This is a genomic window from Gorillibacterium sp. sgz306347 (genome assembly GCF_059735245.1).
In genome coordinates, this window is sequence record NZ_JCAPET010000002.1 from 57672 (window position 1) to 115342 (window position 57671).

A 57671-nucleotide genomic window follows, 5' to 3' on the forward strand; every position below is an offset into this window, starting at 1 on the left:
CTCCGGGCCAGAGCGCCATCCAGCCGCCCGGCTCCATTCCCGCTGCGAGCTCCGCGTTAAATACAAGGACATCCGGGGCCTGGGATTCGTACTGCGCATATGCCGATTCCAAAGTCGGCGCAGCGCCGATGACGCGGATTTCGGGGTCTTGCTCCAAAATCAGCTTCATCCCATGCCGCATAATTTTTTGCGATTCGGCCAACACGACGTTGATCATTATTCAGCCTCCTTCGAATGGATCGCAATTCGTGGCGCTCACCGGTACGCCCGCTTCCTTCCGGCCGGACATTCAGCTTAAAAACAGGGGTGCGGGATGGCCAGATGGCCTTCAAATGCGGTCGCTTTTGTCCATTCGTCAGGATAATCCGTCTCTATTGTAGTACAACCTGCCATTTTCTGCCTTGTAAATATATGACATAGCTATGAGCGATTTGCGGTTTTCTCGCCTTCCCTCTTTCCGTCCAAAGCAAAAAAGCCTTCGGGGGTTTCCCCCCGAAGGCAGCTTCCGCGCGCTCCGCATCGTGCCGAAGCGCTGCAAACATCAGTTTTTCATCGCCAGCTCCCGCGCCATGTCGGCCACTTCGCCCGGCTCGATCGGGCGCTTGCGCAGCTCGGCTTCGCGGCGGACCCGCTTGAGCAGCTCCTCGCCGCAGCCGCGGCTCAGATCGATACCGGCCTGGCACAGCACATGCTCCAGGGAATGCATCCCGGAGTGCTTGCCGATCAGGAACAGATGCTCCCGGTTGATCTCCTCCGGCTCGAAGCATTGGTACACCGTGCGGTTCTTGAGCAGGCCGTCCACGTGAATGCCCGATTCGTGCGCGTATACCAGCGGGCCGACGATCGGCTTCGCCGCAGCCAGATGGCGGCCGGACGCCCGGCTGACGTAATCGGCGAGCGGCTGGAACAGCTCGGGGCGCAGCCGGTCGAAGCCTTCGTGCAAATGCCGCCAGGCCATCGACACCTCTTCCATCGCGGCGTTGCCCGCCCGTTCGCCGAGCCCGGTCACCGTCGTGCTGGCGATGGCAGCGCCGGCCGCGAGCGCCGCCAGCGTGTTGGCGGTCGCAAGGCCAAAATCGTTGTGGCCGTGAAATTCCAGCTCCACATCGAGCGGACAGGCATCGACGAGCGACCGGATCCGCTCCTCTGCCGTCTTCGGCGTCAAGACGGACACGGTGTCGGCATACCGGAACCGCCGGACGCCTTCTTCGTGCAGCTTGCAGATGACGTTCGCCAGGAAGGACGAGTCCGCCCGCGAGGCATCCTCCAGGCCGACCGATACGGTCATGCCTTTGCTCATCGCATAGTCCGCCGCCTTGCGGATCATATCGAACGCGCCCGACTTGGTCAGGCCCAGCTTATCCCGGATGTGAAGCTCCGAGGCCGGCAGTGTCAGATGCGCCCATTTGGCCCCCGTGCGCAAAGAAGCGTCGATGTCCGACGCAACCGCCCGGTTCCAGGTGGAAACGGTAAGCGGAAGGTCCATTTCGACGATGCTGCGGATCGCCTCTTCTTCTTCCGGTCCCATCGCGGGTATCCCGGCTTCAATCTGCTCCACGCCCGCTTCCGCGAGAAGGCGCGCGATTTCGCACTTCTCTTCCTTCGTAAACGAAACGCCGGCCGCCTGTTCCCCATCCCGCAATGTCGTGTCGTTATACCGGATTCGCTTCATTCGCCATCACCCTTCGAAAGCTGGAATTTTCCTTTTTGCCGAACTGATGCTGCTTTCTTCCCATTATACACCGTTCTCAAAAAGCGATCATTTCAGACTTTCGATCAAACCGTTCTGCAAACGAGCTTGTTTTTATTGAAATTGTTAAGGAATATCCGCCGTGAAATACGCGACGTTGCGTTACCGGACAATCGCCGCGGACGTCTTCAGCAAAAAAGTCCCGCTCCTCCGGCCAAACGGGGGTTTCGGTTTTGGCCGGAAGAGCGGGAGCATGGAGCGCTTGATTACCGGACGGCGTCAAAGCTGCGGGCGGGCGCATCGACATCCATCTGATCCAGAAGGGTATTGACGATATGCGTAAGCAGGGTAACCGCGCCGTTGTAGCCGTTGATCGGGAAGCGGTGCAGATGGTGGCGGTCGAAGATCGGGAAGCCGACACGGACCAGCGGAATGTTCGCTTCCTGCGCCGGATACTTCATATACGTGCTGCCAATCGCGAAGTCAACCGGGTCCGTGAGCATGAGCGAACGCAGATGCCACATGTCCTTGCCGGCGTATACCTTGGCATCCGCTCCGTGCGGACTTGTGGCGAGCAGCGCCTTCATGTCCCCCTCGAACGTTTGCGTCGGATTGGAGCACAGGATATGCACCGGCTCGATGCCGAGCTCCAGACAGAAGCCGATTACGCCGAGCAGAAAATCGGGATCGCCGGCAATGGCGATGCGCTTGCCGTGCACGTACACATGGGAGTCCGCATAGGCGTCCACCGCGCGGCCGCGCTCCAGAATCAGCTCCTCGGAAACGGGCTTGCCGGTCAGCTCGCTGATTTTCGTTAAAAATGCATCGGTTCCCTTAATGCCGAGCGGATACGCCAACGCTTCCGTAGGCTGCTTCCATTGGTCGTTGATGTACTTGCGGGTTTTCTCCGTGGCATGCTTCATCATCGTGACCGTCGCTTTAGCGCCGGCCGCCGCCGCCACATCCGCCAGCTTCGTGCCCCCGTAGTAATAAACGTATTTGCCGTCCGCCGGGGAATCGAGGTTGTCGCTGTGATCGCCGAGAATCGTGTATTCGACCCCCATGGAATCGAGGATGCGCTTCAGCTCGCGGATGTTGCCCGTGTAGGTTTCAAAGCCGGGAATCAGGTTGATCTTGTTCGTTTTCGGCACCTTCGCCAGGTTGTCGTCCCGTTCGGACAGCACCGACAGGATGCCCTTGATCATGCTGTCATAGCCGGTGATGTGAGAGCCGATAAAGCTCGGCGTGTTCGCCAACGCAACCGGATAATCCTGCGGGATGGCGCCCTTCAGACGGGCGTTGTCGCTGAACGCCTTCAGGTCGTCGCCGATAACCTCCGCCATGCAGGTGGTGCTGATGGCGACAAACTCCGGCTTGTACATGGTGACCGCGTTTTCCAAGCCTTCGATCATGTTCGCCATCCCGCCGAACACCGCGCCGTCCTCCGTCATGGAGTCGGATACCGTGGGAACCGGCTCTTTGAAATGGCGGGCCAGGTGACTGCGGAAATAGGAGACGCAGCCCTGCGACCCGTGAACGAAAGGCAGGGTCTTTTCAAAGCCAAGGGCGGCAAGCACGGCCCCGAGCGGCTGGCAGGCTTTGACCGGATTGATGGTGACGGCGGTGCGGGCAAAGTTTTTTTCCTTGTATTCCTCGGTTTTGGTAAAGGCCAGCTGCGCCTGGACCGCATCCTCCGAGCAGGCGTCTTCGAAAAGCTTTTTCCGTTTGGCCTGCTCGACGTACTTCTCCTGCTCGAACAATTTATTGTGATCGAGAATATCGGATTGCTTCATATCGGATTCCCTCCCTTTCCGCGCTGCCTGCGCACGTTATGCTTCCACGGCTTCCGGAATTTTCGCCTCGAACGGCGACTTCAGAAGCGACCATACCGGGCTGTTGATGGCGATGTCCATGTCCCGGGCAAAAATTTTGAAGCCGTCAAAGCCGTGGTAGGGACCGCTGTAATCCCAGGAGTGCATTTGGCGGAACGGGATGCCGTTTTTGTGGTACACGTACTTCTCCTTGATGCCGGCGCCCATCAGGTCGACGTTCAGCTTTTCGGCCAAAAATTCGGTTTCGTAAGCGTTCGGGTCGTCGTAGAGAACGGTGCCTTCGGCCAGTTCGGGGATCGAGCGGATGTACTCTTCCTTGTGGGCGAATTCGTAGCCGGTGGCGACGATTTCCATGCCCAGGTCTTCGTAGGCGCCGACCGTGTGGACCGGACGCAAGCCGCCGACAAGCAGCATGACTTTTTTGCCTTCCAGGCGGGGGCGGTATTTGTCGATCACCGGCTGCACCTCCGCCATGTATTTCGCGATGACCTTCTCGCAGTTTTCCTGAATCTTTGCGTCAAAATGGCCGGCGATTTCGCGCAGGCTTTTCACGGTGTTGGTCGGGCCGAAGAAATTGTATTCCAGGTGAGGAATGCCGTAGCGCTCTTCCATCGTCGTACAGATATAGTTCATCGAACGGTAGCAGTGGATCAGGTTCAGCTTGACCTTATGGGTAATGGCGAGCTCGTTGATCGTGCCGTCGCCGGACCATTGGGCCACTACGTTCAGGCCCATCTCCTCCAGCAGAATGCGGGACGCCCAGGCGTCGCCGCCGATGTTGTAGTCCCCGATGATGGCCACGTCGTACGGGCCCGATTCCGCCGGCTCGCGGGTGCCCATCACATAGTCGCGGATCACATCATTGGCGATGTGATGGCCGAGCGACTGGCTGACGCCCCGGAAGCCTTCGCAGCGGACAGGCAGCACGGGGATTTTCAATTCCTTCGTCATTTTCTTGGCGACGGCGTCGATGTCGTCGCCGATCAGGCCGACCGGGCATTCCGACTGGATCGAAATGCCTTTTGCCAAAGGGAACATTTCCATGATCTCGCGGCAGATGACCTCCAGCTTTTTGTCGCCGCCAAAAACGATGTCATTGTCCTGGTAGTCGCTCGTAATCTGCATATTGGTGAAGATATTGACGCCCAGCACGCCGTTGGCGTAATTGCGCCGCGTGCCCCACGTGTACTGGCCGCAGCCGACCGGGCCGTGGCTGATGTGGACCATGTCCTTGATCGGCCCCCAGACCACGCCCTTCGAGCCGGCAAACGAGCAGCCGCGGGCGGTCATGACGCCGGGGCGGGTCTTGACGTTCGATTTGATGGAGCATTTGCCGCAGTCCTTGATCTCCGGCGTGATGACCTCCATGTGCTTTTTCCGGTCCTTCAGCGCCTTCTCGGGATAAATCGATAGCAATTCTTCGATAATGGCATTGTTTTTCTCGATGATGCTCATCGCCGTTCCCTCCTTTATCAATCCGGTTTATGCTTGAACGCGGTTCGTGCCTTCCTCTATTTCCTGCAAGACCGGAGAAGCGACTCGCATCATCCGCCTGCGGATGGGAAAAAGGTGCGGAGAAGCGGTGGCCGCCCGCCCGGCACGCGCGGCGGAGCTGCGCGGTCCGGGACCGGAGAGATCAAGCCAGGCTGCGCCACGGGCGTGCCGGGTGCTTGAGGCTGGCCGCTCACCGGAGGCCGGGTGCACGCGGCTGGGTAACCGCCTCCCGGTCCGGGTGCAAGCGGCGGTTTAACCCGCCGTGCAACGGCTAGTACCCGTTCCGCTTCTCTGCAGAGTAGCGTCCGGCTTATTTGCCGGAGGCCTCAAGACGCTTGAGTGCCGTTTCGTCATCCTCGATCACGCCGAATTCCAGCAGCAGCTCTTCCAGCTCATCCATTTCGATTGGCGTCGGAATGGTCATCATTTCGTTGTGCAGGATTTTTTCGGCCAGCGTCTTGTATTCTTTGGCTTGCGGGTGATCCGGGTAGTACTGGGTGACGGTCATTTTGCGCAGCTCGGCGTGCTGCACCGTGTTGTCGCGGGGCACGAAGTGAATCATTTGGGTATTCAGGCGGCGGGCAAGCTCGGTGATCAGCTCGGCCTCGCGGTCCGTGTTGCGGCTGTTGCAGATCAGGCCGCCGAGCCGGACGCCGCCGGTGTTCGCGTACTTCAGAATCCCGCGGGCAATGTTGTTGGCGGCGTACATCGCCATCATTTCGCCGGAACAGACGATATAAATTTCCTGCGCTTTGTTTTCCCGAATCGGCATTGCGAAACCGCCGCACACGACGTCCCCCAAAACGTCGTAGGAAACAAAGTCGAGGCCTTCATAAGCGCCTTGTTCTTCGAGAAAGTTGATGGAGGTGATGATGCCGCGGCCGGCGCAGCCAACGCCGGGCTCCGGACCGCCCGATTCCACGCATTGGATGCCGCCGAAGCCGGTCGCGACCACGTCTTCCAGCTCCAGATCCTCGACCGTCCCCCGCTCCGCCGCCAGATGAAGCACGGTTTGCTGGGCTTTCGTGTTCAGGATCAGACGGGTGGAGTCCGCCTTCGGGTCGCAGCCGACAATCATGATCTTTTGATCGAAGGTGGTGGCGAGCTGAGCCAGCGTGTTTTGCGAGGTCGTGGATTTTCCGATGCCGCCTTTGCCGTAAAACGCGATTTGACGAAGTTTCCCCATGTTCAATCATCCTCTCATTTATCATTGACTTATGGTTTGCGGACGGTGAAAGAAGCGGTAATACCTTGCCGTTTCGAGCAGCGATTCGGTGATGCCGCCCTTGGTGACATAAGCGACGATTCCCGCCTGCGCCAGCGCGCGCTTGGGAGCTTCCCCGATGCCGGAGGTAAGAAGAAGCTCGCAATCCTTGAGCACATCGGTTATTTGACGGAGCAGCACCTGCTTGTCATCGGCACAGTTTAAAGTGCCGGTGCAGTAGGCCGGAATCTTCCGGACTCCGTTCAAAACGGCTTCGCCGTCCCCGACATCGTAGACCAGAAACTCGCGGGCATGGCCGAAATGCTGATTGACCCGGTCGAAGCCCCGCGTGGCCACCGCCATCCGGACCGGGTGGAGCCGGGACCCGACGGCTTTCAGCTGCCGTTTGCGGCTTCGGGACGTCTCTTCGATTTCCTGCACCGCAGCGTCGAGCTTGCTCATCCAGGTCTGCCGCGCCTCGTTATCATACGGACCGGGTTCTGCAGGTACAGTGGCAAAATCCTCGCTGCGGTCTTCGCCGAGAAGTCCGATGGCATCGGCACGGCACTGCCGGCAGTGACGCATCGCCTTGATGCTTTTTTCCGATTCCGCCCTCGCCTGCTCGACCTCCTCCGCCCCCGGTGTCCGCACGCCAAGCTTTTCAAAAAGCGAGCCCGGAGCCGGGATGAAAGGAACAATATTGTGGACAACGGCGCCGCGCTTCTTAACCTCGGCTGCGATCCGCTTCATGTGGCTGCCGTTGATATCCGGCATAAGAACCGAATTGACTTTGACCAGAATACCGCGCTTCGCGAGGGCTTCGATGCCTTCCAGCTGCCGGGAAAGAATCAGCTCCGCCGCCCCCCGCCCTTTGTAACGCCTGCCTTTATCGTTGATCCAGGTATAAATCCGGCTTCCGGTATCCGGGTCGACCGCATTCACCGTGACGGTGACATGCCCGATGCCCAGCTCCGCAATCTCCTCTACGTAGTCCGGCAGCGCGAGTCCGTTCGTGCTCAGGCACAGCTCCAGACCGGGAACGGTCTCTTTGACAAGCCGGAACGCGGCGAACGTCTTCTCCGGATTGGCCAGCGGATCGCCGGGACCGGCGATCCCGACGACGCTCAGGTTCGGCAGCCTCTCCGCTACGCTCCGCACATGCTCCGCCGCTTCCTCCGGCGTCATCAGCCGGCTGGTAATGCCGGGCCGGCTTTCATTCACGCAGTCGAACTTGCGGTTGCAGAAGCCGCAGCTGATGTTGCAGGCGGCGGCCACCGGAAGGTGCATCCGCGCGAAGTAATGCTGCGCGTCCGCGCTGTAGCAAGGATGGCGGGAGCGCTTCTGCTCCAGCGCCGCAAGCGGCAGAGCCCCGGGATTCGACCCGCAGCCCCCCGCGCCCGCCGGCGATCGGCGGCCGGGACCGCACGCGCTTGCGCTTTGAGCTTGCGGCGGGAAGGGGTGACTCGTGTTTTCATCGGAATTCGCTCCTGCGTTGTTGTCCCGTTCCATGCACCCACCCCCTTTTCGTAATGGAAGTCAAATCTAAATGTTATAATTCCTAACATTTTGACCAACTTGTAACCTTATCGTATCTTCGTACTGAATTTTCCGTCAATTAGGCAAACCGCTTTCCTGGCGGTTTTCAAAAACGCGTCAAAAATCATGTTATATATGCTTACATATATATTACATGTTAACGATTACAAGTTCCATTTTCAGCTTGTTCTTCGCATGCTCTTCTGTGTGCTTTTCTGCGTGTTCTTTGCAGCGCTTTTCCGGGCGCTTTTCCGGGCGCTTTTCCGGGCGCTTTTCCGGGCGCTTTTCCGGGCGCTTTTCCGGGCGCTTTTCCGGGCGCTTTTCCGGTCAAAAAAAGCCCACTCACCGCCTCGGCAGCAGCATTACGCAGACTCCGGCCAAGCAAATCGCCGCGCCCAACAGATCGTAGCCGTCCGGCGATTTTTTGTCGACGGCCCAGCCCCACAGGATGGAGAGCACGATAAAAACGCCGCCATAAGCGGCGTAGACCCGTCCAAACGAGGAAAACGACTGGAAGGTCGCGATCACACCGTACAAGGCCAGGATCACAGCACCCGCCATCCCGGTATAAAAGGATCTTCCTTCGCGAAGCCACAGCCAAATCAGATAGCCGCCGCCGATTTCCGCAAGCCCGGCCAAAAGGAACAACAGCGCCGTCACGACTCGTTTTCCTCGCGTTGTTGCCCGGCCAGCTCTTCCTTGAACGCGTCCAGGCAGGCTTTGCATATGCAGGTTACGCCGAGCAGCTCCGGCGGTACCCGGCTGAAAATCTCCTGCGGAAAGCTCTCTCCGCTGCACCAGCAAGCTCCGTGGCCGCCTTCGGCCGAATGGCCGCAGCGGTTCGGTTTTCCGCAGAGCGGGCAAAGCTTCGTTTTGGCAATGGTTGGTTCCACGTCTTGCACCCCTTCGTCCCCACATCTGCGGGATGGTAAGCCTTTCTTTCATAAGATTCCGTGCCGAGTGCAAAAAACCTTTTTTTGGATTCGGATTCCACACCTGCTGCAAAAGAGTTTTCGTTCCGTATGCAGTTGGAGCCATGCTGGAAAAAGTCTTTTCACGCCGGGACCACTTCTTATATTGCCACGCACAGCAAAACAAAACAAAACAAAAGCCCCGAAACCGCAACGGTCCGGGGCCTTAAAGCGAATCCTGCTGGCTTTCCATTTAACGGAACCTGGCCGGCACCAGTCCGCCCTGTCCCGCCGCGATACCGATCCGTGCTTACCGGCGCAGGCGTACGGTATGCACCTCGAACGGAGCAAACACCAGGGAGAACGAGTCGCCGCTGCGGTGCAGCTCGACTCCGTTTTGCTCCAGCATGTCGGTCAGCTCCGCGCCGGACCAGGCGAAGCCGGGGGTCACCGCCGCGTCCGTCCGGCGGCCGGACGTTTCATACAGCCGCACGATCAAGTCCGCGCCGTCCTCCGACTGCTTGACCGCTTCGATCATGATGCCCGGGTGATTGACCGCCAAGAACGAAGCGGCTGTGAAGGGATTGCCCGCCGAAGCCGTATCGGCCGGGCCTGCTTCAGCCGGTGCGGAACCGGCTGCGAGCCGCAGCGGCACGTTCAGCTCGTACCCGCGTTTGTACACTTCCGCTTCCACGTGGTTTCCGGCGTGCGGATAAAGCGAGTAGGTGAACGCGTGCTGCGCCCGGTCCGCCTCCGGATCGGGATAGGACGGGCTGCGCAGCAGGTTGAGGTCCAGCGTTCCGCCCTCCGTGCGATAGCCGTATTTGCAGTCGTTCAAAAGGGCCGCTCCGTAATCCGGCTCGGACAAGTCCACGTACTGGTGGGCGCAAATCTCGTCCTTGGCAAAATCCCAGCTCGTGTTGCGGTGTGTGGGGCGGTTGAGATACCCGAACTGGATTTCGCAGGCGGCGCTTTCGGCGCGGATTTCCAGCGGGAACGACGTCCGCAGCATGCGGCCCGATTCCTTCCAGTCCGCCGTGGTCACGAAATCGATGCGGCGGCTCCCGGCCGTCATGACCACTTTTTGCGCAAGCTCGGATACGCCGATTTTATAAACGTGCGTGAAGCCGGCCGTCGGTCCGTCCGCAAACGGTTCCGCCGACACAAGCTCCGGCCGTTCCGCCGGAATGCTCCGGTAATCGTGACGGAAATCCCAGGCATCGCCTTCGTCATGATACACCTGGAGGTCGTTGGCGCAGGCGCCCGCTTTGACAGCCTCGCGTCCGTTTTCCATGTCGAAGACCGACCGGATCGTGCCGTCCTCATTGAACGTGACCCGCAGCAGGCCGTTCTCCAGCGTCCGACCCTGAGCCGACCGGCCGGTGCGGGGGGCTTCGGCTTCCGCGGACCAGGCTCCCGCTGCACGCTCACACGCCGGTGCAGATACGGCTCCGCTTTCTCCCGACGCAGCGGCCGTGGCGGAAACGGCTCCGGCATCCGGCGCAGAACCTGCGGCCAAGGGCGCCTGCCGCTTCGCCTCCCCCTCACCGCCGGCTTCACCCGGCAGGGAAGCCCCGGCTCCGTCCGCCAGCACGGCGTATCCCAGGCCGGGAACCGTCACCTGAACCCATTCGCCGTCCGCCTGAACCCATTCGCTCCGTTCCCAGGGCAGCGAGTTAAAGACCAGCTTGCGTCCCGCCTGCCCCGCGGCGGCGTTCAGCTGCAAGGCGACCGCCCCGTACGCTTCCGCAATCAATTCCTCCGTGCGGGCCAGCAGGATGGCGTAGCGCTCCAGCGACTCGTCGTATACCCGTTTGATCGAAGAGCCGGGCAAGATGTCATGGAACTGGTACAGCAGCACTTCCTTCCAGATGGCTTCCAGCTCCTCGGCCGGGTAGCGGTACGCTTTTTTGCCGCAGCTGATTTTCGCCAAAGCAGCGGCGAACTCGAGCTCCCGGAGCGCTTTTTCCATCTTCCGGTTGTAGCGTTTGTTCCGCGCCTGTGTCGTGAACGTTCCCTGGTGCTTTTCGAGGTAAAGCCCCCCGGTCCAGGTTTGGAACCGGTCCGCCTCCTTCTCCAGCTTCTCAAAAAACGCTGCCGAAGGCTCCTGCACGACCGGACTCAAGCCCGGCAGATGCTTTTCCCGGCTGAGCCGCTCCAGATGCTCCTCGCCCGGTCCGCCGCCGCCGTCGCCGATGCCAAAAAGCATCAGCGCGTGCTCCGACACGGCGGCATCGAGGTAGCTGCGTTCGGCCTTCGCCACCGAACGGGGCGCGGCCGGCCCGTTATACGTATCCTCCGGCGGCATATGGGTCAGCACCCGCGAGCCGTCGATCCCTTCCCAATGAAAAGAGTGGTGGGGGTGGCGGTTATACTCGCTCCAGGACAGCTTTTGCGTCATCATGTACTCCACGTCCGATTTGCGGAGCAGTTGCGGCAGGCTGGCGGTGTAGCCGAACACGTCGGGCATCCACAGCGAGCGCGGGTCGACGCCGAATTCCTCGCGGAAAAACTTTTTGCCGTAAAGCAGCTGGCGGATCAGGGCTTCCCCGCCGGGCACGTTCGTGTCCGACTCGACCCACATGGCGCCCTGGGCTTCCCAGCGCCCTTCGCGAATCCGTTCCTTGATCTGCCCGTAAAGCTTCGGATAATGCTCCTTCATCCATTGGTACAGCTGCGGCTGGCTGGCGCCGAACACGTAGTCCGGGTACTTTTCCATGTTCCGCAGGACGGTCGAAAAGGTACGCGCGCCCTTGCGGATCGTCTCGCGGATCGGCCACAGCCAGGCGAGGTCGATGTGGGCGTGGCCGATGGCGCTGATGGTCAGGCTCGGATCGCCGCCGCGTTTGTCCAGGTGAGCGGCAAGCCGCGCCCGGGCTTCGGCCACCCGTTCGGCGGACAGACGGGACATGTCCGCCAGGAGCAGCGACACTTCGTAGAGCGCCTGCAAAAGCTGCTTGCGCCGGGCGGAATCCTCCGGCTGATGCTCCGCCGTCTCCAGCAATACCTCGGCGTCGTAGTACAAAGCCCGGATGTCCTCCCGGCAGCGGGCGACGAGCGCCTCCTTCAGGGTTCCGCTGCGGTACCAGCCGAAAAGGTCGTTGCAGCCGGCGTCGCCCCACAGGTCGATCGAACCGGTTGCGTCCGCGGCTTCCGCCAGCGGAACGACCCGTTTGCCCGGAAGGCCGTACTGGTAATCAAACTCCGAGTTGATATTGGTCAGGCCGCGGGAAGGCGCCCCCTCCTTGTCGACAAGGCAGACTTCGCCGTTGACGTCGATCAGCAGAACCAGGCTGTCGCCGGGCTCATGCGCAGGGGCGCTGCCCGTAAAATGAAACCAGGCGCAATCCCACAGGCCGCCCCAGCGGTCGCCGGGGGCCAGGGAGATTTTTTCCCCGCTCATCCGGTCCGCATAGGGCACCGGCTCCTTGGTCACCCAGGCGGTCACTTCGAGCTGCGCCAGGGGGGTATAGATGGTTTGCTCCAATTTTTTCAGAAAAGGCTTCAGCTTGTCAGGCTTGATCGTTTCGTATGGCATGCTCGCGCTCCTTCTTCTTCGCTGTGCATTAAGCATCTATAGCTTTCGTTAACGTTCGACGGTCAGCCGAACCGGCGCCGCCGGCTCGTGGAGATAAGTAAAGAAGAGCGTGCCGCTCGCCGCGTTCCAGTCAAAAGGAACCGGCGCCCGCGGGCCGCCTTCCGCCTCCGAGTAAACCGCCTGCGGACGGAACGGGCAGTAGAAGCGGGCCGCGGCTTTTACGTTCCCAGGGCCTTTTGCCGTAAAGGTGAACCCGGCTGCGGTTTGCTCCAGGTTTTCCACCCGCGAAGAGGCGGCGATGAGACGGATTTCGCCCGAAGCGGGACGGCCGGCCGCCAGGTCGTACAGAAACGCCTGCCCGCCGGGCGGAATCGTCACGCTGTCCAGCACCGGCAGCGCCGCGTCGAAAAGATCGACGAACGGCCCTTCCAGCTTCACGGGGCGGTCGTGCAGGGATTCGTCGAGCGCGGCGGCAATCCGGTACGGGCCGCGCCGCAGGTCGAAATGGCTTTTCACCCGCCAGGCCGGGGCCGCTTCGCCCAGCGCCTCCATCGTTTCCCGCACGAGACGGCGCAGCGCATCGGCTCCTTCGGCCGAGGCCGCGCAGGCTTCCGGAGACGCGTGCATATAGCCTACCGCGCCGCTTCCCACCCGATGCACGCCCGGAGCAGCGCCGGGGATTTCCAGCTGCCCGAACAGATGCCCGCGCGGAGAAGCGTAAACCGTGCGGCCCTGGTTCCACCAGGACCGGATGCCGTGATACGGGTCACGGTCGTCGCCGACATAGACCAGCGCCCCGCCTTCGCGCACCCAGGCCGCCAATGCGTTGTGCAGATCCGGGTACTCCGGCTTCATAAATTCATAGCTCAGCAGCAGAACCCGGTAATCGTCGAGGTAGCGGGCAAACCGCCGGACGTTGTCGAGCTGGACCGGCCGAACCGGAAGGCCGTGCTTGAGAAGCGGAAGCGCCAGGCCAAAAAAGCCGGAAAACTCGACCATGTCCAAATCAACCTCACCCGGAGCGGGTGCAATCCAGGCGGGTGGAGCGGATTCCGCCGAAGCGGCCTGCGCTTTCGGACCCGCAGAAGCCGCCCGGGCCGCTGCGGCATCCGCATCCGATGCGGAAGCCGGGGCTGCCGAGTCCCCGTTTTGCCGCGCTTCGCCGCTGCCCGCTTCCGCTGGCGTCATCCGCAGCCGCTGATACAGGCAGGAATCGGCCAGCAGAACGCCGACGCCTTCCGTTTCCGGTACGGCGGAGGCGCCGCCGAGCTCCATGCTGCCGAGGGTGTGCATGACGGTCAGCAGCGCGGTGGCGTAATCCGCCGGGATGCCGACGCGTTCCCCGTCCGGACCGCCGGAGGGATAATCCCGCGTGAAGATCCGGTGCGGCCAGGGCGCCACCTCATACCGGTTCACCTCCGGGTGCAAAAGCGAAGCCACTACGGTGCGCAGGTAATTTTGCTTGTAGTCGGTCCAGGTGTGGTTCGGGTTGTCTTCGATCGGATCATGCAGGAACCACATGCGGCGTCCGGTTCCGCGAACCAGCTCCTGCATGATCCCGTATTCCAGATAAGCCGTTTCAAAGGTCCGCTCCTTGCGGACGCCCTGATACCGGTTCGGCACGCGCGAGGTGCCGGTCCAAATTTGGGCGATGTAGCCGTCGATATGCGGCAGGTCGATCAGCCGGGATTCCGGGCTGACAATGCTCCATTGGGAATAATTGATGAGGCTGTGCGTCGGCACATAAAACCGCAAATCGCGGCCATAGGTTGTCAGCGCGTAATCCTTGAGCTCCGCACAGAGCCTGTCGAGGGCGCGCGTGTACAAGTAGGCTTTCAGCCGGGAAGCGCGGTATTGGGCGTCCGGCGACGAATGGGGCGGCGCCCAGGGCTCGTTGTAATGGAGCCGCCACTCCCGCTTGAACGCTTCCGAATAACCGGACTTGACCCAAAACTCCGGTTCCTCCAAATGGATCGCCTCCACGCCCGCGTCCACGGCGGCCCGGATGCGTTCGGCCAAAAACGAAGCGTAGGAAAGCGTCGGAACCATATAAGGAATGTGGTAATGCTCGCCGTGAATAATCCATTTGCCGTCGCGGCCGGTCTGCGCCTCGTCGGTGTGCTTGCGGCCGTCGAATTCGCCATGCAGGTAACGCCCGTATTCGCCCCAGGATACACCGGTCATCAGATGGACCACATAGCCTTTTTCCTTCCACTGCTTGATCCGTTCCGGCATGGTATCATCGATGTCATAAACCATGATGAAATCCGTTTGCAGATCGTACGCCGGGTCGTAGGGATGATTATCCTGAAAGCCTGTCCGTTCTTCCTGACGGTTGCGGTTGCCCATCATTCGCCTCCGGTAAAATGTATTATATATAATTTATATATTTATTATATACATCGACTATAGAAAAAAAGAGTTTCTCCGTCAAGAGAAACTCAGGCTGTCAAAAAGTCTCGGCAGGCATTTTTTGTGCAAAAGTGCAGACGGCACGAATGGCCCAATAACCGGAGGGTTTCGCGTTTCCAGCGTGGACAGGTAGTGCAAAAAAGCAACTAATCTGATCGTTTCTGACCGTTATTAACTAATTAGCTGCAAAAAAGCAATTATCTCTCCGTATTTCTACAGATATCGCTTGTTTAGTCAGAATTAGGTGCGTGCAGGGATTTATTTCGCAATCGGAACGGGACACCATTGAAAATAAGTGTCGCTGTGCACCTGTTTGCCTTTTTTACTGGGCTTCGTTGGCTTGTGCCCGCCACAAGCAGAAAGAAAGGAAGGGAGAATGAGGCAAACGGGAGACGCTGATGACGGTAGCCGTACAGAACAGGAAGAAGATGGCGAGCCAACAGGATCGCTGAGATAAATGGAGTTAGCCCCCCTTGTTCCCCTTAACAACGATGACAAACGAAACGGAGCACCTATGGTAACTAAAATCAACGGGGTTTCTCGACAAACGGAGTTTCTCCGTCAAGAGAAACTCGTATCCCGCCGGTTCCTTCCCGACCGCTTGGGTCCAGAACGCGCCGGGAACCAGCAGGCTTTTCTTTTTCTTCTTCGGAGCCATAAGTCCGGTACAAAAAGGACATGAAAAAAGCGTGTTTGAGTGACCTGGAGCATCCGCATCCCTATCCCCAAACACGCCGCATCTGCCGCGCTGCTATTCTTTTTTTCTCTTTCCGGGGTTTTTGCTTCCCTGTCCGGCGTTCTTGCTTCCCTGTCCGGCGTTCTTGCTTCCCTGTCCGGCGTTCTTGCTTCCCTGTCCGGCGTTCTTGCTTCCCTGTCCGGCGTTCTTGCTTCCCTGTCCGGCGTTCTTGCTTCCCTGTCCGGCGTTCTTGCTTCCCTGTCCGGCGTTCTTGCTTCCCTGTCCGGCGTTCTTGCTTCCCTGTCCGGCGTTCTTGCTTCCCTGTCCGGCGTTCTTGCTTCCCTGTCCGGCGTTCTTGCTTCCCTGTCCGGCGTTCTTGCTTCCCTGTCCGGCGTTCTTGCTTCCCTGTCCGGCGTTCTTGCTTCCCTGTCCGGCGTTCTTGCTTCCCTGTCCGGCGTTCTTGCTTCCCTGTCCGGCGTTCTTGCTTCCCTGTCCGGCGTTCTTGCTTCCCTGTCCGGCGTTCTTGCTTCCCTGTCCGGCGTTCTTGCTTCCCTGTCCGGCGTTCTTGCTTCCCTGTCCGGCGTTCTTGCTTCCCTGTCCGGCGTTCTTGCTTCCCTGTCCGGCGTTCTTGCTTCCCTGTCCGGCGTTCTTGCTTCCCTGTCCGGCGTTCTTGCTTCCCTGTCCGGCGTTCTTGCTTCCCTGTCCGGCGTTCTTGCTTCCCTGTCCGGCGTTCTTGCTTCCCTGTCCGGCGTTCTTGCTTCCCTGTCCGGCGTTCTTGCTTCCCTGTCCGGCGTTCTTGCTTCCCTGTCCGGCGTTCTTGCTTCCCTGTCCGGCGTTCTTGCTTCCCTGTCCGGCGTTCTTGCTTCCCTGTCCGGCGTTCTTGCTTCCCTGTCCGGCGTTCTTGCTCCCCTGTCCGGCGTTCTTGCTTCCCTGTCCGGCGTTCTTGCTCCCCCGTGCATCCGGGCCTTCTTCCGGCTGCGGGACGGGACCGGTGGTCCGGCGGATCACCAGCTCGGGCTCCAATATCGTTTTGCGGAAGCCTTCCCGGAACCGCTCCGGCCGCTCGAGAATGTCAAGGAGACTGGAGGCCGCCTGGCTGCCCATGTCCCGCTCAAATTGGCGGATGTGCGTAAACAGGCCGAACTCCTCCAGACTCGGGTCGGGGTTGTCGAAGGTGACCAGGGACAGATCGTCCGGGATTCGAAAGCCGGCCCGTTCCGCCGCCTGGTATAAGCGCACACCCAGCTTTCCGTTCAGGGTGATATAAGCGGTAGCGGCTTTGCCGCAAATGCTTCGCGTCAAGGGATGGGTATCCCGATTGGCTTCCGTTACGGGAGCGAGGCCGGTCAGGATAAGCGCCGGATCGATCAGCGACCCTCTCTTTTTGAGCGCGTCCATGTAGCCGTCGATCCGCTCCTGCACGGTGACGGTCTGTATCGGAGAGTCGGAGCAAATCGCGATCCGGCGGTGGCCCAGCGCCCACAGGTGATCGACGGCTTTCTCCACTCCGAGTCTGCCGTCCGCCGCAATAAAATGCGTCTCGACGCCGGGCAAATACCGGTCGATCAGCACAAACGGGACGCCGGCGAACTTCAGCGCCAGAATTTCCTCGTTGTACTGCTCCTCATCCACCGGAAAAATCAGGAGGCCCTGTGCACCAAATGCTTGCAGCAGCCGGATGGCTTCCTTTTCCTTCCGCAGGTCGCCTCCCGAAAGCAGAATCACGCTGCGCCGTCCGGCCTTGGAAAGCGTCTGCTCGATGCCGGCGATCAAGCCGGTGGCGAATTCGTCCTGGATAGACGGCATGATCACCCCCACGAGCGCGTCCCCGACGCCGGAACCTGCCGGCGCGCCGTCCTCCGGCCGCTCCGCCGCCCCGTCTCCGGACGCCGCCTCCCGCACAAAGCTTCCCCGGCCCGGAACCCGGACCAGCAGGCCTTCATTGGCGAGGCCGGATAGCGCGTTGACTACCGTAATCTTGCTCACCCCGAACCGCTCCATCAGCTCTTTGTCGGTCGGCACGCGGTCGCCCGGCCGAAGGCGTTCCGCTTCAATCAGGCCGCGAAGGTAATCCTGGATTTTTTGGTACAAAGGGACACGGTCCGCTGGCTGCATGCGCTCACTCCATCTCGATGATACCCGTTCTTCGTCTTCCTTTCAGTATAGCGGTTCAAACGCGCGCCGAAAAGCGCCGCTTACCCGATTACGCCGATAGCGAAAAACCGGATTCCCGCAGCAAGCGGAAATCCGGTTCATGCTTTTCTCGTGCGCCGATTAGCGGATCACGCCCGCCTTGGCCAGCCGCAGGTTGGTGCCGGTACAGGACGGCCGGTTGCCGTGAATAACCTCCAGCTCGAAGTCGTGGCGGCCGTCCGGCAGCTCGTCGCCCAAAAAGCTGAGCCGCAGCCAGCCGTCGTTCGCCACCCAATCCGGGCGCTCGCGGCTTACCTCCACCCAGTCGCCTCCGTCCAGCCGATAGCGGAATTCGGCGGAGGATTTGCCGAAATCGAAGGCAAGCGCCAGCCCCCGGCCCTCGAAGGAAAACGACAGCCTGGCGCCGACCGCGGCCGTTTCCAGCACCCGGTCGATATAGGAGTAATAAGGCCAGCGCCGGATCACCCAGGGGCCTTCGGTCCGCATGTCTTCAAAAGGCACCTCGTACACGTCGCCCCAGTGGAGCGGCTGCAGCGGATTCGCCAAAGCGCCGCGCTGGCGCTCGTGCCAGCCGGAGGCAGTCTGATCCCGCTCCCCTTCCCGTTCTTTCTCCCGCTCCAGGAAGGCGATCACGCTTTGCCCGTAGCTCAGGCTGCCCCTGGCGGTCGGATGCAGCCCGTCGGGCAGCCATTCCTCCCAGCGGATGCGTCCTTTTCGCACTTCGCCCAGGCTGTAAAGCCCCATCCAGACGGAGCCGATCCCGTAGTGCTCCCCCAGCTCCTCAAGCTCGCGGATCGTTTCCGGCACCTCTCCCGCCATCATGGGTTCATACATCCCTTGGGAAAAGGTATACGCCAGCACAAGATCCCGCTCCCCGTCCGCCAGCAGCTGGCGGATCAATCCTTCCCGCGAGCGCTTGCGCCGGTCGCTCGGCACGTCTTCGTCGTTTACGGCGTATTCGATGAACACGAGGTCGCAGCCCCGCTCGATCAGGTGGCGTTTGGCCTGAAACACGGCCAGATCGCTTCCGGTCGCCCCGATCGCGGCGTTCTCCACGGCAAGGGTTACCCCGGGAAACGTCTCCGCGAACCAGCCGATCACCGGCTCCGGCCAGTTGTGCCGGGGCCTGGCATCGGTGATGGAGCCGCCGATAAAGCCGACGGTCAGCTTGCCTGCGGCAATCTGCCGCCAGGTGCGGGAAAGCGGGCTGCGGTGCTTCCAAACGGTTTGTTCCATCTGCTTCCTCTCCTTCGGCGCGTTTTATTCCGCGCGCTGCCCCGCGGCATCCTTCATCGGATAAGCCGCCAAGTCCGGAAGCTGGTCGCGGGTGACCGCGAGCGGATGGGCGTAAAGCTTGAGCAGCTGCTCGCGTTCGGTGTATTTTCCGCTGTACGTCGGGACGCCTTCCACTTGCTCAAACAGAAAATCGCCGTACCAGGTGCAGTTCCAGGCCCACATCGTCCCTTCGCGCTCCATGGCGTCCAGGTCGGGCAGCGTGCCGTTTTCGGACAACGCGATGATCTTATTTTGCTCCGTGTAGGCAAGCGCTGTTTCAAAGCGCTCCTTTTGCGGCGAATAATCCCGTTCCGGCGGATAGATGTCCTCGCCGATGATGTCGACGTATTCGTCTCCCGGATACCAGTCTTTGTGCTGGCCGTTCCACACCCAGATAAGGTGATTCAGGCCATGATGGTCCGTCAGCCGCTCGTACAGCAGCTTCCAAAGGGCGATGCAGGGCTCCGGCCCTTTGGCGCCCCACCAGAACCAGCCGCCGCTGGCCTCGTGCAGAGGCCGCCACAGCACCGGCACGCCCGCTTCGCCCAGCTTCGCCAGCTCGGCGGCGATTACATCGATATCCCGCAAAAGCAGGGCATAATCCTCGGAGGCATCGTCCGCAAGCGCCTTGGCCAAATCGAAATTCGTGGCGTTCGTGTAAAAGCCGCGGTTCCATCCCCGGTCCGGAGGCAGGTCGATCAGATCCTTCGGCGCGTTCCAGTGCCAGCAGAACGTTACGATTCCGCCGTCGCGCCACCAGTCGATGGCCAGCTCGGTATCGCGGGTAACGGCGCCCCGTTCCGCTTTGGACGGGGAATAGTTCATAAAATCGAAGCCGCCGACGGCCGGATACTTGCCGGTTGTTTCGCGCAGCACCTCGAATTCGGGGGTCGACAGAACGCCGATTTGCTGGCCAAGCAGCATTTGTTTGCCGTAGGTGTCGCAGAGATAAGCCATCAGCCGCCGGGCGTTATCCGTCGCATTCGGATTGATCAGCCGGGGCTCCACGTCAAAACGCGTACCGCAGTTTGTATAGGTCATGATGCCGCTCCTGTCGCTTGGAATTTTCGTCACTTGCCGGTTCGGTTGTGGCCGAAAGGGTTGAAATGCGCGTCAAGTTGACGGTTGAATCGTAAAAGCAAGGTCCGGACGGTCCGTAGCGGGAGCGGTAAGCGTCAGCCTGCCCTCCCGTGTCTGAATCTCCGATCCGCCGAGCAGGGTTCCGTCCCACGGGTCATACCATTCGACCCGGACCGAGGCGTCCGCCCACCCGGGAAAAACAGCCGTCAGGCCGCCGAGCTTGCCGTGTTCGGTCACCATCCAGCCGTAGGACGCCGCGCCGTCTTCCCCGCGCATCATCCAGGCTTCCGCCTCCTTCAGCACCGCAACCGGCGCTTTTGCCGCGCCAAGCCGGACGCTGCGGATTTTGACGGCGACGGTTTTTCCCTCTGCCGGCGCATTCAGCGCATAAACCTTGAGCGCCCAGCCTTCGATCTGCTTCAGCTCGTCGGCGGGCATTTCACGGTTCAGCCATTTTGTTTCCGCCGGGTGAATCTGGACAGTCGTCCAAGCCCCCGGCTTCAGCGGGACATCAAAGGCGTCCTGGGCTTCGGTCCATTGGCCTTTTGGAAAAAGCACCGTTTTGGCCCGCAGCTCCGTTCCCGCTCCTTCTTCCACGTAAACTTCATACGTAAGGGTGTCGTAGCCGGACCAATCGGAGGCCGGCGTATTTTGCTGCAGCACGCCTTGGGCGTACCCGCCGCCGGCGAACGTCATGTCGCCGCGCAGGGCAAAGGCTTCGCCCTCCCCTTCCCTGAGAGCGGCGGAGGCGGTGCCGTTGGCGTTCTTGTTGGCGTCGGCCCATTCCGGCAGGCTCCAGTCGGATAAATCCGTTCCGTCCTCCAGGGCGGCCTCCGCCGGAAGCTCCTTCTCAAAGGAACGCGTTTCGGCGCGAACCGGTTCCCGCCGCTGCGTCACGTCAATGTCGGCAGCGAACGCCGAAAAATGCTTCATCTGCTCCCACATGGCGTCATTCACCTGGCCGAAGTCCCACCAGATCGGCGAGGATGCCAGCCCGTTTGCCAGCGAAGCCCAAACCGCATTATGATAGGCGGCCGCATCGGAGACGTTGCCGGTCTCGCCGATCATCAGCGGCTTGCCGTACTGCCAGCGCTTTGCGATATCTTCGGCATATGCGCTGAAGTGCAGGCTGTAGTAATTTTCCCGGTCGGCCAGATCCAGCGTCCGGTAAGCGTGGTCCCAATAGTCCTCCGCGTTTCCGGCGGCCGAACCCATGGTCGGATGGCCGTACGGATCGTGCTCTTTGAAGTAAGCATGGATTTTGGTGAGCCAGGCATCCGCTTGCGCCTTGTCGCCGAGCGCCCAGCCGTCCGTTCCGGTCACCTCGCAAATGAGATCCCAGATGCCGAGGGAACGGCTGTAGCCCCAGCGGGCGATGATGTAGCGGTACAGCTTCTCCTGCTGGCTCCACATGGCCGGGTCGCGGTAGAAGTCGACCGCTTCCCCCAACGCGGAATACGCGTTCTTGTCCCATGTCGCCGGCCAGTCGATGTTGTCGGCAAGCGAATCGTGCGGCCAGATGACAAAGCTCATCTTCAGCTCGCGCTGCTCGAACCACTCCAGCAGCTCGTCGATCCGCTGCGCCTTGCGCATGTCGTACCGGCCGATGCCGGATGCGGCGGATTCCAGCTGTTCGTTTCCGCCTCCGCTTCCCGCGTTGTCATAGTTGCCGTTCCAGTACGTCACCAGATTCCCGCCTGCCGCGGCGATCCGGTCGAGCCCGGCTTCCGTTGTCTCCCACGGATAAGCGACGCCTACGCCGTAGAACGGCGTTCCATTCCGGTGGGAAAGGAACCGCCCGTTCTCCGGGGAAACGCCGATCCAGCCGTGATGGCCGGAAACGACCGCGCGGAAGGACCGTTCGCCGGTCTCCGATTGGCCGTTCCGGTCTTTGATGCGGAGCCGGTACGTCCACTCGCCTTCCTCGTCGGGCGAAAAGCGCAGCTTCCATCCCGCCCCGTCGTAAAACCCGTTGATCTTCCATTCTTCCCCGCTTGGGGAAACAAATGCAGCCCCCACGTCGATTTGCTCCGGATCGTAGGGATTCTCGTAGCTGGCTTCAAGCGTCAGACTCAGCTCCAGCTTCTCGAACAACCCGATTTCTTCGCCATTCGGCTCCGCCGCGGCGATTCGCGGCCCGCCGGCCGGCTCCGCCGTCTGCCCGGCCGCCGAAGCGGCGGGCGACGGCTTTGCTTCGGACGGACTGCCGCCCGATGTCCAGACGGCCAGCCCGGCGACAGCGACGGCCGCCAGAACCGCCGAGCCGGTGAGAATCATCCGTTTTTTCTTTGTCATCCGTCCGTTTCCTCCGCTTTCGCGCATCCGCGGGCTTACCCGACGACGCCGGTCCGCTCCACGCTTTCCACGAAGTGGCGCTGTACGAACAGATACAGGATGATTAGCGGAAGAATTGCCAGCAGAATGCCGGTGTCAACGATCAGCGCCACATGGTTCGGGTCGGCCTTTGCGCTTGTGCCAAGGCCGAGCAGAATCGGCAGCAGCTGGTTGGCGTCCGCCGGCAGCGACGCCACCTTAAGCGGCATCAAGGCGCTTTCGCTCATGAACAGCGAGGTGTAGAACGTGTCGTTGTACTGCCAGACGAACGAAAACAACGCAACCGTCATCAGCGGCGGTATGGCGTTCGGCAGCATGATCCGGAAAAAGGTCTTGATCCCGCCAGCCCCGTCGATAAGCGCAGCTTCTTCGATTTCCTTCGGAAGCCCGCGGAAGAACTGGCGGAAGATATAAATGTACAAGCCCGACTTCAGCCCATTCGCGGTGATCGAGGTGATGATGGCGGGCCAATAGCTGTTCAGCAGATTGACACCGTCCTTGCCGGTAAAGAGATGGATCAGCCCCAGAATGTCGAAGCTGCGGAAATGCAGATACATCGGCACCATCAGGGTGCTCATCGGCACCATAATGGTCAGAATGACGAAGGCGAACAGAATGTTGCTGCCCGGAAACTTGAACCGGGCGAAGCCGTAGCCGGCGAGCGCGCTGGATACCGTTTGAAAAAGCATGGTGATGAAAACGTACACCAGTGTGTTGCCGAGAAGCGGCCAGTAATCCAGCAGATCCATCGCTACCTTCAGATTGTCCAGCGTAAAATTCACCGGAATCATATAGATCGTCGGGTTGTAGATATCCTGCTTATCCTTCAAAGCATAGGAAATTTTCGTCAGTATCGGATAAAGAATAATGAAGGAAATGCCGATGATCAGCGCGTAACGAAACAGCACCCACAGAAGGTTGGCCGATTTCTGTTTGACTTTGTTCAGGTTCCGTTCTGACGCCTTTTGCTGCAATAAGCCACGAACGATGGACACGGCCCGTTCCCTCCTTTCTTGACGCCTAGTTTTGATAAAAGATTTTTTTGGAAAGGATGTAACCGATAATGACCAGGATCAGCGCGACCGCCAGGGTATAAATCCACGACATCGCGGCGCTCAAGCCGAAATTCTGGGTTTTGAACGCCGTCTCGTAGATCGTTTGGGTGATGGGACTGTCCGAGAACGAGTCGATGATCGTATAGATGATGTTGGTCATGATCAGCGGGCTGACCATCGGGAACGTGATCTTCCAGAACGATTCGTAAGCCGTCGCGCCTTCCATCTTGGCGACTTCGTACATCGAACCCGGCACGGATTGCAGCGCGGCGAGGAAAATCAGAATTTGCACGCCCGAGCTGGTAATAATGTCGTAAATCCGCATGATGGCGCCGATGATGTATTCGGTGATTTCCACGGGGAAGCCGGTCTCGACCAGAATCCGCACCAGCGACATCGTGTTGAACTGCGCAGCCGTCTGGCCCATGTCTTCGGCAGCCGCTGCGTTGCCGACCAGGTTGATCAGGCCGGACGATTCCGCCGCAGCGATCGCTCCGGACGCCAGAATAACCGGCAGGAAGAAGATCGCCCGGGCCACCGCGCGGCCGCGAAATTTCTGATTCAGCAGAACCGCCGAAAACAGGCTGAAAAACAGGATCAGCGGAACGTCCACGCCCATGCCGATAATCGATTCCGTCAGAATCCGGTTGAAGTTGGCGTCCACGAACATAGCGTCTTTGAAGTTGGTCCAGCCGTTAAACTGGAGCGAATAGCCGCCCGGCTCGATGATGAGCTTGTTGAAGCTGAAGCGGATCGACTCGATAAGCGGCTTCAGAAACAGGAACAGAAACCCGAGCAGCCAGGGGGAGATAAAAAGCAGGCCGAGCAGTGATTTTCTGCGGGCTAAGGTCAGTTTCATTTTCATGCGCGGTCACCGCCTATTGCAAAATTGCCCGGCTCCACCCGGACGCCGTTTACTTCGGCCGCTTCGTCCGAGTAGTTGACCAGAACGGAGGCGCCGCTTTCGTACTGCACTTCGACTACGCCGTTCGGATGCCGCACATGCCCGGTCATCCGCTGCGTCCGCAAATCGGACAGCGCGCGGTTCGCTTCGTTGTACATTTCCACGGCCTCGTCGTACCAGTCTTTGTAATAGGTGGCGTAAAGGTCGTCGAAACGGGTAAATTTCAGCTTCGACGCCGGTTCATAGGACCACAGGAAATGCGGAGCCGCGCCGAGCTCGATGGAACGGAGAAGCTGCGTTTTCGTGTCCTGCTCATTGCTGACGTTGACGGCCGCGCCACTGTAATCGAGGTAGCCGTGCACCACCATTTGGTAAAAGGGTACTTCTTCGTCCGTAATGTTAAAGCCGCTGGTCGAGGTCGGCACGTCGATGAGATGACGGGCGTATTCCCACGCGTACGAGTTGGCTTCCGAAATCATCAGGTTCGGGAAGGACTCGCGCAGCTTGCCCAGTTCATCGGTGACGATCTTCTTCGCGGTTTCCCGGAAGATCAATCGGCTGTCGCGGTAATCGGACGTGAGGGTGCTGCCGAGGTCGCGCAGCGAAAGACCGGTCTGGTCGTACGATTTGTATTTCTCGGCGAACTGCTCGGCGAAATAGGGCAGCTTGGCCGGAGAAAGCAGCAGGTACGTGCCGTAGTAGGTGTCCATCCGGTTCATGTTCCGGTCGACCGGCGACAAGACGGCCCGGTCCTTCGTTACGAAACGGGCGGCGTCGGACGACGGCGAGAAGTTCCGGTCGTCATGGTACACGTGCTGGAACGCCACATCCGGGTAAAGGCCGCCCCCGGCGCTTAGCAGCTGCGCGGAAAGCTCCTTCAGATCGTTTTTGCTTCCGACCTCTGTTTCGGTCTTCACCTTGACCGGCGTAATATGCTTGACGCCTTTGCCGAACCAGCCGAGGTAGCGCATCTGCAGGTTGGCCACGCCGTCCTTTTGCAGGTCCCCGGCGATTTCGCCCGCCTGCTCGAACGTCGTCATGGAAACAATCGCATTGTAAGGCACGCCCAGGAACGATTGCTGCTTATCCACGGCGCCGAGAACGTCAAGGTAAAAGGGCAGCGCGCCTTCTTCGAGAGGCTGCAGCTTTTTCTCCTGCACGAGGCGGTCCTGATACAGCCGGGCCATGCCGGCGTAATCGGCGTTTTCGCCGGACAGGAAGCTGTAGCGGACGCGGATGTCGCCGCCGTACAGCTTGTTTCCGAGCAGGTTGATCTCCTGTACGGTATTGCCGGTGTAAAGCTCCAGCTCATCTTCCCCGCGTACGGCGAAGGAGCTGTTCACGTGGTTGAACGAGTTTTGCTTGCCGGCGATGTCCGCCACGATGCTGGCGATAGCGTCGCCTTCTTCCACTTGAGCGAACCAGGCGGCGTCGCCCGTTTTCATTCCGAACACCGGCATGCGGGCGCTTTCGCTCACTTGGCCGCGCGTCCGGCTGTTGTCGTTCGGATCGAGTCCGTACACCTTCTGCACGTACTGCTCATCCTTGACCTTGCCGTTGTTCAGGCGGATCAGGCTGCCGGTTCCGTCGGGCACCAGCATATAGCCTTCTTCATCCGCTCCGGCCGCACCGAAGTAGGCCAGCAGGTCGATGCTGCGGATGCGGTGCGTTTCGCTTTCCTTGATGTGGCCCACAGGGACCGACGCGACGAGCGAATCGCCCTCCAGCCGGTATTCGAGCGGAATCGAAAATTGCGGCTTGGTCGAGCCGGCGTCTCCGCCGCCCACTCCGTTCGCCTCGTTGTCGGCCGCCAGATCCTCCTCGGTATAACCCGCTTGGGCAAAAGCGTCCAGCATTTTCTTCAGCACCAGTTCCCGTTTGATCTGGTCGTCCAGCCGCTCCAGAACGCCTTCGTTTGTTTTGCTCGGGTAATAGCGGGCTTGCACGTAACGGGCCAGTTTTTCGTCCAGCTTGCTCAGGACCTTCTCTTCCAGCCGCCCTTGCGTGATGTATTTCGGCATGGCGTCGATCCCGAGCGACATGTCGCCCAGCGTATAGGTGATGCGTACGCCGTCCTTGATGCTTTCGGCGGTAAACTGCTGTTTGGAGATGCTTTGCGTAAAGTTCGGGTACGTGTCCAGCGTGCCGATGGAATCCCGGAAGGAAACCGTCAGCTGGGAGGACAGCACTTCTTTCTCGTAAGGGGACGCTTTGGCGTCCTCGTCCCGGTCCGCCGGGTTGCTGCGCCATACGTTGCCGCTTTTCTTGTCCAGGACGGCGATTTCCGTCGTTTCCGGATGGTAGTAAAGCGAGAGGGCGTCGTTGTCCGCCACCAGATCCATGCCCGGTACGCCTTGCCCCGAATCCGGCAGGCTGGCCAGCTCTGTTCCCGGCTCCAGCTCGGCGGCTTCCTTTTCGTATGCCGCCGCTTCAACGGCGGGCGCTCCATGGTTGACATAGAACAGGACGCCGGCGACGATGCTGCACAGGATGACGCAGACCAGCACCGTATACAAGCGTTTTTTTCGTTTCACGGGTGCGGCCTCCTTTTAGGTCCGGAAAATGATCTCGCGGTAGATGTTGACGATAAATTCATAGATTTGCTGCAGCATGCTGAATACCAGCGAGCCCAGGAACACGATGACCAGCATGACCACCACGGTCAGAAACATCGTCCAGACGGTCTTCGCGGCGGTGTACTGGTGAACGGTCATCGTTCCGACGAACAGAAGGAGGACAAACCAGATCACCGCAACCGTGTTCAGCAGGTAATAAAACGCCGTTTCCTCCTGGACCATAAACCGGCTCGCGAACGTCATCGGGATGTAGATCAGGATGATCGGCAAGAGCGAATACGCCGTCGCCATCACGATTTCCCGGAACTTTCCTTCTCCGTCCATCAGCGTCGTGATCGACCAGTTGGCGATGCACCAGAGGAAGAAAGGAAGCACGATAAAAATCAGTTCATCGATGCTGTTCAAATGCCGGGGGTCGTTGTAATTGACCAGAAAGCCGGCAAACTGCTTTTGCAAAATCATGGCGAGCACGACCAGCAGAAGAAAGGTCCAGGCGACCTTGAGCTTGCCCTTCCCCTCGTATTTCATATCCCAGAAGCCGTCAAACGGGTGAACGATGACGTGCAGCGGGAACTTAATAAAATCTTGCTTCACGGCCAACCGCCCTCCTTTGTCTCCATTTCTTCACGAGCCGCCAGGCGACGACCGCGAGAAGCGCGGCGAACAGCACCGTCATGACCGTTCCGAAATGATCCTTCATTACTTCGCGGCGGTAGCGCTTGAAGGCGACCGAGTAGCTTTTGCGGTCCATCCCCAGCTTGAAATACTCCATCGCCTTTTTGTTCTGCTTTTCCATCAGCATCGCTTTTCCGATGCCGATGTAGGCGATGTCGCTGTTTATGTTCAGCTCCAGCACGCGGTTCCAGCTTTTGACCGCTTCCTGATCCTCGCCGACGTAATGATCGGAAACGGCCTGGTTGACAAGCTTGCCGTATTCCGTCGGCTCAAACACAACCAGGTTGGCGCGGCCGCGGTCGAGAACCAGCTGGTTATCCCCGGCCTTTTCGACGGCCACCGGCGTTTTGAACGTGCCGAGCTGGGTTCCTTTACCGCCGAACTGATACAGCAAATGCCCCTCGTCGTCGTAGGTGAACACCCGGCCCTGCGTTGTGTCGAGGCCGCTGTACATGCCGTTGCCGAGCACCTTGATATCGGTGAACTTGGACGGCCCGACGATCCGCCGGTAGTACAAATCGCCTTTGACCGGGAAGTAGCCGAACCGCTTCAGCACGTCCTCGCCCGACGGATTCAACCGCTTGATCGGTTCGTCGGAGCCGACGTCGATATTGGTCGCATACACGAATCCCTTGTGGTCGATGTCGAGGTTGGAAAATTCGGTCGGGATGTACAGCGCCATCTGCGCTCTCTGTGCTTTCGTCGAAACGAGCCGCCAGAAGTAATCCGCGTAATCGCGCCGGATCTTGATGGTGCCGACATAACCGAGGAATTTGCCGTTCTCGTCAAACTGCATGATGCCTTCGTAGATGCCGCGCGCCACGACGTAAATCCGTTTGGCCTTGTCGACGGTCACCTTGAGCGGCACAAATTTAAAGTCCTGCGGAAGCACCTCGGACTGCGGATTCTGGACGATCTTGACCAGCTCGCCTTCCGCCGACAGCACCACAATGCGCTGGTTGTCGGTATCGGCCACGTACAGGTTCTCTTCCTCGTCCGTGAAAATGCCCTGCGGATTTTTGAACCCGTCCTCCTTGCCTTCATTCCGGAACGTTTTGATTTCGCGCAGCACGTTCCACTCCGGGTCCAGCGCGACGATCCGCGCATTGCCCGTATCCAGCACGTAAGTGTTCCCCGCGGGAGAAACGTTGAGATCGCTCGGCTCCACGAAGTCGCCGACGCCGAGCTCCGCGCCCGTTATGGCTCTGGCCGGCAGATAAGCGGCCGGCGCCGGGACGGCGTCTTTCCAATAGTTGTAGTTGTAGCTCTCGTACGGCGCGGAAGCGGCCGCCTCCGTTATGCCGGTTCCGGCAAGCAGAACGCAGGCCGCGGCAAGGCCGAGAACCCATTTTTTTGCTGCCACGTGCGCTCCCCCCTAATCTTTCATCCCTGAAGTAGCCATGGTCTCGATAATCTGGCTTTGCGAGAAGATAAACAGCGTGATCGGCACGCTCATCAGAATGAGCGCCACCGCCGCGCCCGCGCCCGCCCGGGCGATCCCGCCCTGAACGATCTGCGTCGAGGCGTAGTGGAGCGTCTTGAGCTGCTCGCTGTAAATAAAGCCGTTTCCGTCGCTGCCCCACAGAATCTGGAACAGGAGGATGATCAGCGTGAGCCAGGCCGGCTTGACGTTGGGCATGACGATCGAGAAGAAGATCCGGTATTCGCTGGCCCCGTCGATTTTGGCGGCTTCCAGAAGCGCGTCCGGGATTTGCTCCATGAACTGCTTCATCAGATAAAGCCCCAGCGAATAGGCGAACGCCGGAATGATAACCGCCCAGTAAGTGTCGATCAGGCCCAGCCAGGACATGATCATGTAGTTGGGGGTCGCGGTGACGGCCGGTGTGAACATCAGCGACAGAACGACGATGTTGAACAGAATGGCTTTGCCGGGAAACCGGTGCTTCGCCAGCGGATAAGCGGCGGCCGAAGCGAGCAGGACGTGTCCGACGATGCCCACCCCGGTGATGAAGATCGTGTTAAAAATGTAACGCGAGAACGGAACCCACGACTGGCCCAGCAGGTTCATCAGGTCCGAAAAATTGTTCATGGTGGGGTTGCGGACAAACAGCGTAGGCGGAAACAGGAAGATTTCGTCCAGCGGCTTGAACGCATTGTTGATCGCATAGATCAGCGGCAGTACCATGAAGGCTCCGAATACAAGGAGCAGGAAGAACAGCGCCACGCTCCCGGCGAGCGATCGGTTGACCCTTTTCTTGGGAAGTAGCTTGAGAGAGAGGCTGCTCATGCGCTCAGTCGCCCACCTTTCGGAGAAGTTTTTGCACGATCAGGTTGGTGACGACCATCAGAACGAATAGCACGGTGGCGATTGCCGAAGCATACCCCATCTCAAACCGGGTCGTTCCAAAGTCGATCAAGTGCGTGACGATGGTCTCGGCGGCGTAGTTGACACTCGGGAAGCCGGCCAGGGCAATCGAAACGTCGGCCACCGCAAAGGATGTGGTCAGCTGGATCACCGCGCCGAACATCAGCTGCGGCCGCATAGAAGGCAGCGTAATGTACCACAGCTCCTGCCAGCGGTTGCGGATACCGTCCACCGCTCCCGCTTCATAAAGCGTTTTGTCGACGGTTTGCAGACCTGCGATAAAGGCCAGGAAGCCGGTGCCGAGACTCAGCCAGAGCTGCACGATGATGATGATCGGCAGAATGTACGCTTCCGTTTTCAGCCACAGGATCGGCTCCAGAATAAAGCCCATTTTGATCAGGAAGCCGTTCGCAATGCCGTAGCGGTCGCCGGAGAAAATCATAAGCCAGATAAAGTAAACGTTCCCCGAGATCGAAGGCGCGTAAAAGATCAGCGTCATAAACGCCCGAAGCTTGGGCGACAGCTCGTTGATGATCCACGCGAACACGAAGCAGGCCAGGTAGCTGACCGGCCCGGTAATGGCCGCGAACAGCAGCGTGTTCTTCAGAGCGATCAGAAAAACGTCATCCTCGAGAAACAGCCGGGTGTAGTTTTGCCAGCCGATGAACTTCGGGAACTCCAGCATGTTGAAATACGTGAAGCTGAGCACCATCGAGATGACGACGGGAAGCACGGTAAACAGGAAAAAGAGAATCATGTACGGCGACATGAGAATGTACGAATGTTTGTTGGCTTTTATGGCCTTCCACTTGTAAGCCCACCAGGAACGGGGCTGCGGGGATCGGCCTTTGTTACTGACAATGGTTGCTTCCTGCACGCTCTTCTGCAGCACGATTCGAACCCCTCCATCACTTAACGGCGGCCGCGCCGGCGCGGAAAGGAAGAGACCCGTCTCTTCTTTTTCCGAGGGCATCCGGCGGCCGGCGCGTCCGCTTCTTATTGCGGCAAACCGAACTCCTTGCGCTTGGTCCGGATTTCATCCTGGATGTACTGCACGTAGTCCATGATGGATTCCCGGGCTTCCGTTTTGCCAATAACCGTTTTGTAGAACGCGTTGAACAGGTGGCGGCCGGTGAAATACCCGCCGGGCACTTCGGGAATGCCCTGCACCCATTCGAACTGGGCCTTCAGGTTGCGGTAATCGTCAACCGGCCACGGAAGCGCGTCCAGCGCCTTGATGTTGGCGGTCGGATAACGCGCCGCCGCGCCCATCAAGCCTTCCATTTCGCGGCCGAACACCGTTTGCGTTTCCTCGCTCGTCCACCACTTCAGGAATTCCCAGGCCGCTTCCTTGTCTTCCGCATTCTCCAGCATCAGCACGGCGCTCCCTCCGCCCGGAACGTCCCGGCGGACGGTGCCGTCCTCCTGCACCGTGCCCGGTACGGGCGCGAAGCCCCACATGCCGCGGATTTCCGGAGCGAATACGGCAAGCTGGTTGTAGATCGTATAATCGCCGATCCCGATCGGCATCTGTCCGGTGCGGAACCGGTTGGCAAAGTCGTATTCCCGCTCCAGCTTGTAGTCGGTGTAATATTCCGTCCACTGTTTGAACGCCTCGATCCCTTTGCGCGAATCGAGATCGGATTCCTTGCCCTCGTTGCGGTAGAACTGGCCGCCGCTCTGCATCAGAATCGTCGCGTACATGGAGTTTGGCGGAATGTTGGTCCACTGGTTCGGCGCCTGCGCGACGACCGGAAGACCGAATTCCATATGGTTTTTGTTCAGCACCGCAAGCAGGTTGCTGACATCGTCCCAGGTGTCGGGAATGGTCAGGCCAAGCTCTTCCATAACGTCCTTGCGGTAGAACAGCATGTTGAAGGTTTGCGTTTCCGGCAGGGCGTATACCCCGTTATTGTAGGAGTAAGGAACAACGGCGCTTTCGCGGAACCGCTTCGCCACTTCCTCAAAATCGGCAAATTGCGAAAGGTCGGCCGCCGCGTTGCGCATCGCGAAGTTGACCGGCAGGTCGTTGCCGATCTGCATCGCCACGTCCGGGCCTTGGCCCGCAAGCGTTGCGGGAAGCAGCGCTCCCATATTCACCAGCTCCAGGTTGACGTTGATGCCGGTTTGGGACGTGAAGGTTTCGTCGATCATCGCCTTCATCGTGTTGGCCTGGTCGCGGCCGCTGCCGATCCAGACCGTTACCGTCCGCTGCTCCTTGTCGTCGGATACGTTGCCGATCCGGTTATAATCGATAAAAAAGGAGTACAGGAACGTCGAGGCTTCATGCTTGAGCTTCGCGCCGAAGCCCATGCCTTTTTGGGGCGCCTTCTTGTCGGGCGATGTAACGTAAATCGCGTCGATTTCCAGCGGCTGCTCCCGGGCCTGCTGAAGCCAGGTGCCAAGCCCGCCCGTGTTGGTCTTGTAGGCCTGCAGACGACGGGGAATCGTGTCCGGCTCCTCGATCATCTCGTCCAGCTGGGTGGACATCGTTTTCAGAAGCGCCGACTGGTCGCCGGATTGGCCGGACAGCTCCACCAGCTTCTTCGCGACGTTGTCCAGCCGGTCCCGTTCGACTTCAAAGGTTTCCAGCAGGTCGGGAATTTGCCGCTCGACCCGGTAATCCCGCACCGCATCGGGGCTTGTGCCCGTGATCATCAGGATTTTCCGGTACATGGCGTTCAGATTATACAAGCTCTCTTTGACATCGTTGATGAGCGGGGCAAATTCCCCGAGCGTGGCCTCCAACCGGAGGGTATGCTTGCCTTTTTCCAGGTAAAAGAGATACGGCTCGTTCTTGTCCTGGCCGAGGGTGTCCAGCCGGTAACCGCTCTTGTAACGGAAGGCGACTTCCTGTACTTCCTGGAACGGAATTTTGCCGTCAATGGTCAGCCGGCGGGAGGCGTAAATGCCGCGGACGAAGTTTTGCTGGGATTTGAAGGTGATGTTGTAAAAGCCCGTTTCCGGCACTTCCACTTCCCATTCGATCCATTGGCCCGGCAGACGCCAGTTGTAGCCGCCGATCGTATTGATCCGCACCTTGGACGCACTGTACGGACTGACGGCCGAGCTGGAACGCTCGCTCAGGGGATAAAGAGTCGGGGAGGACTTGGCGGAGGCGTTTTCGCCTTCCACTGTCAGGGAAACTCCTTTAGTCGGAACCGCTCCCTGCTCCTCCAGCTGCTTCAGCGTTTCTTCATAAGAAAGCGGAGCGTCCGCCTGAAACAGCTTCAATTCGCGGATAACCATCGGCTCCCGGGAAGATACAAGCGTGAGCGTATGCGTTCCTGCGCTGAAATAAAACAGAAACGGTTCCACCTCGTAGCCGTCGGAATCCTTGAAGGCCGCTTCCCGCCAAACCGGCTGTTCCACCTGCCGGGGGCGCAAGTCGTTTCCTTGATTGTCCTGCACGATCTCTTGCTTTTCGTTGTCCCAAACGCGGTCAAACTGCAAATAGCCCGCTTCCTCGAACGGCGTCTCCCCGTCGATGCGAAGCGCTCGCTCAATCGTCGAGCTTTTGCCCGGAGCGGGAAAATAAACCGCGGACAGGTTGTACAGCCCCGCCTGCGCGACTTCAAACGTCCATTCCACTTCGCCGGTTTCGCCCGTATAGAGCGAGGTGCCGGCCTGGCCTTCATAGCCGTCCAGCGTCTTGACCTCGCTGCCTTCGGCCCTTGTGTACGATGCCGCTTCAAGCGTGATCGGGGTTTGCGGCCGTTCCGCGCCTTGATGTTGCTCCAGATAGTCCCGGTAGGAAAGGCCGTCTCTGGCGGTCGGCATATCGGCGGTCTCCGCCGCCGTTTGCGCGGCCGGCGTGTCGCCGGACCCCGCCGCCTCCAGCCGGTTGCCGGCCGGGGGCATTAAGAACGTGAACGCCGTCAGTATGGCCACCGCCAGAGCGGCCATTTTGGCGAGCCGCTTTTTCCCTTTCAATGTTACTCCTCCTTGTGAACGCGGGTACGCCATCCCCCTGTCCGCGTGCCGGTTGAACGGCCGCGGACGCAAGGAATGGTCCGTTTGGATGCAGCGTAAAGGGGGAGGTCTTGTCGACATCCCCCTTGACAGATGACCGTCCGGTTTTATTTGCCCAGTTTGTCAACCGAGGCTTGCGCTTGCTGCTTGTATTTCTCGGCCGTGGCAGTAACGGAAGCGTTTTTCACGACAATGTCCTCGATGAAAGCATAGGTCGGATAATCGGTGTACGCTTCGTCGATCGTAATCACGCCGGTGCCGGCGATGTGCTCACGGATCATGTCGATGTCTTCTTGGTTTTTGTACATGCCCTCCAGGTAATCCTGACCGGCATACTCTTCCGTCGGGGGAATGTCGAAGGTTTCCTCAAAGATTTGGTAAACGATTTGCGGGTCCTTCGTGCCTTTCGGAATGAACTTGGCGGAAGCCGCCGTGTTCGCGTAGGTATGCTCCTTGGAGCCGTTCGGTCCGGGCGGAATCGGAACAACGCCCATGTTGAACGTTACGTCGCCCAGCATCCATTCGGCTGCGGTGAACATAGCCACGTCGCCGTCTTTGAAGGTCATCGATTCGTTCCAATCCATCTTGTTGCCGGTTTTTACCTTGACAACGTTTTCAACGTTCCAAAGCTTGTTAACGAATTCGGCCGCTTCGATCGTTTTGGCATCGGACAGGCCTTCTTTTTTGTTCACGTCGTCTACAATCAGGCCTCCGTTTGCTACCGTGAAGTGCTTAAGAGCGTCAACCGGCCAGCCGGAGGTTCCATAAGTGTCGATTTTGCCGTCGTTGTCCGTATCTTTCGTGGCTTGCTTGGCGATTTCCAGGAACTTATCCCAGTTCCATTCGCCCTTTTCGTAGATTTCCTGCAGGTCGGGAAGGCCAAGCTTCTTGAACAGGTCGCGGTTGTAGTGCATGCCGAGACCGAGGACAACCGGGTTGTCGAAGGCGTATTCTTCGCCTGCGATGGCCGGATATTTGGTCAACTGGTCAGCCTCTTGGTTGATGTTGTTCTCGGGCGTGGTGAACTCGCTGAGCTTCAGCAGCTGGCCCTTGGCAATCGCCGGCAGAGCCGATTTGTATTCCATTTGCACGATGTCGGCGAAGGGCTCGCCGGCCAGAACGGTCGTCGTGAACTTGTTCATGTATTCTTCAAACGGCACGTTCACGAATTCGATTTTGCAGTTGTATTTCTTTTCGACTTCCGCAATCTTTTCCAGGCGGGCTTTTTCGCCGGCCGTGTTGCCTGCGGGCGTCAAATCCCACCATGCGGCAATCTTGATGACGCGGCCGCCCAGATCGGGAACGGGCGCTTCGGAAGCGGTCGGTTCGGCGGTCGGACTTGCGCTCTCGGTGGCAGCGCTTGCAGAAGGACTCGCGCTTTCTTCGGCGGACTTCGATCCGCCGCCGCTGCAGGCGGTAAGGATGAGCATGAAACTGAGTAACATGAATGAAAGCACTTTCATTTTTTTCATGACTTAACCTCCATTTTGGTCTTTATCACTTGCAAATCTGGCCCCTTAAAAATCCCATTCCTTCTGCCTGTTTTTCCGCCGCAAAACCACCACCATCTTGTTAGGTTTTGTTAGTCTGGTTATGCTTTTTGACAAAAAAATAATAACACCATATTCTAGCATCGTCAATAAAAAAATTGTCGAGACCAAAAAAGTTCGGAAAGCGTTTTTATTTATTGTTATTACTAGGAATTATCAAATATGACCGTTTCATTTTGAACGTTTTGTAATCGCTGTCATTTTCGCGAACATTCGTTCCTTTTTCAATATTTTTAGGGGTTAGGAAGAATAATCATAACCAAATCGGCTATTTTGTTCGTGTTTTGTTAGGAAAAAAATCCCTTGCGCCGAAAGGCAGCAGCCTTCCAATCACAAGGGATTTTTCACACGATCGAACTCGCCTTTCCGTCGGCGGCCCCGTTCTCGCGCCCGCCGGAGGAAAGATCGCGGAAGAGAACATCCGCATGAATGAGCAGCTTTTCACAATTGGAGCGGCGGTTTCCTATCCTCCAGAGCAGCTGGTCGACCGCCCGCATGCCGAGCAGCTCCTCTTTGACATCCACCGTCGCCAGGATCGGCTCCATTTGATAGGTGTTGTCAAAGCCGGTCACATTCACCTGCACGGGCACCTCAACGCCATTCTTCTGCAAATGCTCGATCACGAATGTCGCGACATTATCGTTTACGCAGACGAACACCTCCGGGAGCTCCTTGCCTTCGATCGCCGGCCAGAACTGCTGCCAAATATCTTCGATTTCGATTTCGATCAGCCGCTTGTTCTGGGCATGCTCGATCCTGTAATCGGTCAGCACGGAGTTGAAGGCGACCCAGCGTTCGTAATAGCTTTGCGCTTCGGCGATGTTGCCGACAAACTGGAACTTCCGGTATCCCTTGCTGATCAGCTTCAGCATCAGCTCCTGCATGGCCGTTATGTTGTCCGCAAACACCGTATCCGTGTGGAAGGCCGGATCTACATGGTCAACCATCACAACAGGGATATCCAGCTGCTTGATATCAAGCAGAATCTGCGTGGACACCCTGCCGAGAGCGATCACGCCTTTGATCGCTTGCGGATTCAGAAGGCTGAATACCCGGTCGCTGGAAGGCTCGGTCAAGGTGATGATGTCCAGCTTTTTCTGGTTCAGACGGGAGGAAATCCCTTCAAAAACCGGCCCCCAATACAAATTGTCCTTATCCTGGTACCGAATGTTGGGAAAGAGCACGACAATGGCTCCCGACATATCTCCGGGAGGCGGTTCCGGGGGCTGCGCGGTTACGGCACCCGCCCCTATTTTGAAATAGCCCAGCTGCCCCGCCGTCTTAATGATCATTTCCCGTGTGGCGGAGCTGACACCCGATTTGCCCGACAACGCCCGGGAAACCGCGAATTTGGAGACGCCAGCCAGATCGGCGATCTGCTGAATGGTTACCTTTTCTCTCATAAATCCCATCCTGTGCTTACGGTTTAATTAAGCAATAAAGGCCAAACAAGAAAGCTGAATTTTCTAACTCTTGTTAGGTAAGGCTTTTGTGTCCCATTGTAGCACCTCATGAAGAGCAAGTAAAACAGGGATTTTATTAAAAATTCTAATGTTTGGTTTGTTATGTCCTTTTTGCTGCGGCATGCAACACGAAAGCGGGATAACTCCGCTTCACGTCCCCCTCTAGCTCTTCGAACAACAATGGCCCTTTTTTCCTGATCCTCGGGCAAATTCCATAGGAACTCAGTTTATCCCCTCCGCCCCGCCGCTACAAGGGAATAAACTTTTTCAGACGAATTCGCCATACCGGTACGTAAACGAATCATTACCATGAGAAAAGGGCATTTTACTTTACGAAAATAAAAATGGCTGCGGGAGGCAAAAATGAAGCGGATCGGCAATATCCCTTTTGAAAACTCGCCGGGATTTAGTTTCACCTTCAATCCCGTCACAAACGGTTTCCTGAAGATTTACATCTGCGGAGAATTAGCCGCACACGGTTCAGACGACCGGCTTTTACTACAAGTAAACGAAAAGTCGGAAGGGTACAAGTCGAATCTTATAATGACTGGCGATGCGTCCCACCATGAAGGGGAAAGATCAGGGTTTTATCTGGGAAGAAACGGGTGGTCTCTTGACGCCACCTTTCAAAGCGAAATCACAGTTGCCATTTATTCGAACGCTCAAAAGATTACGGCCAATGGACTATCGGTCTTTGCCAATGCAAATGACAGCATTCTGAATTGCGAGCATCATGGATTTTTTCTTAGAGACGCGCCCATAACCAGCATCCATGCCAAATTTACCGGCGGGAGCGCGAGCGGCCTCAGCAGGGTATTCCTGATCGACTGAATGAGAACCCCTGCGGCTGCTCCGGCTGGAGGGGATTTCCATTTCGCGTTAAATGCGCGAAGCGGTACGAAGAATCCCTTCTCCTTCTTTTTTATCTAAGATAAGCCCCCGTCTTCTCCCCGCCCGAACACATTACATGGGCATGAGGTCCACGTTACATACCCGCAAAATCTCTAAGAAAAGCTCACATAAAGGAAGGTCCCAGCAAAAAAAGGAGCCCGCCAACGGGGCGGGCCAAGGTACTATATAAAAAAAGGGGGTCTTGCGATTAATAATACGGCAGGAATGTTAACACAACATCACAGAAATGTTTCATTTATGTTACAAAACCTTACTCAATTCTGAACAAGGCCATAAGTTTCTTTTTCTTGCGCTCTTCTCCTCCTTGTGGTATATTCTTTCTCTGTCTTTCTTATGAAGGCAAAATCATCCATCCATGGAGGTAACTGATTGTGACCCCTGCGAATCAAAGTGCCTATCTGGAAGAGCAGCCGCGTCTGAGGCAAACGGCCGAGGAGATTCAAAGGCAGCGGAACCGGCTGGACCAAATTCCCCGTTACCGGGGGGACGATTATACCGAGCAGGTGCTCGAAAGCGCGCGCGAAGAAAGCCGCCAAAACCTGAGCCGGGCCGCCGACGAGCCGTACTTTGGCCGGCTTGATTTCGAGGAAGCGGGAGCGGGTGCCTCCGAGCCGCTCTACATCGGCAAAAGAGGCGTGGAAAACAGCGCCGACAGCCGGCCGCTTGTCATTGATTGGCGGGCTCCGATCGCCGAGCTGTATTATTCTTTTACCGGCGGAGAGGCTTCGATCGCTTATGAAGCCCCGGACGGTCCTGTCGAAGGGCAGGTTCATTTAAAACGAAACCTTGTGATTCGCGGCGGAGAGCTGCAGCGCGTGGTCGATTCTTACGCGCGCGGCCAGGAAGCAGGCGGGACCGTAACGGACGAGTTCCTGCTCTACCGGCTGGGCGAGAACAAGGACAACAAGCTGCGCGACATCGTTTCGACCATTCAAGCGGAGCAGGACCGGATCATCCGGGACGACCGCAGCAAAGCCTTATTCATTCAGGGCGTAGCCGGAAGCGGCAAGACAACCGTCGCGCTTCACCGGCTCGCCTTTTTGCTGTACCGCTACCGGGAGAACATGCGTGCGGAGCGGATGATCATTTTTGCGCCCAACCGCATGTTTCTCGATTACATCTCCGGCGTGCTTCCCGAGCTGGGCGTCGGCCACATCCGGCAGACGGTATTTGCCGATTGGGCGCTTGCCAAGCTGGACGAGCCGATTCAGCTGGCCGATCCCGCCGCCATGTACGATTACTGGTTTGATCCCGAACGTGGAATCTCCGGCAGCGGGAAAGGCAAAGCGGCGGCCGGAAACCCGGCCGTCCCCGACGAAGGGGAAGACGTGCCGCCGGGACGGTTCAAGGGCTCCATCCGCTTCATGCGTCATCTGGACCAAAACCTGGACCGCTTCGAAAAGGCTTATTTGCCGGATGCCGACTTTGAAGCCTGGCCCTCCCGCAAGCTCCCTGCCGCGACCATTCGCAAATGGTTTTATGAAGACCTTCGCCACTACCCGCTCCAGAAGCGCAAGGAGCGCGGCGAAGCGCGCATCAAGCGCTGGCTGGAAATGGAGCTGGACCGGATCCGCGATCCCAAAGCCCGCAAAGAAGCCAAAAAGAAAGCCGGCGCGCGGCTGAAAAGCTACCTCAAGCTGTGGCCGCCGCTCTCTCCTCTCGCTTTTTACAAGGGAATGTTTGAAGACGGGTCCGGGAACGCCGGGCCGGAGGAAAACGAGCTGCCGATTCCGCCGTCCATCCGGGCCGCGACCCTGAAAACGCTGCGCAAAAAAACGGCGGCGGTCGAGGATCTCCCGCCTCTGCTGTACATCCGGGACCGCTGGTCCGGCATCGACAGCGAGGACCGGTTCGACCATGTCGTCATCGACGAAGCGCAGGACTTCTCCCCTTTTCAGCTGGAGCTTTTGAAAAGCCATGTGCCAAGCGGCTCCTTTACCGTCCTCGGGGATTTGTCCCAAGGCATTCACGACTACCAGGGCATTCATGCCTGGAGCGAATTTCTCGCGTTGTTTTCCGAGCCGGCGCGCGGCTTCTACAAGCTGGACCGGAGCTACCGGTCGACGACCGAGATCATCGAGTTCGCCAACGGCGTACTGGAGCGGGCCGGATTAACCGACTCGCTGGCGGTGCCCGTTTTCCGGACCGGCGAACCCGTGCGGCTGCACGCTCTGGGCGGCGCCGGAGAGCGGATGCCGGCCCTGTGCCGGACGGTCCGCGAGCTGCGCGCCTCCGGGGTGCTGGGCACCATTGCCGTCGTCACCCGGACCGCCCGCGACGCCGGGGAGGCGCATGCCGCTTTGACGGCGGACGGGCAGGAGGCCAACCTGATCCATGCCGGACGGCTCCGGTACGAAGGGGGCCTGTCCGTCGTTCCGGTCTATTTGGCCAAGGGGCTGGAGTTTGATGCCGTCGTTCTGCCCGATGCCGACAGCCGCAATTACCGCGCCTCGGAACGCGATGCAAAGCTGCTGTACGTGGCGGCGACCCGGGCCCTCCACCGCCTGGAGGTGCTGTATACCGGTACGCCATCCCCGCTCGTTGCAGACGCTGATGCGCAAGCGCAAGGCTGACGGGGGGCGCGTAAAGCCCGAAAAACAAAAGAGCCTGCCCGACCATCCGGTCGGCAGGCTCTTCCTGGTTATGCGCGCTTGCTTCGCGAGGAAGCTTGCGGATTAATAGCCGAGGGCTTTTCTTGCTTCGGCCCATTTCTTGTTCAGGTCGTCGAATGCTTTTTGCAGGTCCGGAGCTTTGATCAGCTCTTGCTCAACTGCGCCGGTGCTGACAGCGATTTCCGCTTTGTTGGCGATTTCGTTGAACTTCGGATCCGTTGCTACGCTTTCGATCATGGTCGGGTTGAAGGATTGGAACTCGGCCATTTGCGGAACATCGGATTGTTTCGTTTTGTCAACCGGCAGGAAGCCCGAGTAGGTGTCGTAGCCGGATTCTTTGACGAAGAATTCAACCCATGCCGTAGCCAGTTCTTTGTTCTTGCTGTCTTTGCTTACGCCGATGAAGTAGTCGCCGCCCAGCGGAACGTTGTACTTGCCGCTGTTGTCGTAAGGAAGCGGGAAGAAACCGATGTCTTCGGAAGCGGCGCCTGCGCCGATAACTTGCGGGATAACCCAGTTGCCCAGGAAGTACATGGCGGCTTTGCCGGAAGCAACTTCGCCTTTGGACATTTCCCAGTTGTTCGTGGAAAGGTCTTTTTCAACCCAGCCTTTTTCAACGAAGGTACGGGCGATGTTAACCAGCGTGCCGTAAGGGCCGTCAACCGTGAAAGGCGTGTCGGTCGTTACGAGGGTATCCGTGTATTTCGGGTCGCCGGCTACATACCAGTAGGAGTTTTGGCCCCAGTTGGTCATCGGCCATTGCGCGCCGAAGTTCAGGTACAGCGGAATGATGTCTTTGTCTTTCAGTTTTTGAGCGGCTGCGTACAGCTCGTCAAGCGTCGTCGGCACTTTGTCGATGCCGGCCGCTTCAAACGCTTTCTTGTTGTACACGATGCCTTGCGTGTTTACGCCAGTGGCAATCCCGTAGCGTTTGCCGTCCAGTTCGCGAACGTCAGCGAAATAAACGTTTTCAAACATGGATTCCGGCAGGGCTTCGTAGTATTTCGGAAGCTCGCTCGTTGCCATACCGCCGTCCAGCATGTTGACGTCGCCGGCTTCGCCGGTCGTCAGGCGGACTTTAATGTCCGTCGCGTAGTTCGTCAGACCTTCGAACTCGATTTCCGCGTTCGGATACTTTTCTTTAAACTTGGCCGCATAGGAATCCATCGTGCCGTCGTTTACCATGTCCGTGCGGTGCGTCAGAACCTTGATCTTTCCGCTAAGCTCGGAAGTAGCTCCGCCTGCAGGAGACGCAGTAGCTTCCGTTGTTGCGCCAGTCGTTGCCGAAGGAGAAGGAGAAGCCGCTTCTTTATCTCCGCCGCCGCAGCCCGCCAGAACAGAAACCATCATGACGGAAGCTACGCCTAACCCGATACTTTTCTTTTTCATCTCAAGTTCAACCCCCAGAGATTTGATTGCGATTCCAGCCTTTTTGAAAACCCGCTTGGCATCGCTTACATTCCCAAGTATAAGCGTTTTCACAAGCAATAAAAATGGACTCGGTTTGTTTTTCTTGTCACCAATTATGCTAACAATAAAAAAAGTTAGCTTTTTTCGTCACCCCTTTTCACTAATTTCGCTTTTCTTCCTTTCTTTGTATCATCTCACATCCATGTGCTTTCTAGCCGCTCCGAGAGGCGGAAAATTCCCCCTTTTTCTGCTTTTTTCCCGAAGATTCGACAACACGCTCCAAACAAAAAACCGCCGGATAACCGGCGGTTTTTGCGTATTGGCATTCGTTCCGCACGAGGCTGCGGTTTACTTTACAGCGCCGCTTGTGACGCCGGAGAAAATGAACCGCTGCAGGAACAGGAAGATCAAGACGGTCGGAATGAAGATGATCAGGATACCGGCCGAAATGACGTTGATCTGCGCGGCGTTCGGCCCGACGAAAGAGTAGATCGCGGTCGAGACAACGCGGAGCTGTTGGCTCGGCATGTACAGGTAAGGCGTGTAAAAGTCGTTGTAAATCGAGATCGTCTTCAAAATGATCAGCGTCGCCGTGGCCGGAGCCAGCAGCGGGAAGATGATCGAGCGGTAAATCTTGAACAGCGACGCGCCTTCGATCATCGCGCTTTCGTCCAGGTCCTTCGGAATGCTGTTGATAAACTGCAGGTAGATGACGATCTGCAGCACGTCCGCGCCCAGATACAGGATGATGGGCGCGCCCATCGTGTTGTAAAGCCCAAGCGCTTTGATAACGCTGAACGTAGCGACTTGCGTCGTAATCGTCGGGATCAGCTGGGCGCCCAGGTACAGGCCCATAATCGGCATGCGCAGCTTGAATTTGAAACGGCCCAGCGCGTAAGCGACCATCGTGCCGAACAGCACGTTGCCGGCCAGCGAAACGACCATGATGATCAGAGTGTTTACAAAGCTCGGACCGAGTTTGCCGATCCGGAATACGCGCTCGAAGTTTTCAAAGTTGAAGAAATCCTGCGGCAGCGCCATTCCCGATTGATAAAATTCAACCTGGGTTTTGAAGGCGCCGACGAACACCGAGTAGATCGGGAAGAAAACCAGAAAGGCGGCAAAAACCAGCAAGGCGTATTTGAGAACAAGCGTAACAGGCGATTGACGGGCTTCCATGGCTTAATCCTCCCCTCCCGGAAGTAACTTTTTCTGAACGAAGATAACCAGGATTACGATAAGCATCAGCACCACACCCATGGCGGACGCCAAGCCGGCTTTCTGGAACTTGAAGGCCGTATCGACGGTCTGGATGACGAAGGTTGAAGTTCCGTTCGCCCCCAGCATCATGACGTATGGAATCTCGAACGCGGCGAGCGCGCCGGTGAGCGTCAGGATCAATTGCAGCTCCAGTACGCTGCGGATGCTCGGCAGGGTGATGAAGCGGAACGCCTGCCAGCTGTTGGCGCCGTCGATCTTCGCGGCTTCATACATGTCTTGCGGAATGGATTGCAGGGCGCCGATGAAAATGATCATCGTCAGGCCCATGAACTTCCACATCGAGATGAACGCCAGGGAGAAGTTAACCAGATGCTCGTTCCCCAGCCAGGATTGCTGAAGCGCGCCAAGGCCGATGGCGTCGAGGAAAATGTTCAGGGAACCGTATTCGGAGTGGTACACGTTCTTGAACATGATAACGGTTGCGACGCTGTGCAGAACGTACGGCAGGAACAGAATCGCGCGGAAAACGTTCCGACCCTTGAGCTTGCCGCTCAGGATAACGGCGAACAGCATGGCGAGAGCCGTTTGCACAAGGCCGCCGATAAAATAATAAGCGTTTACTTTAAAGGCCGAGAAGATTTCGGGACGCGTAAAAATCTCTTTGTAGTTCGCGAACCCGACCCAGTTCATGTCCCAGCCTACCCCGGACCAGTCCGTAAAGCTGTAGTACAGAAGAGATACAGCCGGATAGTACGACAACACAAGCAGCAAGGCCAGCGGTATCGTGAGGAAGCCGAACAAAATCAGTAATCGTTGCGCTTTGTAGCTTAGGTTAAACATGAGCACCCCCGCTTTCATTCTTTGCTATCTGAGCGAAGCTGAAAAGAAACTTTCCAACCGAGCGGAAAGTTTGGTATCGCTTTCAAAGGTATTATAATTCATTTGCCGTTTGATTTTAATGGCCTCTGTTTGTTTTCCTTGTCTTCATTTTGCTAACTGCCGGAAAGCAGGCCGCTAACAGCCTGCTAACTATGCCCTAACACGGTCGCGGTATTCTTTCGGGGTCATGCCGACCACTTTTTTGAACACTTTATTGAAATATGCGGGGTCGGGGTAACCCACCTGCTCGCCCACTTCGTAGGTTTTCAGCGAGATTTCCGACCCGAGCCGGCGCTTGGCCTGCTCGATGCGCACGGAAATGATAAAGTCGGTGATGGTCTCGCCCGTTTTCATTCGGAACAGTTTGCTGAGATAGCTCGGCGTGAGGAAGACGATTTCGGCCAGCTTGTGAAGCTCCAGGTCTTCCGTATAATGCTCCTGAATGTAAGCCTTCACGGTTTCCACCACCCGGTTGTCCTGCTGGATTTCCTTCAGCAGCCGGAACTGGCTTTCCACCCAGTCCGAGAGCGCTTGCGAGAACGCGTGCCAATCCTGGTAATTCCGCGGCAGCCACGAAGCAGGCTCTTCCTCGGACTCGGGGGAAATCAGATTCCGCTCCAGCTTTTCCGTCCGGATGATCGTCTGGACCAGCGAGCAGCTTTCCTGAAGCGATTGCCAGGGGCACCGCTGGCGGGCCGCCTCTTCCGTCCAGGATTCGAGCGCCGCCCGCGCCCGCTCGTAATCCAGCGTGTGAAGAGAGGTGCGGAAATCCCGGTCGATGAGCTTGTGCAGCACCGTATAGTCTTCCGCCCGGCGGGGCAAACGGTCCGCATCCGCGAGCGCGCGGATGCCGGCGTCGTACCAGGCGTGCTGCAGGGCAAGGGTCGCCTGCCGGTAGCTGTCGCGCAGGCTCGCCGGCTCGGAATAAATCCCGCTGATGCCCGCCCGGCTGTGAACGTTCACGGGCAGGGAACGCAGCAGCTCCTGGCCGAGCGAGCGGGCCGTGTCGCCGTCGTCCCGGCCGCTGATCCCGAACAGCACGACCGTCTCGCCGATTTCCCAGGACAGCACCTTGCATTCGCGCTCCCAGCCGGAGATCAGGCTTCGGACCCGCTCGTCGATCAGCTCCGAGGCGGCATGGATGACAAGCGCCGCATAATACTCCCGAAACAGCGGATGCGCTTGCAGCTCCCGGAACGCCTCTTCCTTGAGCGTTTCGGGAAGACGGTCCAGCTCGCTGCTTGCCAGAAGCCGCAGGTAATCGTCCGATGCGGCGCTGCTTCGGCTGCCGGCCTTCTCCACCTTGAGCCGCACCCGCTCCAGCATGCCGGCCAGCTCGTCGGTTTCAACCGGCTTGAGCAGGTATTCCTCCACTCCCAGCCGGATGGCCTGCCGGGCGTAGTCAAAGTCGCTGAAGCCGCTCACAATGGCAAACCGCAGCTCCGGGCGCTTTTGCTGCACCTGTTCGATCAGTGCGAGGCCGCTCATCTGCGGCATCTTGATGTCCGTCACGACCAGATCGACGTTCAGACGGTCCAATTCCTCGAGCAACTCGTTTCCGCTTCCGTACACACCCGTTACTTTATAGTCATCGCCTGCCTGCTCAATTAGCTTTGCCAATCCGAGGCGAATCCTTTCCTCATCGTCCACAACTGCCACATTTAACATGTTCGTTCCTCCTTGTCAGGGGGTTTGTTCCGAAGAAAGCCTTACCGTGATGACTGTCCCCTCTCCCGGAGCGCTGTCTACCGAAAGGCCGTAGCCCATGCCGTAGCGGAGCTTGATCCGTTCGTGCACGTTGCGGAGCCCGATGCCCCGGCCGTCCCGGTAGCGTTCGGGGTCGTTCAGCGCTTCCCGCAGCCGGGCAAGCGTTTCCGCGTCCATGCCCACTCCGTTGTCCGTTACGGTAAAGACATGGTCCGTCCCTTCCAGCCGGTATGCGATCCGTATTTCCATCCGGGAATTGTTTTTATCCTGCCCGTGATGGATCGAATTTTCCACCAGCGGCTGAAACAGCAGCTTGATGACCGCGACGCCGGCCAGGTCCTGCTCCGGAAGCGTCAGATAGAAACGGTCTCCGTAACGGTAGTTCAGCAGCTGGACGTACATTTCAAGATGCTCCCATTCCTGCTGCACCGGCACGATATCCGTCCCCTGGTGGATGCTGTACCGGAGCAGCTTGCCCAAAAGCCGGGACATGTCGGCAACCTCGTTTTCATCGTGCAAAACGGCTGTCATCCGGATGGATTCCAGCGTATTGTAAATAAAATGCGGGTTAATCTGGTGCTGAAGCGATTCCAGCTCCACTTCTTTTTTGCGCTGCTCGATCAAGTGGATGTCTTCGATCAGCTTGGCGATCCGCTGCATCATCCGGTTAAAGGCCGTGCCGACCAGCCCGGCTTCGTCGCGCCTGCGGACGGGAAACACCACGTTCAGATTCCCGGTTTGCGCTTCCTTCATGAGCCGGATCAGCGAGCGGAGCGGCCGCGTCAAGGCATAGATCAGAAAAAGCGAGATCAGCATGGCGACGGCAACGATGGAAATCCCCGCAAGAAGGGTGAAATTGCGGGTCCGCTGCGCATCCGCCATCAGATGCTTTTGCGGAATGCTGATGATAATCCGCCAGCCGGTTTCGGCCGACTCCCGATAAATCGTCAGCTCCTTCTCCCCGTTCACGGTGGTATGAAAGCTCCCTTCGGTGCCCGATACGCCGGCCAATACGTCGCTTCCGCTCAGGTTTTGCGACAAGTATTGCTTCTGGCTGTCGTAGACCACCCGGTTCTCTTCGTCAAGGATCAGCGTGGTGCCGTGCGTCGCGTTGTCCAGGTCCTTCACAATGTCTTCGATGACGGCGATGTTGGCGTCGATGGCGATCATGCCGATCGGCGAAAAAGAGGCGTCGATGATCTGACGGACAATAGTGAACACAAACCGCTTGCGGTTGATCGCATCGGATACCTCCTGGGTGCTGACCAGAACGGGGGATCCGCTCGCCGCCTCCGCCATCGTTTTCCAGCTATCGTATACCTCGTCCAGGTCGCTCCGGACGACGCTGCTGCGCAGCGCATAGTAGGGATGGCCGTACCGGTCGAACAGATAGACGGTGTTTGTACCGGTTTTGAGGTTCGTGATGAAATAGATGCTGTTTGAAATCCGGCTCTGGATCTCCAGCCGGGTCCGTTCCTCCTCGGAGAGGACGCCTGACGGCGGCGGCGCGGTGCCGACCGCATTCATCTGGCCCTCATAAAACCGGTTGGAGCCCTGGAGCCCCGTCTGGATTGCGTCCAAGTAGGAAGGGATGATGGAGATTTTTTTCATGTCCTCCATGTAATCGTCCAGCTTCCCCATCATTTTATCGGTCACTTGGGACATATACGTGACCGTGTTCCGCTCGATCGACTCCGAGTAGCGGAGTGCGGAAACATGGGTGATGATCACGATCGGAAGCACCAGCACAAACAAAAAGACGACAAACAGCTTGGTTTCCAGCCGCCAATCCGGCCAATATAAAAAGCGGAACAGCCTTATCCTGCGCCTGCCCATTGCGTAAAAACATCCTTTCGCTGGTTCCTGAAGGGCGGATTTTCCGAAAACCGCCCGGTCGTACGGCGTGCCGATGACACGCTTTGGCGTCATGCCGCGAGTCAGGACCGGCAGCGCCGGATTCGTTCCGGTTCGTGCGGTCCTGTGCCGCTATCGTACCCCATTGAAGGCGGAGCCCGCAAGCGTTTCCCGTAAGGGGGCCGGAGAAACAAAACGCCCTCCGTCGCTGCTGACACCAGCCGATACGGAGAGCGTTTCGCTTTTCCAAAGACGAGGCCTTTTACATGCCCAGCCACTTTTTGAACAAATGCTTGGTCGTGTCCTTGTTCATCTCGGCGATCGAAGTTGTGAGCGGAATCCCCTTCGGACAGGACCGCACGCAGTTTTGCGAATTGCCGCAGCCTTCGATGCCGCCGTCCTCCATCAGGGCGTCCAGCCGTTCGTGCTTGTTCATTTCGCCGGTCGGGTGCGTGTTGAACAGCCGGACCTGGGAAATCGCCGCCGGTCCGATAAAGCTGTTCCGGTCGTTGACGTTTGGACAGGCCTCCAGACAGACGCCGCAGGTCATGCATTTGGACAGCTCATACGCCCACTGGCGTTTGGATTCCGCCAGACGCGGGCCGGGCCCGAGGTCGTATGTGCCGTCGATCGGAATCCAGGCCTTCACCTTCTTCAGGGCGGTAAACATGCGGCCGCGGTCGATCACCAGATCGCGGACGACCGGAAAAGTGCGCATCGGCGCGATCCGGACCGGCTGCTCCAGCTTGTCGATCAAGGCGGTGCAGGCCTGCCGGGGCTTGCCGTTGATGACCATCGAGCAGGCGCCGCATACTTCTTCCAGGCAGTTGGAATCCCAGCAGACGGGCGTCGTTTTGGAGCCCTTCGCATTTACCGGGTTCCGCTGTATTTCCATCAAGGCGCTGATGACGTTCATGTTCGGACGGTGCGGAATCTCGAATTCCTCATCGTAGGCTTTGGCGTCGGGGCTGTCCTGGCGGGACACGATCAGCCGGACGGTGCGCTCCTTCGCCGCCGTCCGGACTTGCGCCGTCTCCAGCGGAACGGACGCGCCCGGGCTTGCGCTGGCCATGTCGGTCATGATGCGTTGCCTCCCTTTTTCTTGTCGGTCGAGTAGTCCCGCTTCCGCGGCGGAATCAGGGACACGTCCACCGGCTCGTATTCGATCGCCGGACCGTCCGGCGTGTGCTTCGCTTTGGTCGTCTTCAGGAAATTGGCGTCGTCGCGCTCGGGGAATTCCGGCTTGTAATGCGCCCCCCGGCTTTCATTGCGGAGCAGCGCGCCCATCGTCATGGCGTGCGCCAGCTCCATCATGTTCCACAGCTGCCGCGTAAACGAGGCGCCCTGGTTGTTCCAGGCCGACGTATCGGTCATGCCGATCCGGCGGTAGCGCTCCTTCAGCGTATTGATGATGTCCAGGGTTTCCTCCAGCTTGCGGTTGTGGCGCACGACCGTCATGTTGTCGGTCATCACCTCGCCAAGCTCCTTGTGCAGCTGGTACGGGTTCTCGGGGCCATCCATGCGCAGCAAGGACTCGTAATGATCGGCCTGCCGCTTCTGCTCGGTTTCGTACAGGCGCGAGGAAAGGTCTTCGGCGTGCTTTTCCAGCCCCCGGATGTATTCGATCGCCTTCGGCCCCGCCACCATGCCGCCGAAAATCGAGGAAACGAGCGAATTCGCCCCGAGGCGGTTCGCCCCGTGAATCGAATAGTCGCATTCGCCGGCGGCAAACAGGCCGGGAATGTTGGTCATCTGGTTATAATCCACCCAGATGCCGCCCATCGAATAGTGAACGGCGGGGAAAATTTTCATCGGGATTTTGCGCGGGTCCTCGCCCATAAATTTCTCATAAATTTCGATGATGCCGCCGAGCTTGATGTCGAGCTCCTTCGGGTCCTTGTGCGAAAGATCGAGGTACACCATGTTCTCCCCGTCAATGCCGAGCTTCTGGTTCACGCAGACGTCGAAGATTTCCCGGGTGGCGATGTCGCGCGGCACCAGATTGCCGTAAGCGGGGTATTTTTCCTCCAGGAAGTACCACGGCTTGCCGTCCTTGTACGTCCAGACCCGGCCGCCTTCGCCGCGCGCCGACTCGGACATCAGGCGCAGCTTGTCGTCGCCCGGAATCGCCGTCGGATGAATCTGGATGAATTCGCCGTTGGCGTAATAGGCGCCCTGGCGGTAAACCGCGCCCGCCGCGGTGCCGGTGTTGATGACGGAGTTCGTGGTTTTGCCGAAAACGATGCCCGGCCCGCCCGTCGCCAAAATGACCGCGTCCGCGCGGAATGTGCGCATCTCCATGCTCCGCAGGTCCTGCGCCGTGATGCCGCGGCAGGCGCCCTCTTCGTCCAGCACCGCCGAAACGAATTCCCAGAATTCGTATTTGGTGACCATCCCGGCCGCTTCGTAACGCCGCACCTGCTCGTCGAGCGCGTACAGAAGCTGCTGCCCCGTCGTCGCCCCGGCGAACGCCGTGCGGTGGTATTTGGTTCCGCCGAAGCGGCGGAAATCGAGCAGCCCCTCCGAGGTCCGGCTGAACATGACGCCCATCCGGTCCATCAGGTGGATGATGCCGGGGGCCGCCTCGCACATCGCTTTGACCGGCGGCTGGTTGGCCAGAAAGTCGCCGCCGTAAACCGTATCGTCAAAATGCTCCCAAGGGGAGTCTCCTTCGCCTTTTGTGTTGACCGCTCCGTTAATGCCGCCCTGCGCGCATACGGAGTGGGACCGTTTTACCGGAACCAGCGAGAACAGCTCGACCGGCACCCCGGCCTCCGCCGCCTTGACGGTGGCCATCAGCCCGGCCAGTCCGCCCCCTACCACGATTATTTTGCTAGCCGCCATATCCTTCACCTATCCTTTCGCCGCAATAGCTGCCGTTTGTTCGAACTCGGAGCCGGAGAAGGCGTTCAGCGTAAGGATGAACATGACCGACATGACAATAAACAGGCCCATCCATATGTATCCGGAGATCCGCTGCGCCCGGGGTCCGACCGTAATGCCCCAGCTTACCAGGAACGACCACATGCCGTTGGTAAAATGGAAGCAGGCGGCGACGGTTGCGATTGCGTAAAGCACGTAAGCAAACGGCTGGGTTAAAATTTCGTGCATGCGAACGCCGAGCTGGTCATGCGTCACATTGCCGAGCGCGAGCTGCACGCGGGTATCGAAAACATGCCAGGCGATGAACAAAAAGGTGATGACGCCCGTCACGCGCTGAAGCATGAACATAACGTTGCGGAAATACCCGTAGTTCGTAACGTTGTTGCGCGACGTATACGCGACATAAAGCCCGTAAACGCCATGATACAGAAGCGGAAGCCAGATCAAAAAGATTTCCAGACCCAGAACGAGCGGCAAGCTGTTGATCCATTCGATTTTGCTCAGGAATCCTTCATGGCCTTCATTGTAAGCGGAATAGTTTGTGATCAGGTGTTCGACCAGGAAGGCTCCGATCGGTATTACGCCGAGCAGTGAATGGATTTTCCGGTAATAATAAGAGTTCCCTCTCACCAATGACAACGTCCCCCCAATTTCGAAAATGTTCCTTCTCCCACTAACCCTTTTACCCACAAAACGAATCATGATAACGCTATCATAAAAAAATTTTCCGAGCGGCAAAAGCTCAAGCAAGAGATGCTCTTTTGCGTCTTCGGAAGGAGGGGTGGCCCTCCGGCTAAAATCAAAACCAGCAAAGAGCAATAATCTTTTAATAATAATTATTGCATTCCGCTTGTTTTTATCGTACTCCTTTTTCGCTTATAATGGAAATGTCAAAATGGCATGAATTTTAATGCCTATCGCGCATAAAGGGGATCGAATATGGAGCATTTGGACGTGTTTGCGACAGTGGTCGAGCAGAAAAGCGTCAACAAGGCGGCGGCGCTCCTGAATCTGTCCCAGCCGGCGGTGTCCCGGCAGATCATGGGGCTGGAGGAGGAGCTCGGGCTCAAGCTGTTTGACCGGACGGGCAAACGGCTCACGCTGACGCGCGCGGGGGCCATCGGCTATGAATATGCCGTGCGCATCCGGGCCATGCAGAAGGAAATGCTGGAGGCTTTCCGCCGCATCCGGGAGGAAGCCGCCCCTTTGCAGCTGACTGTCGGAGCCAGCCTTACCACCTTGCAGACGACGCTTCCCGACCTGATTGCCGCCTACGCTTCCGATTTTCCAGAGACGGACATCACAGTTCTCACAGGCAAAACCCATGAGATCATCGCGCTTGTCAAAGAGAAAAAAGCCGATCTCGGCCTGGTCGCATCCCGAGCGGAGCGGACGGGCGTCCTCTGCGTTCCGCTGTTCGAGGACCATCTGGGGCTCGTGCTCCCTTCCGGCCACCCGCTGCTGGAAAAACCGGAGCTGGATATGGACGATCTGAACGGCTTGCCGATGATTTTGTTCTCGCGCGGCACCTGGTACCGGACGCTGATCGACGAGCTGTTCGACCGGTCCGGCGCGCAGCCGGAGGTCAAGATGGAGATCGACTCCTTCGAAGCGACCACCCGGCTGGTGGCCGCGCTCCGTACGGCGGCGCTGCTGCCCATGTCCTACCTGCGCCGCCGGATGCTGGAGGACGGCGACCTGACCGTGCGCCAGCTTCCCGCGCTGCTCGAGGCCAAGCGGACGACCTCGCTGATTTACACCGAAGAAGCTTACCGCTCGGCCCACATCCGCTTCTTTGCCGACAAGGCGCGCGAGCACTTCAACGGTCGCGCCGCCGCGGACGCCGCGGAACCCGGCGCGGGCTTCCCGCCCCTGCCCGAGTAGCCGGCGTTGCGGGAGGGCCGGCGAGAAGGAGGCTCTCCCGGCGCGGGGCGGCGGGCCGGGGGGCGGCACGGAAGGGCCGACGCACCGCGTGGGGCGGCTGGAGACCGCGTACGTGGGCGCAGCTTCTCCCGCGAGCTGGAGGCGGCGCGGGAGGGCCGACGAGAAGGAGGCTCTCCCGGCGCGGGGCGGCGTGGCGGAGAGCGGCGGAACCGGCACACACGCGGGCGGCGCTTCCGCCTTGAGCCGGAGGCTGCGCGGGGCGGCGGGCCGGGGAGCGGCACGGGAGGACCGCCATCGGCCGCGGAGCCGGAGCCGCGGGGGACCGCGCACGCGGGTGCAGCTTCCGCCTTGAGCCGGAGGCTGCGCGGGGCGGCGGGCCGGGGGGCGGAAACACACCATGTCTTGACCCGCTACCCTGGGGCGGATGCCCCTCCCTGCCTGGGACGCGGAACGAAAAATTAAAAAAAGCTGCTCCCTCCGCCACTGCGCGACGGGAGAACAGCTTTTTTACGTTTGATGTGGTTCCTCGTCCAGCGTAGGAACGCGGAGGAAATGCAGTGCCCCGACCGCTAACGTTGCTCTTGCCTGCCTCCCTTCTACTTCCCCCAGTTCCGGTGATACGCGGGGGCCCGACAGGTTGGAGCAGCGATTATTCGCCGAAATCTAAGAAGCCGGGATCTCTAACGGTTGCCACAGAGCTTATTTGCCCAAAAATGAACCATTGAAAACTGTAACGGTTGCCACGAAGCTTATTTTCGTTTTTTTGCTACGTTTGGCCTGTTTTTTACCTGAATAAGCGCTGTGGCAACCGTTAGAATTTGAAAAGGGGCTTTTTGGCCTCAATAAGCGCTGTGGCAACCGTTAAAAATGATGACGATCACAAAGAGCGGGCCGTTGCATGCAAAAGGACGCTGCCCACGACATGCAAAGCGTCCATTGTACATTGCTTGCAAAAGGTCCGCTGCAATTGACAGCCAAAAATGGTCCGGTCCGGGCAACAATCATGCCTCCCCTGGTACAACCGATCAGACCAGCCGTGCACCAACCATGCCCTGTCCACCGATCATAACCAGCACGCCACACCATGCGCCTACTCTTCACCGGATCACGACCCGTCACGCCACACCATGCGCCTACTCTTCACCGGATCACGACCCGTCACGCCACACCATGCGCCTACTCTTCACCGGATCGCGCCCAGCCAAGCTACATTATGCGCCTACTTATCACCGGATCACGACCCGTCACGTTACCTCATACGCTGCGCCTACTTATCACCGGATCACGACCCGTCACGTTACCTCATGCGACTCTTCACTGGATCGCGCCCAGCCACGCTATATCATGCGCCTACTCTTCACCTGATTAGGCCAGACCGCGCCCGACCAACCACCACTCAGCGGAAGCTAGTCGTTGATCGAACCCTCGAACTGCTCGATCTGCTCGTTCGAGCCGATGACGACCATGACATCGTGGAGGTGGACCTTTTCTTCGGCGGATGGGGAGACAGATACCTCGCCCGACTTGCGGTGGATCGCTACAATGCTGATGCCGAAGCGAGCCCGGGCGTTCAGCTCAAGAAGCGTTTGGCCGGCAATTTTCGTCGTGACGTTCAGCTCGGCGATGGAGTAATCCTTGGATAATTCAATGTAGTCCAGCAGATTGGGCGTGCCCAGCTGGTGGGCGACGCGGATGCCCATGTCCCGTTCGGGGAACACGACCCGGTCCACGCCGATCTTGTTCAGCACCTTCCCGTGCAGGTTGGTCCGGGCTTTGGCCACGACCTTTTTCAGGCCCATGTCCTTCAGCAATATGGTGGTCATGATGCTCGCCTGGATGTCGTCGCCGATGGCCACGACGGCGCAGTCGAAGTTGCGCAGCCCGAGCGAACGAAGCGTCTCCTCGTCGATGGAATCGGCCACGACGGCATGCGTCAGGTAAGGCTCCATTTCCGCTACCCGCTCCTCGTCACGGTCCACTCCCAGCACCTCGTACCCCATTTGATAAAGCTCGCGGGCCAGGCTGGCGCCGAAGCGCCCCAGGCCGATAACGGCGAATTGATGATGTTTCAATGCGGTCTCCTCCTTGTCCGGTTTAACCGATGGTGATCTTGCCTTCCGGATAACGGTACAATTCCTTCTCGGGCTTCGGCTGCAGCGCATAGGCCAGGGTCAGCGGACCGAGGCGGCCGATAAACATCATCAGGATGATCATGATGCGCCCGACCAGGGACAGCTCCGGCGTCAGCCCCATCGAGAGGCCGACAGTACCGAACGCCGATGTCACTTCAAATAAAATCCGCAAGAACTGCACGTCCTCCGTCGTGGAAAGGACCATGGAAACAAACACCACGAGGAACAGCGCGAAAAAAGTCATCGTGATCGCCTTGTAGATCCGGTCCTTGGCCAGCCGGTTGCGGAAAAAGACAATGTCTTCTTTGCCCCGCAGCATCGCAAGCATAGCGCCGATCAGAATGGCGAAGGTCGTCGTTTTGATCCCGCCTCCGGTCGAGCCGGGCGAAGCCCCGATAAACATCAGGATGATGGTAAAAAATTGCGAAGCCTGGCGCATGCCGAGCACGTCGATGGTGTTCGCGCCCGCGGTCCGCGGCGTTACCGACGCGAAGAAAGAGGACCATGCCTTGCCGGAAAAGGAGAGCGGCTTCAGCGTGTTCGGATTTGTGTATTCAAACAGGAAGAAAACAATGGCGCCCAGCAAAATAAGCGCCGCCGTGCTCGACAGCACCACTTTGGTATGGAGGGAGAACTTCTTGCGGTTGCGGTACTCGTGCAGCTCGGCAATGACGATGAAGCCGATGCCCCCCGTTACGATCAGCCCCATAACCACGAGATTGACAAGCGGGTCATTGACGTAGGAGGTCAGGCTGCTGAACGGACCAGTCAGCGGCCCCATGAGATCAAAACCGGCGTTGTTGAACATGGAAACGCCATGGAACAGCCCGAAGAACAAGGCATCCCCAAGGCTCATGTCAAAAGAAAAGCGGATGGCAAGCAGAGTCGCTCCGGCCCCTTCAATCACCAGCGCGTAAAGTAGCACCTTGCGGATCAGCCGGACAATGCCTTCCATGCTGTTCTGGTTCAGCGCCTCCTGCAAAATCAGCCTCTCCCGCAGCGAGATCCGCCGGCGGAATACGAGCATGATCAAGGTCGCCATCGTCATGAAGCCGAGCCCGCCCACCTGGATCAAAGTCAAGATCACCGTTTTGCCAAACACGCTCCAGTGAAGTCCCGTGTCTACCACGACGAGCCCCGTCACACAGGTGGCGGACGTAGCCGTAAACAAGGCGTCGATAAAAGCAGTCGGCTCTCCGCTGGCCGACGAAACCGGAAGGGTCAGCAAAAACGCGCCGACGACAATGATCAGCGCAAACCCGAGCACCAGAATCTGCGGAGGCTTTAACCGGATAAACAGCTTTTGCAGCAAGGTCCGTTCTCTCCCTCGCCGGGTCCCGCCCGGCTTTTCTATGGTATTAACCCTTTTTCGGAATATCGACCGCGGCGCAAAAAAAAGACATTGGGAAACCAATGCCGGTTGTTTCCTTGCACAAGACGCCTACGAGGTTAGCTGTCGGATTCGGGCAGGCAGGTTACCCTATTCGCCGGACGGCGAAATTCACCCCTGTTGCTTCTGGTTCCCCCGTTTTCACATGCTTCGAAATTCGGCCGATTTTCAATTGATTTGATTATAGCTTGCCCGCCGTACCCGCACAAAGGCAATTTGGGCTGATTTTCGCCGCTAACGCACCATAAACCGAAGGATTCCATCCTCTTTCGGGGGTGGAGACGGCTTTAAGAGAGTTTGGCGTCTGCTTATTCGGATAACCGGCCGAAAATCGGGCCTTCCGCTTATTCCCGGCAGTCATTAGACTCCGCTCGCGGCATAAGGGTATAATAGGCAGGTAGAAGAAAGCCGGTCGTCAGAGGAGGATGTTGATTGGGACTTTTTAAAGCTAACCGGACTTTAATTTTTCTCGCCGTAGTAGGCATTATACTGTATTTGGTCGCCGGCAACTTGTATGCGGCAAATGGAGAAGACAATCCCGATGCGGTCGCGGCCAAACCCGAGGTCACGCAAGAGGCGGCGCAGAACACCGCAGCCGCGTGGTACCGCAGCAAAACCGGAGCCGCGCCGACCGAAACGAAACGTGCGGTATACGCTTCCGATAAGCCGCTAAGCGTCTACGTCGCCAAGAATGAATTGACGGGGCCGTTTCAAGATTTGAAAAGCAGCCTTCCCTTGGCGGATGAGTTTTGGCGTGTCGATTTGTCTTCCGAAAGCGGCAGCTATTCCGTGCGCATCGACCCGAACACTCCGCGTGTTCTGGGCTGGGAGAAAACAGGCGGCTCGCCGGGCGAATCGGCTGCGGACAGCAGCGCCGACGAGGAAATCCGGGCGCTTGGCTTCGATCCCGAAAGCTTTGTCTATGACGAAGAAGGCCCCAGCCTCACGCAGCGCGGGGAGCTGGTCGTCCACCGGATGGTCAGCAGCGACATCCGGCTTCTGGATGCGCCCCTTGTCATCGAATTCCGGACGCAGGGGGAGGAGCTGGTCAAGGTGATGCCGCAGTTCGAGCTGCCGGCGGATTTTACAACCTGGCTGGCCGATCAGGACAACGGCGCCGGACTGATGTCGGTTCTTTATCTGGTCGTTTCCTTTGTGCTCGGCCTGGTCGCTTTTATCCTCGCCATCGTGAACCGGAAGCAGGTCCGTTTCAGCCGGGGCATCGTATTCTCGCTGATCGTGCTGTCGACCATCTCGCTGTATTCCTATAACAGCCTTCCGTCTCAGCTGGCCTCGGTAGCGCCTTCCGATCTGGCCGGCATCAGCGATACGGTCCTGGTGGTGACGAACATTGTGCTTTACGCCCTGCTCGCCGTCGCCTTGTACCTGACCGCCGTATCCGGCGATCAGCTTTGGCGGGCGCGGGGCTGGAACCCCTGGCCCCGTTTCCGCGAGCCCCAGTTCGGCCGCCATGTTTTTTACAGCATGGGGCGCGGGTATCTGCTCGCCTTGTTTATCCTGGGCGTGCAGCAGGTGCTGTTCCTGTTCGCTTTCACATCGTTCGATACGTTCTCGATCAACGACCCGTCCCAGTCGATGGATAACCTGTATTGGCCGTGGCTGTTTCCGACGCTGGCCTGGTACGCCGGCATCGGCGAAGAGATCACATTCCGCCTTTTCGGCATCGTCATCGTCCGCAAAATGCTGCCCGAGGGCAAAGGCGTCTTCCGCCACCTGTTCCGTTTTCTGGCGGTGGCCATCCCGTCCGTCGTTTGGGCGGCCGGCCACGCGACCTATGCGTTCTATCCAAACTACACCCGTTTGTTCGAGGTGGCGGTGCTCGGCATTATTTTCGGCTACGTCTTCCTCCGGTATGGACTGTTCACGGCGATTTTCGCTCACGTGACGATGGACGTTCTCCTGATGAGCGTGGCCTACATGTACGCCGACCAAACGGCGCCCGGCATTCTGCTCGGGTTGCTGTATATGGCGACGCCCTTCCTGGTTGCCGGAGCTATTCTGCTGCTTCACCGGCTGTTCCGGAAGGACCGTCCGCATCCGAATCCGCCCCCGGCGCCGTATCCGCCGGACCCTCATTATTCCTGAGCGCCGTCAAAATCGTGCGCGCCA

40 protein-coding genes and 1 riboswitch (2 of these 41 cut by a window edge) are annotated in these 57671 nt (G+C 58.6%); of the genes, 5 read left to right on the forward strand and 35 right to left on the reverse strand.

Annotated features, from left to right (window positions below; translation table 11 throughout):
* The 24 genes from AC6I6H_RS01880 to AC6I6H_RS01995 form a co-directional block, all read right to left on the reverse strand.
* A protein-coding gene (locus AC6I6H_RS01880) for a response regulator transcription factor (RefSeq protein ID WP_497950370.1) crosses the window boundary here: on the reverse strand, nucleotides 1-217 show its 5' end (the start). It extends 422 nt beyond the left edge of the window; 217 of the gene's 639 nt are visible here — the first part of the coding sequence; the start codon lies at nucleotides 215-217; the stop codon falls past the left edge of the window.
* 324 nt (nucleotides 218-541) lie between these two features.
* On the reverse strand, nucleotides 542-1672 hold the full coding sequence (locus AC6I6H_RS01885) for a hydroxymethylglutaryl-CoA lyase-like TIM-barrel protein (protein WP_497950372.1): 1131 nt from the start codon (nucleotides 1670-1672) through the stop codon (nucleotides 542-544).
* A gap of 284 nt (nucleotides 1673-1956) precedes the next feature.
* On the reverse strand, nucleotides 1957-3483 hold the full coding sequence (gene nifK, locus AC6I6H_RS01890) for a nitrogenase molybdenum-iron protein subunit beta (protein WP_497950375.1): 1527 nt from the start codon (nucleotides 3481-3483) through the stop codon (nucleotides 1957-1959).
* A gap of 36 nt (nucleotides 3484-3519) precedes the next feature.
* The gene (gene nifD, locus AC6I6H_RS01895) at nucleotides 3520-4977 is read right to left on the reverse strand and encodes a nitrogenase molybdenum-iron protein alpha chain (RefSeq protein ID WP_497950377.1); all 1458 of its coding nucleotides are present in this window, start codon (nucleotides 4975-4977) and stop codon (nucleotides 3520-3522) included.
* Nucleotides 4978-5326: 349 nt separating this feature from the next.
* On the reverse strand, nucleotides 5327-6202 hold the full coding sequence (gene nifH, locus AC6I6H_RS01900) for a nitrogenase iron protein (RefSeq protein ID WP_497950379.1): 876 nt from the start codon (nucleotides 6200-6202) through the stop codon (nucleotides 5327-5329).
* Between the two features lie 21 nt (nucleotides 6203-6223).
* Nucleotides 6224-7729 (reverse strand): nitrogenase cofactor biosynthesis protein NifB, encoded by a 1506-nt coding sequence (gene nifB, locus AC6I6H_RS01905; protein WP_497950382.1) that lies wholly within the window; start codon nucleotides 7727-7729, stop codon nucleotides 6224-6226.
* Nucleotides 7730-8098: 369 nt separating this feature from the next.
* Nucleotides 8099-8416: a YnfA family protein gene (locus tag AC6I6H_RS01910; protein ID WP_497950384.1), complete on the reverse strand. Its 318-nt coding sequence runs from the start codon at nucleotides 8414-8416 to the stop codon at nucleotides 8099-8101.
* A complete protein-coding gene (locus tag AC6I6H_RS01915; protein ID WP_497950387.1) occupies nucleotides 8413-8649 on the reverse strand; it encodes a cysteine-rich CWC family protein in 237 nt (78 codons plus the stop codon). Before AC6I6H_RS01915 ends, AC6I6H_RS01910 begins: the two co-directional genes overlap by 4 nt.
* Nucleotides 8650-8977: 328 nt before the next feature.
* A complete protein-coding gene (locus AC6I6H_RS01920; protein ID WP_497950391.1) occupies nucleotides 8978-12205 on the reverse strand; it encodes an alpha-mannosidase in 3228 nt (1075 codons plus the stop codon).
* A gap of 48 nt (nucleotides 12206-12253) precedes the next feature.
* Nucleotides 12254-14554: a hypothetical protein gene (locus AC6I6H_RS01925; protein WP_497950394.1), complete on the reverse strand. Its 2301-nt coding sequence runs from the start codon at nucleotides 14552-14554 to the stop codon at nucleotides 12254-12256.
* 814 nt (nucleotides 14555-15368) lie between these two features.
* Nucleotides 15369-17408, reverse strand: coding sequence for a GntR family transcriptional regulator (locus AC6I6H_RS01930; RefSeq protein ID WP_497950398.1), 2040 nt, complete (start codon nucleotides 17406-17408; stop codon nucleotides 15369-15371).
* A gap of 159 nt (nucleotides 17409-17567) precedes the next feature.
* The gene (locus AC6I6H_RS01935; RefSeq protein ID WP_497950402.1) at nucleotides 17568-18683 is read right to left on the reverse strand and encodes an SGNH/GDSL hydrolase family protein; all 1116 of its coding nucleotides are present in this window, start codon (nucleotides 18681-18683) and stop codon (nucleotides 17568-17570) included.
* Between the two features lie 24 nt (nucleotides 18684-18707).
* Nucleotides 18708-19763, reverse strand: a complete 1056-nt coding sequence (locus tag AC6I6H_RS01940) for a glycosyl hydrolase (protein WP_497950406.1) — start codon at nucleotides 19761-19763, stop codon at nucleotides 18708-18710.
* 72 nt (nucleotides 19764-19835) lie between these two features.
* Nucleotides 19836-22097, reverse strand: a complete 2262-nt coding sequence (locus tag AC6I6H_RS01945; RefSeq protein ID WP_497950408.1) for a DUF5060 domain-containing protein — start codon at nucleotides 22095-22097, stop codon at nucleotides 19836-19838.
* Nucleotides 22098-22132: 35 nt separating this feature from the next.
* Nucleotides 22133-23110, reverse strand: coding sequence for a carbohydrate ABC transporter permease (locus AC6I6H_RS01950; RefSeq protein ID WP_497950799.1), 978 nt, complete (start codon nucleotides 23108-23110; stop codon nucleotides 22133-22135).
* Between the two features lie 46 nt (nucleotides 23111-23156).
* Nucleotides 23157-24056 (reverse strand): carbohydrate ABC transporter permease, encoded by a 900-nt coding sequence (locus AC6I6H_RS01955; RefSeq protein WP_497950413.1) that lies wholly within the window; start codon nucleotides 24054-24056, stop codon nucleotides 23157-23159.
* Entirely contained in the window at nucleotides 24053-26629 is a 2577-nt protein-coding gene (locus AC6I6H_RS01960; protein WP_497950418.1) for a DUF5696 domain-containing protein, read from the reverse strand. The genes AC6I6H_RS01955 and AC6I6H_RS01960 overlap by 4 nt, the downstream gene beginning before the upstream one ends.
* 15 nt (nucleotides 26630-26644) lie before the next feature.
* The gene (locus tag AC6I6H_RS01965) at nucleotides 26645-27265 is read right to left on the reverse strand and encodes a Yip1 family protein (RefSeq protein ID WP_497950423.1); all 621 of its coding nucleotides are present in this window, start codon (nucleotides 27263-27265) and stop codon (nucleotides 26645-26647) included.
* Nucleotides 27246-28709 carry an NHL repeat-containing protein gene (locus AC6I6H_RS01970; protein WP_497950427.1) on the reverse strand — a complete coding sequence of 488 codons (1464 nt, stop codon included), beginning with the start codon at nucleotides 28707-28709 and terminating at the stop codon, nucleotides 27246-27248. Before AC6I6H_RS01970 ends, AC6I6H_RS01965 begins: the two co-directional genes overlap by 20 nt.
* Before the next feature lie 12 nt (nucleotides 28710-28721).
* Entirely contained in the window at nucleotides 28722-29594 is an 873-nt protein-coding gene (locus tag AC6I6H_RS01975) for a carbohydrate ABC transporter permease (protein ID WP_497950430.1), read from the reverse strand.
* A 4-nt stretch (nucleotides 29595-29598) separates the two neighbouring features.
* A complete protein-coding gene (locus tag AC6I6H_RS01980; protein WP_497950803.1) occupies nucleotides 29599-30471 on the reverse strand; it encodes a carbohydrate ABC transporter permease in 873 nt (290 codons plus the stop codon).
* Between the two features lie 197 nt (nucleotides 30472-30668).
* Entirely contained in the window at nucleotides 30669-33605 is a 2937-nt protein-coding gene (locus tag AC6I6H_RS01985) for an extracellular solute-binding protein (RefSeq protein WP_497950437.1), read from the reverse strand.
* Nucleotides 33606-33751: 146 nt separating this feature from the next.
* Nucleotides 33752-35116: an ABC transporter substrate-binding protein gene (locus AC6I6H_RS01990; RefSeq protein ID WP_497950439.1), complete on the reverse strand. Its 1365-nt coding sequence runs from the start codon at nucleotides 35114-35116 to the stop codon at nucleotides 33752-33754.
* Nucleotides 35117-35538: 422 nt separating this feature from the next.
* Nucleotides 35539-36597: a LacI family DNA-binding transcriptional regulator gene (locus AC6I6H_RS01995; protein ID WP_497950441.1), complete on the reverse strand. Its 1059-nt coding sequence runs from the start codon at nucleotides 36595-36597 to the stop codon at nucleotides 35539-35541.
* A gap of 423 nt (nucleotides 36598-37020) precedes the next feature.
* Between AC6I6H_RS01995 and AC6I6H_RS02000 the strand changes: the two genes are divergently transcribed.
* Both AC6I6H_RS02000 and AC6I6H_RS02005 read left to right on the forward strand, forming a co-directional pair.
* The gene (locus AC6I6H_RS02000) at nucleotides 37021-37488 is read left to right on the forward strand and encodes a hypothetical protein (protein ID WP_497950443.1); all 468 of its coding nucleotides are present in this window, start codon (nucleotides 37021-37023) and stop codon (nucleotides 37486-37488) included.
* 452 nt (nucleotides 37489-37940) lie between these two features.
* Nucleotides 37941-40142, forward strand: a complete 2202-nt coding sequence (locus AC6I6H_RS02005; protein WP_497950445.1) for a HelD family protein — start codon at nucleotides 37941-37943, stop codon at nucleotides 40140-40142.
* A 102-nt stretch (nucleotides 40143-40244) separates the two neighbouring features.
* Here AC6I6H_RS02005 and AC6I6H_RS02010 read toward each other — a convergent pair whose 3' ends face one another.
* The 8 genes from AC6I6H_RS02010 to AC6I6H_RS02045 all read right to left on the reverse strand — a co-directional run bounded on the left by AC6I6H_RS02010 (nucleotide 40245) and on the right by AC6I6H_RS02045 (nucleotide 50765).
* Complete coding sequence (locus tag AC6I6H_RS02010) at nucleotides 40245-41570, reverse strand: ABC transporter substrate-binding protein (RefSeq protein ID WP_497950447.1); 1326 nt, start codon at nucleotides 41568-41570, stop codon at nucleotides 40245-40247.
* A 369-nt stretch (nucleotides 41571-41939) separates the two neighbouring features.
* On the reverse strand, nucleotides 41940-42770 hold the full coding sequence (locus tag AC6I6H_RS02015; RefSeq protein WP_497950449.1) for a carbohydrate ABC transporter permease: 831 nt from the start codon (nucleotides 42768-42770) through the stop codon (nucleotides 41940-41942).
* A gap of 3 nt (nucleotides 42771-42773) precedes the next feature.
* On the reverse strand, nucleotides 42774-43652 hold the full coding sequence (locus tag AC6I6H_RS02020) for a carbohydrate ABC transporter permease (RefSeq protein WP_497950451.1): 879 nt from the start codon (nucleotides 43650-43652) through the stop codon (nucleotides 42774-42776).
* A gap of 189 nt (nucleotides 43653-43841) precedes the next feature.
* Nucleotides 43842-45359, reverse strand: a complete 1518-nt coding sequence (locus AC6I6H_RS02025; protein WP_497950453.1) for a response regulator — start codon at nucleotides 45357-45359, stop codon at nucleotides 43842-43844.
* A gap of 15 nt (nucleotides 45360-45374) precedes the next feature.
* On the reverse strand, nucleotides 45375-47234 hold the full coding sequence (locus tag AC6I6H_RS02030) for a sensor histidine kinase (RefSeq protein WP_497950455.1): 1860 nt from the start codon (nucleotides 47232-47234) through the stop codon (nucleotides 45375-45377).
* Between the two features lie 280 nt (nucleotides 47235-47514).
* Nucleotides 47515-48324, reverse strand: coding sequence for a succinate dehydrogenase iron-sulfur subunit (gene sdhB, locus AC6I6H_RS02035; RefSeq protein WP_497950806.1), 810 nt, complete (start codon nucleotides 48322-48324; stop codon nucleotides 47515-47517).
* 5 nt (nucleotides 48325-48329) lie between these two features.
* Nucleotides 48330-50096: a succinate dehydrogenase flavoprotein subunit gene (sdhA, locus tag AC6I6H_RS02040; RefSeq protein WP_497950457.1), complete on the reverse strand. Its 1767-nt coding sequence runs from the start codon at nucleotides 50094-50096 to the stop codon at nucleotides 48330-48332.
* A 9-nt stretch (nucleotides 50097-50105) separates the two neighbouring features.
* Nucleotides 50106-50765 carry a succinate dehydrogenase cytochrome b558 subunit gene (locus AC6I6H_RS02045; protein WP_497950810.1) on the reverse strand — a complete coding sequence of 220 codons (660 nt, stop codon included), beginning with the start codon at nucleotides 50763-50765 and terminating at the stop codon, nucleotides 50106-50108.
* Between the two features lie 309 nt (nucleotides 50766-51074).
* On the opposite strand from AC6I6H_RS02045, the gene AC6I6H_RS02050 reads away from it, so the two are divergent.
* A complete protein-coding gene (locus tag AC6I6H_RS02050; RefSeq protein ID WP_497950460.1) occupies nucleotides 51075-52019 on the forward strand; it encodes a LysR family transcriptional regulator in 945 nt (314 codons plus the stop codon).
* Between the two features lie 112 nt (nucleotides 52020-52131).
* A complete protein-coding gene (locus AC6I6H_RS02055) occupies nucleotides 52132-52371 on the forward strand; it encodes a hypothetical protein (RefSeq protein ID WP_497950465.1) in 240 nt (79 codons plus the stop codon).
* 1054 nt (nucleotides 52372-53425) lie between these two features.
* On the opposite strand, the gene AC6I6H_RS02060 is transcribed toward AC6I6H_RS02055, so the two are convergent.
* Together AC6I6H_RS02060 and AC6I6H_RS02065 are read right to left on the reverse strand one after the other, a co-directional pair.
* Nucleotides 53426-54091 (reverse strand): potassium channel family protein, encoded by a 666-nt coding sequence (locus AC6I6H_RS02060; protein WP_497950470.1) that lies wholly within the window; start codon nucleotides 54089-54091, stop codon nucleotides 53426-53428.
* 22 nt (nucleotides 54092-54113) lie between these two features.
* The gene (locus tag AC6I6H_RS02065; protein ID WP_497950475.1) at nucleotides 54114-55463 is read right to left on the reverse strand and encodes a TrkH family potassium uptake protein; all 1350 of its coding nucleotides are present in this window, start codon (nucleotides 55461-55463) and stop codon (nucleotides 54114-54116) included.
* Nucleotides 55464-55573: 110 nt separating this feature from the next.
* Nucleotides 55574-55714, reverse strand: a riboswitch (cyclic di-AMP (ydaO/yuaA leader).
* A 259-nt stretch (nucleotides 55715-55973) separates the two neighbouring features.
* Here AC6I6H_RS02065 and AC6I6H_RS02070 point away from each other — a divergent pair.
* The gene (locus AC6I6H_RS02070) at nucleotides 55974-57647 is read left to right on the forward strand and encodes a CPBP family intramembrane glutamic endopeptidase (RefSeq protein WP_497950479.1); all 1674 of its coding nucleotides are present in this window, start codon (nucleotides 55974-55976) and stop codon (nucleotides 57645-57647) included.
* On the opposite strand, the gene uvrC is transcribed toward AC6I6H_RS02070, so the two are convergent.
* A protein-coding gene (uvrC, locus tag AC6I6H_RS02075) for an excinuclease ABC subunit UvrC (protein ID WP_497950481.1) crosses the window boundary here: on the reverse strand, nucleotides 57556-57671 show its 3' end. Its footprint extends 1891 nt past the window's final position; 116 of the gene's 2007 nt are visible here — the last part of the coding sequence; its start codon lies beyond the right edge, outside the window — the gene reads right to left on this strand; it ends in the stop codon at nucleotides 57556-57558. The two genes, AC6I6H_RS02070 and uvrC, sit on opposite strands and share 92 nt — an antisense overlap.

What these genes read in the sequence shown, in the direction of transcription:
- AC6I6H_RS01995 (WP_497950441.1), bottom strand. Translation starts at nt 36,597, where the DNA reads ATGAGAGAAAAGGTAACCATTCAGCAGATCGCCGATCTGGCTGGCGTC.
- AC6I6H_RS01930 (WP_497950398.1), bottom strand. Translation starts at nt 17,408, where the DNA reads ATGCAGCCAGCGGACCGTGTCCCTTTGTACCAAAAAATCCAGGATTAC.
- AC6I6H_RS02050 (WP_497950460.1), top strand. Translation starts at nt 51,075, where the DNA reads ATGGAGCATTTGGACGTGTTTGCGACAGTGGTCGAGCAGAAAAGCGTC.
- sdhA (WP_497950457.1), bottom strand. Translation starts at nt 50,096, where the DNA reads ATGGCGGCTAGCAAAATAATCGTGGTAGGGGGCGGACTGGCCGGGCTG.
- nifD (WP_497950377.1), bottom strand. Translation starts at nt 4,977, where the DNA reads ATGAGCATCATCGAGAAAAACAATGCCATTATCGAAGAATTGCTATCG.
- nifB (WP_497950382.1), bottom strand. Translation starts at nt 7,729, where the DNA reads ATGGAACGGGACAACAACGCAGGAGCGAATTCCGATGAAAACACGAGT.
- AC6I6H_RS02010 (WP_497950447.1), bottom strand. Translation starts at nt 41,570, where the DNA reads ATGAAAAAGAAAAGTATCGGGTTAGGCGTAGCTTCCGTCATGATGGTT.
- AC6I6H_RS01945 (WP_497950408.1), bottom strand. Translation starts at nt 22,097, where the DNA reads ATGACAAAGAAAAAACGGATGATTCTCACCGGCTCGGCGGTTCTGGCG.
- AC6I6H_RS01940 (WP_497950406.1), bottom strand. Translation starts at nt 19,763, where the DNA reads ATGACCTATACAAACTGCGGTACGCGTTTTGACGTGGAGCCCCGGCTG.
- nifK (WP_497950375.1), bottom strand. Translation starts at nt 3,483, where the DNA reads ATGAAGCAATCCGATATTCTCGATCACAATAAATTGTTCGAGCAGGAG.
- nifH (WP_497950379.1), bottom strand. Translation starts at nt 6,202, where the DNA reads ATGGGGAAACTTCGTCAAATCGCGTTTTACGGCAAAGGCGGCATCGGA.
- AC6I6H_RS02000 (WP_497950443.1), top strand. Translation starts at nt 37,021, where the DNA reads ATGAAGCGGATCGGCAATATCCCTTTTGAAAACTCGCCGGGATTTAGT.
- AC6I6H_RS01885 (WP_497950372.1), bottom strand. Translation starts at nt 1,672, where the DNA reads ATGAAGCGAATCCGGTATAACGACACGACATTGCGGGATGGGGAACAG.
- AC6I6H_RS01990 (WP_497950439.1), bottom strand. Translation starts at nt 35,116, where the DNA reads ATGAAAAAAATGAAAGTGCTTTCATTCATGTTACTCAGTTTCATGCTC.
- AC6I6H_RS01955 (WP_497950413.1), bottom strand. Translation starts at nt 24,056, where the DNA reads ATGAAAATGAAACTGACCTTAGCCCGCAGAAAATCACTGCTCGGCCTG.
- AC6I6H_RS01975 (WP_497950430.1), bottom strand. Translation starts at nt 29,594, where the DNA reads ATGAGCAGCCTCTCTCTCAAGCTACTTCCCAAGAAAAGGGTCAACCGA.
- AC6I6H_RS01925 (WP_497950394.1), bottom strand. Translation starts at nt 14,554, where the DNA reads ATGGGCAACCGCAACCGTCAGGAAGAACGGACAGGCTTTCAGGATAAT.
- AC6I6H_RS02015 (WP_497950449.1), bottom strand. Translation starts at nt 42,770, where the DNA reads ATGGAAGCCCGTCAATCGCCTGTTACGCTTGTTCTCAAATACGCCTTG.
- sdhB (WP_497950806.1), bottom strand. Translation starts at nt 48,324, where the DNA reads ATGGCCAGCGCAAGCCCGGGCGCGTCCGTTCCGCTGGAGACGGCGCAA.
- AC6I6H_RS02030 (WP_497950455.1), bottom strand. Translation starts at nt 47,234, where the DNA reads ATGGGCAGGCGCAGGATAAGGCTGTTCCGCTTTTTATATTGGCCGGAT.
- AC6I6H_RS02020 (WP_497950451.1), bottom strand. Translation starts at nt 43,652, where the DNA reads ATGTTTAACCTAAGCTACAAAGCGCAACGATTACTGATTTTGTTCGGC.
- AC6I6H_RS02025 (WP_497950453.1), bottom strand. Translation starts at nt 45,359, where the DNA reads ATGTTAAATGTGGCAGTTGTGGACGATGAGGAAAGGATTCGCCTCGGA.
- AC6I6H_RS01920 (WP_497950391.1), bottom strand. Translation starts at nt 12,205, where the DNA reads ATGCCATACGAAACGATCAAGCCTGACAAGCTGAAGCCTTTTCTGAAA.
- AC6I6H_RS01935 (WP_497950402.1), bottom strand. Translation starts at nt 18,683, where the DNA reads ATGGAACAAACCGTTTGGAAGCACCGCAGCCCGCTTTCCCGCACCTGG.